The following is a 57,671-nucleotide window of genomic DNA, read 5'->3' on the forward strand; positions in this document are numbered from 1 at the left end:
ATCCAGTCCTAAGTCAGCCCAAGTTGAGACCGACTCAGTCGCCCCACAGCGCAGCGTGGCAGAAAAAATACTATCGAGCTGATAAAAGTTCAGCCCTTTGATTGGGTTGTCACGATGAACAAAGATGCCGATGGCATCGATCGCGACTCTCAGTTCTGTTGGCTTATAACCATTTTCACGTTCGAAGGCCTCGATTTCCCGCTTTAACATCGGTCGACTCATGGGGCCAAACTGAGCAATGCGCTCTGTCAATGCAGGAGGGGCAGTTGAAGAGCCGGATGCCTGCACCTGACCATTGACACTTGGGTAGAGCGATTTAAATTCTTCAACCCATGACGTGGTCATTCCGGCCAAAGTGTCAGAGCCAACCGTCGTCAGTTCACCGGTAATTCCAGCCACCTTATTGTAATTAGGTAAAGCCGTACTCCCAGCCCAGCTAGGTACTGAACTGAGTAATGAAAGCCATGCAACGACAAGTAAGCTTCTCATCGTTTAACCACTAAACGCGATGGCAGAGTGAAAGAAAACTTACTGCCAACCCCAACCTCACTACTGATTTCCAAATGCGAATCATGGTGGCTCAAGGCATGCTTCACAATCGCAAGACCAAGACCACTACCGCCGGTATCACGTGACCGCGCTTTATCTACTCGATAGAAACGTTCAGTCAATCGGTGTAAATGTTGAGGTTCGATACCATCTCCACTGTCTTCAACTTCAAGGTGAGCACCTTGAGATGTCTTGTACCAACGAACATGAATATCCGCGCCCGCGGGGGTATACTTGACGGCATTGTAGACCAAGTTAGAGATGGCACTGCGTAGCTGATCATCGTCACCAAGTACATGTAATTCGCTATCAACGTCAAAAGAGAGCTTATGCCCGTGGTCACCGCTTAAACTAGCGGCCTCTTTTTCTAGAACTTCCAGCATCGCCGGAACGTTGACCACATCTTCAAGTTCAAGTGTCGAAGAGGCTTCAATTTTTGACAGAGTCAGTAACTGATTAACAAGAGTATTCATCCGATTCAACTGCTCAGTCATAACTCCATGGGCTTTGCTCCACATAGGACCGGCAACAATATCCGGATCTTCCGTCATTTCCAGATAGCCCTGTAGCACTGTCATCGGGGTACGCAACTCATGGGAAACATTGGCAAAAAAGTTGCGACGCATACCTTCTAACTGCTGCAACTGAGTAATGTCACGCACCACCATCAGATGCTCCCCTTCCATATATGGCACGATACGTAGTTCGATCATACGATCCACATTAAGCGGTGAGCGCATCTCTAATGGTTCAGAATAATCTTGCTTGTTAAGATAATGAATGAAGTCTGGTGTTCGGACTAAGTTAGAAATGGGTTGTCCTGAATCATCAGGCCAACGAAAACCAAGTAAATGTTGTGCAAGCTTGTTGCACCATACAATGTTGCCTTCACTACGAAAAACAACTACCGCATCAGGTAATGATTCAGCACCATTACGGAAACGACGGATTAATTTGGTTAGCTCTTTACGCTTTTTACGCTGCCGCTGTTGTAAGCGATAGATGCCGTTAAACAAAGATTCCCAGTTGCCTGTACCGGAGGGCGGTGTCAGACGTTTTTCATCCCACAACCATGCCGATAAACGCATTTGATTGTTTAAATGCCATACAAGCTGCAAAACCGTGGCTGCAAAAAGCAACCACGGCATATAACCGAAAATCCAGCCGACAATCACCCAAGGGGTGTAAAGGAAAACCAACTGCCAAGCTAATTTTTTCCACGTTAACCGTTCTACCACCTACATCTCCACCGGTATTATATTTTACGCCTTAGTCGAGAAGCGATAGCCAGCGCCACGCACTGTCTGAATCAACTTGTCATGCCCTGCACTTTCCAAAGCTTTACGCAGTCTACGGATATGAACATCAACGGTACGGTCTTCAACGTAGACATTGGTACCCCATACGTTATTAAGTAGCTGTTCACGGCTGTAAACTCGCTCTTGATGGGTCATAAAGAAGTGCAGCATCTTAAACTCGGTAGGCCCCATATCAAGCGCTTGATCGTTAGCCATAACACGGTGGGATACGGGATCCAATTTCAGACCTTGGACATCAATAACATCTTCAAGCGCCGTCGGCGTAACACGTCGAATTACCGCTTTCAGTCTGGCAACCAACTCTTTAGGTGAGAATGGCTTAGTGATGTAATCATCGGCTCCAACTTCTAGACCACGCACCTTATCTTCTTCTTCACCGCGCGCTGTCAGCATCACCACAGGAATATTACGCGTTAACTCTTCACGCTTCATATGCTTGATGAAGTTGATGCCGCTGCCGCCTGGAAGCATCCAGTCAAGCAGGACGAGATCTGGGAAGGGTTCTGCTAGTTTAGTTACCGCAGTTTCGTAATCTTGCGCTTCGACTGTTTGGTAACCTTTCTGTTCAAGGACAAAGCAGAGCATGTCACGGATCGGTGCTTCATCCTCGACAACTAGAATCCTTCTAGACATAACTGTATAACCTTATATTAGTTGAGCTTTCTCAATAAGTAAGGCAGTGAAACCGCCTTCTGATGCATAGGCATTATTACTAGCAATTATGACACTTTTGTGACCTTTGAAAACTAATTTTCATATAACTTTCATTCCACTATTGCGTGTTTGCTGTAAGACAAATAAAGCAAAAGTCTTTATGATGAGCCGTCAAATTTAGCTATAGAGAAAAAGTATGTGGTTTAAGAACTGTCTAGTTTACCGATTTAATCGTGAAATCGAATTCAACGCTGACCAACTAGAGAAACAACTTCAAGAGTTTCGCTTTACTCCATGTGGCAGTCAGGACAAAACCAAATTTGGTTGGGTTACTGCGATGGGTAAACATGGCGATATGATGACGCATGTCTCTGAAAACCGTATTCTTATCTGCGCAAAGAAAGAAGAGAAAATGCTGCCAGCTTCCGTGATTAAAGATTCACTGAATGCCAAAATTGAAGCAATGGAAGCTCAGGAAGGCCGCCCTCTCAAGAAGAAAGAAAAGGATAACCTCAAGGAAGACATCGTCATAGATTTGCTACCGCGCGCTTTCAGTCGCAGCAACTATACCAATGTCGTTATTTTGCCTAATGAAGGTTTTATTCTTGTTGATGCTAGTAGCTACAAAAAAGCAGAAGATGTCCTTGCTCTATTGCGTAAAACGATGGGCAGCTTACCTGTCGTCCCAGCCATTCCTGAGACCGCAGTAGAAACGACGTTAACAGAGTGGGTAAAAACAGGTAACACTCCAGCTGGCATTCAGATGCTGGATGAGGCCGAGCTAAAATCTGTGCTTGAAGAAGGTGGTGTCATTCGCTGTAAGAAGCAAGAACTGACCGCGGATGAAATTCGCAGCCATATCGATGCTGGTAAGGTAGTAACCAAACTGGCTTTATGGTGGCAAGAGCGCCTTGAATTTATTTTAGCGGAAGATGGCAGCATCAAACGCCTCAAGTTCTCAGATGAGCTAAAAGACCAAAACGACGATATTCCTCGTGAAGATCAAGCGGCACGTTTCGATGCAGATTTTTCACTGATGTGCGGCGAGCTAAGCGCTTTCCTACCCAACCTCTATGAATGCTTAGGTGGCTTACCTCACCCTAACGCATAACGTACTTTCTATAAACGCCCGACTCACAGGGCGTTTTTTAATTGCCTTTCTGAAAGCTTTTCCTAGTCACAAGTCACGTTTTGACGTAAAATTTGCGCCCCTTTACTTCCACTAGGTGGGAGTAACCTGACTTGAGATCAGACTAGAGAAAAAGACAATGACTACTGAGAAAGCATTCGTACCAGAGCTACTGTCACCAGCAGGCAGCCTAAAAAACATGCGTTACGCATTTGCCTATGGCGCAGACGCAGTGTATGCAGGTCAACCTCGCTACAGCCTTCGTGTACGTAACAACGAATTCAACCACGAAAACCTAAAAATTGGTATCGATGAAGCACATGCCCTAGGCAAAAAGCTTTACGTTGTATGTAACATCCAACCACACAACTCTAAGCTAAAAACCTTCATCCGCGACCTTAAACCAGTGGTCGAAATGGGCCCTGACGCACTTATCATGTCAGACCCTGGCCTAATCATGATGGTTCGTGAAGCCTTCCCTGAAATGCCAATTCACCTGTCTGTACAGGCGAACGCAGTAAACTGGGCAACAGTTAAGTTCTGGGCAGCGAACGGCGTTGAGCGTGTGATTGTGTCTCGTGAGCTTTCTCTAGAAGAGATCGAAGAGATCCGTGAACACTGTCCTGAAACGGAGCTAGAAGTTTTCGTTCACGGTGCACTGTGTATGGCTTACTCTGGCCGCTGCCTACTGTCTGGCTACATCAACAAACGTGATCCTAACCAAGGTACATGTACGAACGCATGTCGTTGGGAATACAAGGTTGAGCAAGGCAAAGAGAACGACACTGGCGATATCGTTGAGAAGTTCGACCCTGCTCAAGCACAAGCGGTTGAAGTCCAAGACGAGCGTCCAGAAACGACCATTGGTCGTGGAAAACCAACCGATGAAGTTGTGTTACTGTCTGAAGCGCACCGTCCAGAAGAGAAGATGGCCGCGTATGAAGATGAGCATGGCACTTACATCATGAACTCTAAAGACCTACGTGCGGTTCAACACGTAGAGCGTCTGACGAAGATGGGGGTTCACTCACTTAAAATCGAAGGCCGTACTAAGTCTTTCTACTACTGTGCACGTACTGCTCAGGTTTACCGCAAAGCGATCGATGACGCTGTTGCTGGCAAACCATTTGATGAGAGCCTAATGGGTACACTAGAGAGCTTGGCACACCGTGGTTACACGGAAGGTTTCCTACGTCGTCACACTCATGATGCATACCAAAACTATGACTACGGTTACTCGGTATCTGACGCTCAGCAGTTCGTGGGAGAGTTCACAGGTAAACGTCGTGGTGACCTTGCAGAAGTAGAAGTGAAGAACAAATTCGTTGTTGGTGACAGCTTAGAGCTAATGACACCAAAAGGTAACGTTATCTTCACGCTTGAAGCGATGGAAAACCGTAAATCAGAGCAAATCGAAGACGCAAAAGGAAATGGCCATTTCGTATTCATTCCAGTACCACAAGATATGGGTCTGGAATACGGCCTGTTAATGCGTAACCTAAATGCAGGTCAGGATACCCGTAACCCAACGGGTAAGTAATCATGGCATTGCTCATTACTGACAAGTGCATTAACTGCGATATGTGTGACCCTGAGTGCCCAAATGGTGCTATTTCTATGGGTGACTCTATCTTTGAAATCGATCCTGATTTATGTACTGAATGTAAAGGCCACTACGAGAAGCCTACGTGTCAGTCAGTATGCCCGATAACAAAGTGTATCATTACTGACCCTAATCACGTTGAAACCGAAGAAGAGTTACTGGAGAAATTCGTGATTATTCAAGGTTTAGCCTAAGCAATAACCGATATTAATACGCCGCTCACATTGAGCGGCGTTTTTATATCAGTTAGATATTATCGAGCAATTGCTGACATTGAATCGGTAGCACCTTTGGCTTTATCTTCGTTTGAGTAGCTGCAACCTTTGGCGCTGCCGGTTTGGGCTGAGGCTTCCAACTGGCCAACTCTGATCCACAACCGTCTCCCACAGGAGGCTCAGGTTGCGACTGACAGTTTTTGCTGTCTTGCGGGCATTTCAGTCGTACATGCATGTGGTAGTGATGGCCCCACCACGGCCTTACCTTTCTCAGCCATTCTCGATTCTCAGTTTCTTCCGAGACGCACAGTTTTTGTTTAATCACAGGATGGACAAAGATGCGTGCAATTTGCTGATCGTTCGCGGCCAGTTTCATCAAAGTGAAATGACGTTCGTCCCAGTTATCTTGTAACAGTTGGTACTGCTCAAGGTTAACGACACTTAACGGTTGTGGCTCGGATAACTGCTGAGATGACAACATTTCATCAGCCAGTTTTAACCAGATATCAATATCTAATCCAGTTTGATGGCTGGAGTGTCCTGAAGAGAAGCGTCCCCCCTGAGGCAGGGACATATCGCCAATCAGAATGTTGGTTGAGAGTTGTTGTTGCGATTGAACCGCTAACCGCTCAATAAAGCGAATGGTTTCAGGATGACCGTAATATCGAGCACGTTGACTACGTAGCACCTGATAGCCTTGCCCCTCTAACGGTAGAGAAGCTCCGCCAGCCAAGCAGCCATTCGCATAGCTACCAATCGCTTGAGATGGTTGAATAGATGGGGATGAGACTTGCTCCCATGGGTTAGCTAGTAAGATAGTAGGAGCAAGCAGCAACAAAGAGAAAATAAGCACGCGGCATTTGGTGCTCTTATGGCGACTTCCCATCATAAACTCCTTGCTGCTTTGCACTCAGTGGAAACTAATAGTGTTCCCCGTTATCGTAGTAGCCTTGAGGGTTCAACGCGCTAAAGATCACTGCGACGTTAACATCTTCGCCGATAATACCGCGAACCTGAGCGGTAATGATTTTTGCGACGGCATCTTGCGTCTCTTGACCTCGATCGAACCAAAGCACTTCAACAAATGGATAAGCTGAGCTGACCTCTCCCTCATGGTAGAAGGTCGTGTAGATGTATTCAAAGGTAAAATCTTCACGAGGAGAGTCCATTAGAGGCTGAAGAGCGTCAATTAGAGATTTAGAAAGTGTTTGAACTGTTTGCGGTTCAACGGCGCGAAAACGTAAATGTGGCATATATTACCTCCTCAAAACTAATTTGCTCCATCATACCAAGTTCCAAAGAAATCTCTTACTATCAATCGTTCAATCTTGACTAAGCGTCAGCGTAATAAGCTCCCCATCGCTACTCAATCTAGCTCGCCACTCACCGTTTTGCCAGATTAACCTCCTATGGGTATGCTGCGGAAATCGATTTAAGAACACAATCAACGACCTATCGGCTTCGCATTATCTCTCCTTAATAAACAACAAAGCCGCTGAATAACAGCGGCTTTGATTAAGATCTTTGACTCAATACCTTATGGCATCTCATCGAACTCTGCACCCTCTTTTTCTACTTGAGGTGGCATTAGGTGTTCTTTGGTAATACCCAGTTTCAAAGCCAGTGCCGAAGCGACATAAATTGATGAGTAAGTACCAACCGTAATACCAAGCAGAAGTGCGGTTGCGAAGCCGTGAATCATAGCACCACCCTGAGTAAACAGAGCAATAACTACGAACAAGGTAGTACCAGAGGTAATCAAGGTACGGCTCAATGTTTGTGTAATTGAGCTGTTCATGATCTCTGATGGTTCACCCTTACGTATCTTGCGGAAGTTTTCACGGATACGGTCGAATACAACGATAGTATCGTTGAGCGAGTAACCCACCACTGTAAGCAAGGCTGCGACAATGGTTAAGTCAACCTCGATCTGCATCATCGAGAATACGCCAAGGGTAATGATAACGTCGTGAGCCAGTGCCAGTACCGCACCAGCAGCGAGACGCCATTCAAAACGCACTGAAACGTAAATCAGGATACAGATAAGCGAAACTAAAATCGCCAGACCACCAGCTTCCGTGAGTTCATCACCTACGTTAGGACCAACGAATTCGATACGACGCATCTCAACGTCTTCGCCAGTGCCCTGTTTGATCGCAGAAATAATCTGGTTGCCCAGAGTCTCACCTGCCATATCATCACGAGGACGTAGACGAACCATAACGTCACGTGCACTACCAAAGTTCTGAACCGTTGCATCGCCAAAGCCTTTTGCTTCCAGCGCACTGCGGATATCTTCAAGGTTCGCAGGCTGTTCAAAACCTACTTCGATTAGAGTACCGCCCGTAAAATCTAGACCCCAGTTTAACCATTTGGTTGATAGAGTGAAGATTGAAGCACCAATCATCAAAATAGAGAACAAGAATGCGAATTTTGACCAACGCATAAAGTCGATCGTTTTCTCTGCTTTTAGAATCTGAAACATACTAATTCCCAGCCTTAGATCGACAGTTTGTTGATACGTTTACCACCATAAGCCAGATTCACGATACAACGTGTTCCAACAATGGCTGTAAACATAGAAGTTAAGATACCGATAGACAGAGTCACAGCGAAACCTTTGATTGCGCCGGTACCGACAGCAAACAGAATAATCGCAGTAATCAAGGTCGTGATGTTCGCATCGGCAATCGTACTGAATGCGTTAGCGTAACCTTGGTGGATCGCTTGCTGCGGGCTGCGACCATCACGTAACTCTTCGCGAATACGCTCAAAGATCAGTACGTTCGCATCGACGGCCATACCGACAGTCAGAACGATACCGGCAATACCTGGCAAGGTCATGGTTGCACCTGGGATCATCGACATAACGCCGATAATCAACACAAGGTTTGCCATTAAAGCGACGTTAGCAATCAGACCAAACTTACGGTAGTACATCAGAGTAAAGAGCATAACTGCCACCATACCCCAAATCATTGCTTGGATACCCATGTCGATGTTCTGCTGACCCATTGAAGGACCAATAGTACGCTCTTCGACAATAGAAATAGGCGCGATTAGGGCACCCGCACGTAGTAATAGTGCTAGGTTATGTGCTTCAGCTGCAGAATCAATACCAGTAATACGGAAGTTACGGCCTAGCGCAGATTGAATCGTCGCTTGGTTAATCACTTCTTCATACTTAGTCAGAATCACTTTGCCTTCAGGAGTACGACGGCCACTGTCTTTGTACTCAGCAAACACGGTCGCCATTAGCTTACCAATGTTCTGACGAGAGAAAGCCGACATCTTGTTACCACCTTCGCTATCTAGCGAGATGTTAACCTGAGGGCGACCGTACTCATCAACACTTGAGCTTGCATCCGTGATGCTCGAACCGCCTAAGATGACGCGTTTCTTAAGCACCACAGGACGGCCGTCACGATCTTGTTTGATTTCACTGCCTGCTGGCGCGCGACCACTAGCCGCCGCAGCCAAATCAGCTTTAGCATCAACTTCACGGAACTCTAACGTTGCCGTCGCACCAAGAATCTCTTTCGCTCGAGCCGTATCTTGAACACCTGGAAGCTCAACAACGATGCGGCTTGCACCTTGACGTTGAACCAATGGCTCAGCAACACCAAGTTCGTTAACACGGTTACGCAGAATCGTGATGTTCTGCTCGACAGCGTAGTTGCGAATTTCAGTTAGACGTTGCTCAGTAAAAGTAGCAATGAGAGCAAAACGACCCTCAGACACGGAATCAGTAAAGAGCATGTCTGGGTGGTTTTTCTCAAGAATGCGCTGAGCTTCGGCTAGTTGTTCTTCATTGCGCAGTAGTACTTCAACCGCGTTCTTGCCTGAAGGGCGAATCGAACGATAGCGTACTTTTTCTTCGCGAAGTTCACTGCGGAAGGCTTCTTCCTGCTGACCAATCAGCTTTTCCATCGCAGCGTCCATATCCACTTCCATCAAGAAGTGAACACCACCACGTAGGTCAAGGCCTAGCTTCATCGGCGCAGCGCCAATGGATTCAAGCCAGTCTGGCGTTGCAGGAGCGAGGTTAAGAGCAACAATTATATCGTTGCCCATCGCTTCGCTGATAACATCACGAGCACTAATTTGTGTATCAGTGTTATTGAAGCGAACAAGGATGGATCCATTTTCTAGAGCAATGGATTTATGAGATAAGCCCTGTTTATCAAGAGCTTGAGTGACAGAATCCAGCGTCGACATATCTACAGAGGCGCCACGCGCCCCTGTAACTTGAATTGCCGGATCTTCACCGTAGATATTCGGAAGTGCATACAATGCTGCGATAGCGATGGTAAACACCACCATCAGGTACTTCCACAACGGATAGCGGTTAAGCACAGCGAGGATCCTTAAGCTGTTTTATAGAGATTTCAGCGTACCTTTTGGTAGCACTGCTGTAACGAAGTCTTTTTTGATAACAACTTCGTTATTGGTGTTTAGCTCGATCGAGATGTAGTCGTTGTCTTCAGCGATCTTAGTAATTTTACCGACTAGACCACCGCTGGTTAGAACTTCATCACCTTTACCCATCGACGCCATTAGGCTTTTATGCTCTTTTACACGCTTAGCTTGTGGACGGTAGATCATGAAGTAGAAGATCACCGCAAACATACCTAGCATGATTAGCATTTCGAAACCGCCACCTGCTGGTGCACCTTCAGCTGCTGCGTGAGCTTGAGAAATAAACATTAAAATATCCTCTATTATTATTTATTAATATCCAAGTTGGGCATTCGCGATTTAGTTTCAAGTCTGAGAGTAACCAATAGCGATCACTCTCTCAAAAATAGCTTGCGTTTGCCTACTTTATTAGCAAAAGCCTCTGGCGTAATGCCAAAGGCTTTAATTCATTAAATCTGTCGATTACTGCTCTTTTGCCAGTGGCGGAACTTCACGGCCACGACGCTCATAGAACTCTTTCACGAACTCATCAAAACGATCTTCATCAATCGCGTTACGGATGCTTTCCATCAGACGCTGGTAGTAACGAAGGTTGTGGATCGTGTTTAGACGCGCACCCAGAATTTCGTTACAACGCTCTAGGTGGTGAAGGTACGACTTAGAGTAGTTCTGACAAGTGTAACAGTCACAGTGCGGATCTAGCGCAGTTGTATCTGTTTTGTGTTTCGCATTACGGATCTTGATCACACCGCCAGTCACAAATAGGTGACCGTTACGAGCGTTACGCGTTGGCATTACACAGTCAAACATATCGATACCACGGCGCACACCTTCAACTAAGTCTTCAGGTTTACCTACACCCATCAGGTAACGAGGCTTATCTTCTGGTAGTTGAGGACATGTGTGCTCAAGGATGCGGTGCATGTCTTCTTTAGGTTCACCTACTGCCAAACCGCCGACAGCATAACCGTCAAAACCGATTTCAGTTAGACCTTTAACAGACACATCACGTAGATCTTCGTAAACACCACCCTGAACGATACCAAACAGGTTGTTCGGGTTCTCTAGTTTATCGAAGTGATCACGTGAACGCTGCGCCCAACGTAGCGACATTTCCATCGATTTCTTCGCTTCATCATGTGTTGCTGGGTATGGCGTACACTCGTCGAAGATCATAACAATGTCTGAACCTAGGTCTTTTTGGATTTCCATCGACTTTTCAGCGTCCATGAAAATCTTGTCACCGTTTACTGGGTTACGGAAGTGAACACCTTGCTCAGTGATCGTACGCATCTTACCTAAGCTGAATACTTGGAAACCGCCTGAATCAGTAAGAATAGGGCCTTGCCAGTTCATAAAATCGTGCAGATCACCGTGCATTTTCATCACTTCCTGACCAGGACGTAGCCATAGGTGGAAAGTGTTACCTAGCAGGATTTCAGCACCTGTGCCTTTTACTTCTTCCGGCGTCATACCTTTAACAGTACCGTAAGTACCTACTGGCATAAATGCAGGTGTTTGAACTGTGCCACGTTCAAAGGTCAGTTGACCACGACGCGCAACACCGTCTTTCTTTTTAAGATCGAATTTTAACTTCACGAAACCTCCGGTTGTCAGAGAAACAGTCTGACATTAAGTTCAGAGCATTAAGCTCTATGAGGAGCGGTCGCCTTCCATGCGAGAGACAAAGCATCCTTCTGCTTTGCTTCCTAGCTTACTGCTAGCACTCGTAAATTGTTTAAGTCTCTAGTCTCTAGTCTCTAGTCTCTAGTCTCTAGTCTCTAGTCTCTAGATTTCAGTTTCTAGCGACTAGGAACTCGTAGCTAGTTTCTTTTTTATAAACATCGAATCACCGTAAGAGAAGAAGCGATACTTGTTCTCCACCGCGTACTTATAAGCGTTCATTGTATTCTCGTAACCTGCGAACGCACTGACCAACATAATCAGTGTCGACTCAGGCAGGTGGAAGTTAGTAATTAAACAATCAACTAACTGATATTGGTAACCTGGATAAATAAAAATCTCAGTATCACCGAAGAAAGGAACCAGTTCAGTACCATTCTTAAGTGCATCTTGCGCGGCGCTTTCTAGTGAACGAACCGATGTCGTACCTACCGCAATAATTCGACCACCACGAGCTTTAGCTGCATTGATCGCATCAACCACTTCTTGCGGTACTTCAACGTACTCCGCATGCATGTGGTGATCATGAATATCATCAACTTTCACTGGCTGGAATGTACCTGCGCCCACATGGAGAGTCACGTAAGCAAACTCCGCGCCTTTCGCTTTGATTCTATCCAGCAATGGTTGATCGAAATGCAGACCCGCCGTTGGCGCGGCTACAGCCCCCGGTTTTTGGTTATAAACCGTCTGGTAACGCTCTTTGTCAGAGTCTTCATCTGGACGATCGATATAAGGAGGAAGAGGCATATGACCAATCTCTTCCAATACCGCTAGAACATTTTGCTCTGAATTGAACTTCAACTCAAACAACGCATCATGACGCGCGACCATCTGCGCTGAAAACTCATCATTCTCACCAACAAAAATAGTACTTCCCGGCTTCGGTGACTTTGAACAACGCACATGAGCCAGAATGCTTTTCTCATCGATAACCCGTTCAACCAACACCTCAAGCTTGCCACCTGATTCTTTGCGGCCAAACATGCGCGCAGGAATCACTCGAGTGTTGTTGAAAACCACTAAATCACCAGGTAGTACTTGCTCCAGTACATCGGTAAATGTGCCATCAACAAGCTCACCCGTATTACCATCCATTTGTAGTAAACGGCTCGCAGTGCGTTCTGGCTGAGGATAACGAGCAATAAGCTCATCCGGTAAGTCAAAATGGAAATCTGATACTTGCATGTTACTAATCTTTTGTCGTGGGTTCTTTATGTGAGTCGAACTGATTCTGTCACAAACAGACGACGAGTTTTTCGCAGCCAGATAGTATATTCCGCATCAGAGCAATATCAAGAAAAGAGATGTGAATTATTGTAATCATTTACGTAATTACAGCTTCTGAGAGTGTTATTTTAGTGCTGAGTTATTCAATAATTGATTTACCACAAAAAAAGCAAGGTTATGACAATAAAGCGCGATTAGCTCTCATACTCACAGCGAGAAAATTACTATATTTATAAGGTAAAGAATAACTTCAGGAGGCAGCCATGATTAAAGTAGAAGACATGATGACGCGTAGTCCCCATACGCTTCTTCGCTCACATAATCTTGCTGATGCTAAAAGCATGATGGAAGCACTTGATATTCGTCATATCCCCATCATAGACGCAGACAGAAAACTACTCGGAGTCATCTCACAACGTGACGTGCTCGCCGCTCAAGAATCCAGCTTGCAACAGATTCCAGAAAATCAGTCATTCACTCTTAACACACCACTTTACGAAGTCATGAAAACCGGTGTGATGACCGTTGCGCCACAAGCGGGATTAAAAGAGAGCGCTATCTACATGCAAAAACACAAAGTGGGCTGTTTACCCGTGGTAGAAAAGGGTCAACTAGTCGGAATTATCACCGACAGTGACTTTGTCGCTATCGCAATTAACTTACTTGAATTACAAGAAGAAGTTGAACCTGAAGAGATGGAATAATCGCCCTTTATGCTCAACACTTTCCGGTGCTTACTCTCTGAGAGTAGGCACCTGATGCTATATCCTCTTTGGCTTACCGCTCATTCAGAGCAGGCTACATCTATCTGCCATTGAAAAACACCACATTCACAAACTGAAACTGACTTGTGCAGCACCGCTATACAGGGTTCGAAAAAGGGTACTTGAAACGAGGAATGTAGAAATTACAGGCAAAAAAAAGAGCGGTCTGCACCGCTCAAAAGCATGTCAAAGTTTATGCCTAAACAGAATATCTATACCCAAAGGCTAGTGAGTCAAAGCCTGCATTTCTGACTCACTAGGCAGGGTATTAATGGCTAAGGGATTAAAATTGGTCTTCTTCTGTTGAACCTGTCAATGCTGTTACAGAAGAATTACCACCTTGAATTGTGTTGGTCATCTTATCGAAGTAGCCTGTACCCACTTCTTGTTGGTGAGCCACGAATGTGTAGCCTTTCTCAGCGGCTTGGAACTCTGGACGCTGTACTTTCTCAACATAGTGACGCATGCCTTCGCCTTTCGCGTAGTCGTGAGCAAGTTCGAACATGTTGAACCACATGTTGTGAATACCTGCCAGCGTAATGAACTGGTACTTGTAGCCCATGTCAGAAAGCTCTTGCTGGAATTTCGCAATGGTTTCTGCATCTAGGTTCTTCTCCCAGTTGAACGATGGAGAACAGTTGTACGCAAGTAGCTGCTCTGGGTACTCAGCATGAATTGCTTCTGCGAACTTACGCGCTTCTTCTAGACATGGCGTTGCTGTTTCACACCAAATTAAGTCTGCGTATGGCGCGTAAGCTAGACCACGAGAAATCGCTTGGTCAATCCCTGCACGTACACGGTAGAAACCTTCCTGAGTACGCTCACCAACGATAAAGTCTTTGTCGTATGAATCACAGTCAGACGTTAGTAGGTCAGCAGCGTTCGCATCTGTACGAGCGATAACGAGTGTTGTTGTACCAGCAACGTCTGCCGCTAGACGAGCCGCAACCAGTTTTTGAACCGCTTCTTGAGTAGGAACAAGAACTTTACCGCCCATGTGACCACATTTCTTAACAGAAGCAAGTTGGTCTTCAAAGTGAACACCCGCAGCGCCCGCTTCGATCATCGACTTCATCAGTTCGTATGCGTTTAATACGCCACCAAAGCCCGCTTCTGCGTCAGCAACGATTGGTAGGAAGTAATCAACAGCACCTTCATCGGCTGGTGATTTACCGTTAGACCATTGGATTTGGTCCGCACGACGGAATGAGTTGTTAATACGCTTAACGACTGATGGTACAGAGTCTACTGGGTATAGCGATTGGTCTGGGTACATTGTTGATGCAGTGTTGTTGTCTGCAGCAACCTGCCAGCCTGAAAGGTAAATCGCTTCAATACCTGCTTTCGCTTGCTGAACGGCTTGACCGCCAGTCAGTGCGCCCAGACAGTTTACGTAACCCTTCTTAGCATCACCGTTCACCAGTGACCATAGTTTGTCAGCACCACGCTGAGCGATGGTATTTGCAGGTACCATTGAGCCACGTAGTTCAACAACCTCTTCAGCAGTGTAAGGACGTTTTACGTTTTTCCAGCGTGGATTGGTTGCCCAATCTTTTTCTAGAGCTTCAATTTGTTGGCGGCGAGTTAAGTTAGTCATCGGTCTATCCCTCTATTGATGAGCGCTTCTTATGTTGAGTTAACGGGCGCTGTGTTTTCCTTTTTCCTTGGCAGTACATCCATCTCTGCCTTAGAACATTCACGTTATTGTTGTGGAGTTTGTTTCTAATCCAGGTAGTCGTAACCTGGAATGGTTAAGAAATTGGTTAATTGGTCACTGGTCGTGAGCTCAGTCATCAAGTCCGCAGCTTCTTCGAAGCGACCCGCTTGGTAACGCTCCTCACCCACTTCTTGTTTAACAACGTCAATCTCTTCACTCAGATACTGTTTGAACAGCTCGTTGGTGACGGTTTGCCCGTTGTCCAGCGATTTACCATGTTGAATCCATTGCCAAATCGAAGCACGCGAGATTTCTGCGGTCGCGGCATCTTCCATCAATCCGTAGATAGGCACACAACCGTTACCTGAGATCCACGCTTCGATGTACTGCAAAGCAACACGAATGTTATGGCGCATACCTTGTTCTGTGATGTCACCTTCACACGGTGCAAGAAGGTCTGCCGCTGTCACTGGTGCATCTTGTTCACGAGATACATTGAGCTGATTTGTTCTTGGTCCCAATGCTTGGTCAAATACAGCCAATGCCGTGTCAGCTAATCCAGGGTGTGCAACCCAAGTACCGTCATGACCATTGTTGGCTTCCAGTGATTTGTCGTTATAGACCTTATCCAGCACTTGCTGATTAGTTTGTGGGTCTTTCGCTGGGATAAAGGCGGCCATACCTCCCATAGCGAAAGCACCACGTTTATGACAAGTACGGACAAGTAAACGGGAGTAAGCGTTTAGGAACGGCTTGTCCATTGTCACTACCTGACGGTCAGGAAGAACGCGGTCAGGGTGTTTTTTCAGTGTTTTGATGTAGCTGAAGATGTAGTCCCAGCGACCGCAGTTAAGACCAACGATATGTTCTTTTAGTGAAAATAGAATTTCATCCATCTCGAACACAGCGGGTAACGTCTCGATCAGTACGGTTGCCTTGATCGTTCCAGTGTCGAGACCGAAGTATTCTTCCGTAAAGTGGAACACTTCACTCCACCATTTTGCTTCCGTGTGAGACTGAAGCTTTGGAATGTAAAAATAAGGGCCGCTGCCTTTTCTCAACAGACTGGTATAGTTGTTGTAAAAGTAAAGCGCAAAGTCAAACAGGGCCCCAGGGATAATCTGACCGTTGAAAGTAACGTGCTTTTCTTTGAGATGTAGTCCACGTACACGGCAGATAAGAACCGCAGGATCGTCTTCCAACTGGTAGAGCTTGCCATTAACTGGATTGGTGTAGCTAATATCACCATTTACCGCATCACGTAAGTTGACTTGGCCATCAAGCACTTTGTCCCACGCTGGAGCTAATGAGTCTTCAAAGTCAGCCATAAACACTTTTACGTTCGCGTTTAGAGCGTTTATCACCATTTTTCGGTCTGTAGGACCTGTGATTTCAACGCGGCGGTCTTGAAGATCTTTAGGGATCCCTTGGATTTTCCAGCTTCCTTCTCTGATATCTTGCGTATCTGTTAGGAAATCCGGCAGTTCACCAGCGTCAATGCGTGCCTGCTTCTCCTCACGAGCAGCGAGCAGTTCATCAACTCGACCAGCGAACTTTTCACACAGTAGAGATAAGAAGGTTTGGGCTTCAACAGGGAAAATCGCCTGATGCTCTGGTGAAAGGGTACCAGCGACATCAAGCATGCCTTCTTTTAGTAGGGTTTCTTGGGCTTCTACTGTTGTTTTATCTCTTTCTGGTGTGTTGGCAAGCATAATTTCTTCCTTAATATCCTGCTGTATATGAAACCGTCACTGGTTAGCCGCACTTATCTGACACTGCGAACACTTCTGCCGAGCTCGTCACTGTCATTGCCAGCCCACCTCTGTATCGGGTCATTTCGATTCACGAACGCCCCAATTACATTTGTAACTATCAAACAACAATCAAACTTCCTAACTGATCATTCTCTGAAGAGGTTTCTTGTTCTGTTGGCTGTTAGATTGAATCAGTAAAACATTCATTTCAATCTAGACATAAGTCTTACTGAGCCTTTATTTAACCTATACCAAACATGACTAGAGTAAAAGTACTAAAGTAAACAAAACGTTAAATTCGAAGTTTTATTCCGCACGCACAAAAGTGGTGTTCGCACTCACAAAAACGTAACCAGTTACGTAATTTAATTACAGTGAAATTAACGATGTAAAATCGTTTCAAACGCGCGTTTAATTCTATGCAGTGGGGATAAATCCTTTTTATCACTAGAGGTGAAGGGAATATGCAATCGGATTATCAAACAATGGAAAATCGTAGGGTTGTAAAATTCACACTGTGAAATTTCACAATTTAATGAAAGCTTCATCAAAATTTACTTGTAAAATTTTACAAGATAAAGTTTACCGGCAGGATAAAATGCTAAAAAGCACACCAAAACCAGTGTGCTTTTTGATAGGAAATCGATTTCTTCAACTAATACTTATCGCTAAAGTAGCTCTGACACTACATCCGCTAATTGTTTAAAAGTATTTACCCGGGATGAACTTGGTCGCCAAACCAGACCTATATCACGATGAGCTTGCTGCCCGGGGGCATCAATCACAACTAAGTTCTGGTTATCTATCAAACCATGATCAATCGCCATTTGAGGTATAAAGGTCGTTCCCATCCCATTGGCAACCATCTGTACCAAGGTATGCAAACTTGTGGCGGAGAAAGGGTTAATCTTCTCTTTGTCTGTTAACTGACAGGCAGAAACCGCGTGCTCGGTTAAACAATGCTCTTTCTCTAAAAGAAAGACAAACTCATTGGGTAAGTCCGCATACTTAATTGGCGTTTGAATCGCATCAGCTTGATTGCGACTAATGATCATACGGAATGGATCACTCCCCACAATGCGGCTTTCCATACCTAATATGTCGACTGGCAAAGCTAAAATCAGCACATCCAATTCTCCATGGCGCAACGCATCGAGCAAATTGGTCGTCGTATCTTCTCTTAATAACAGATTCAGTTGAGGAAAGCGGCGATTCACCTCCTGAACCAAATCACACAATAAGAAGGGAGCGATAGTAGGGATGCAACCAAGGCGCAGTTGCCCTTCCATTTCTCCACCTTGGCACAAACGCCCAAGTTCAACGAGATCTTGTCCTTTTGCCAATAACTCTCGCCCCTGCTGCACCACTTGTTCGCCAGCCAAGGTAAAAACCAAAGGGCTTTTCTTGTCTTTCTTTTCGTATAAAGGGCAACCAATCAGCTCTTCAAGATTCTGGATACCTTTACTTAAGGTAGATTGACTGACAAAGCACTTTTCAGCGGCATCGCTAAAATGACGTGTTTCGTGCAAGGTAATTAGATAGTGTAACTGTTTGAGGCTGGGCCACTTATTCATAGATTTATCTATAACTTCCGACTGGATATTGACCAAGTTAATAAAATCAAACTTATCGCTTTTTTCGATTAACTTAATCTATTTAATTCGCTTTTTTACATACTACAATGTGTACTATAGTTTGTCCCGTACAAACACGGACCAAAGCGGAACAGATGTTTTGCATTGGAACTAACCAAATATTTTAGGAGCAAAAAAATGGTACTAGTAGGTCGTCAAGCCCCAGATTTTACTGCTGCAGCTGTTCTAGGTAACGGTGAAATCGTTGATAACTTCAACTTTGCAGAGTTCACCAAAGGTAAGAAAGCAGTTGTTTTCTTCTACCCACTAGATTTCACTTTCGTTTGCCCATCAGAGCTAATCGCTTTTGACAACCGTTTTGAAGATTTCAAAGCTAAAGGCGTTGAAGTTATCGGTGTTTCAATCGATTCTCAATTCTCTCACAACGCATGGCGTAACACTGCGATCGAAAACGGCGGTATCGGTCAAGTAAAATACCCTCTGATTGCTGACGTTAAGCACGAAATCTGTAAAGCTTACGACGTTGAGCACCCAGAAGCAGGTGTTGCGTTCCGTGGTTCTTTCCTAATCGACGAAGACGGTCTTGTACGTCACCAAGTTGTTAACGACCTACCTCTAGGCCGTAACATCGATGAAATGCTACGCATGGTTGACGCACTAAACTTCCACCAAAAACACGGTGAAGTATGTCCTGCACAGTGGGAAGAAGGTAAAGCAGGTATGGACGCATCTCCTAAGGGTGTTGCAGCGTTCCTATCTGAGCACGCAGACGACCTAAGCAAGTAATTGCTTACTATACCCAAGCTCAACGGGTATATGGTTGGTAAGTATATAAAAGCACATAGCGCATAAGCGCAACGCCAATCAGTTCTAAGTAAAGTCTTAATCAAAGCCCGAAGCATTGCTTCGGGCTTTTTTTTATTTCACTACCAAAGGCGAAATATTGATAAAAAGACAACATATCGCTAAAGAGACAAAAAATATCGTCTTACAGACTTTCTCGGATTCAGCCCTTTAAAGTCTGCATAGCTCTCTTTATGATGAATTTAACTTAATTTGAGACTGAGCATCATTGCTCTTTCTGGATGAATATAAACATGGAGATTTAAAATGGCTTACTTTTCTCTAGCCTTTGGTACAGCAACTAAAAACCGCGATGGAAAAATCATTGAAGCATTTTTTCCAAACCCAGTTCTAAACCCATCAGATGCACTGGTTGAAGCCGTTGCTAAAGTTGCAGGTTATGAGCAAGGTAACCAAGCTATCGAAATCTCTGCAGCTCAAAGTGCTGAGTTAGTTAGTGCCTTTGAAGCAAACGGGGATACAGCGAATGCATCTTTCGCTGCAAAAGCGGCAGAGTCTTCTCAACCTCTGGTTGTTGTGGTTCTAGCAACAGATGAGAAACCTGAGTCCGTTGCTGAAGGTTTCCTTAAACTGCAACTTATCTCTAACCGCCTAGTTCAACCACACGGTACTGTCCTAGATGGTATCTTCGGTCTGCTGCATAACATTGCATGGACTAACGAAGGTCCAATCGACTTGCCTGAGCTGGCTGACCGTCAAATTGAAGCGCGTCTTGCTGGCCGCTCACTGTCTGTTGACTGTGTCGACAAATTTCCAAAAATGGTCGATTACGTTGTTCCAGCTGGTATTCGTATTGCTGATACATCTCGCGTGCGCCTTGGTGCTCATGTGGGTGAAGGCACCACAGTTATGCACGAAGGTTTCATCAACTTCAACGCTGGTACTACAGGCGTGAGCATGGTTGAAGGTCGTATCTCTGCGGGTGTTGTTGTCGGCAATGGCTCTGACATCGGTGGTGGCGCTTCTATCATGGGTACACTATCAGGCGGCGGTACAGTAGTGGTGTCAATTGGTGAAAACTCACTACTAGGTGCGAATGCGGGTCTTGGTTTCCCTCTAGGCGATCGTTGTACTGTTGAATCTGGTCTATATGTGACGGCAGGTTCTAAAGTACGCATGTTAGATTCATCTGGCCAAGAAGTTGAAGTAGTGAAAGCTCGCGATCTCGCTGGTGTATCTGATCTACTGTTCCGTCGCAACTCAGTGACAGGCCAAATCGAATGTCTTGCGAACAAGTCTGCGGTAGAGCTGAACTCAGAGCTACACAGCAACAACTAAGCCGAGGCGAGTTGATAAAGCCGAGCTTCAATGCTCGGCTTTTTTGTTTCTTATTCCTCAGAAGTAAAGGTTATTATCCTCGTCAATCCCCTATATCCACTAGCGACAGGGGGGAGATTTACACCTTTTCAGTCAGACAATATATTCCGACTTACTGATATTTTTATGCTCAAACACTCATTTTTAGTGCTCGTTTATTTTCGAATTCGCCTATTTATGCAAAATTACTCTGCGTAAATAGGGAATACACCAATCTGCTGCTACCACACATCGAACTCGCTCAAACGATAAGCAAGCCAAGATTAGCTAAAATAGTAATAATAAGACAAAAGGATTCTTACCATGACTGAGCAAAAGTACATTGTTGCCCTAGACCAAGGCACAACAAGCTCTCGCGCGGTGATACTGGACCACGATGCCAATATTGTTAGCATCTCTCAACGTGAGTTCACCCAAATTTACCCTCAGTCTGGGTGGGTCGAGCACGATCCTCTTGAAATTTGGGCAACACAAAGTTCAACTCTCATCGAAACTCTCGCCAAGTCAGGAATCAGTAGCGACCAGCTTGCGGCCATTGGTATCACCAACCAACGTGAAACCACCATTGTATGGAACAAAGAAACTGGCAAACCTGTCTACAACGCCATTGTGTGGCAATGTCGTCGCACTGCAGAAATTTGTGAAGAGCTCAAAGCACGTGGCCTAGAAGAGTATGTCCGCGAAAATACCGGATTAGTACTCGACCCATACTTTTCCGGCACTAAAATTAAGTGGATTCTGGATAATGTCGAAGGCGCACGTGAAGACGCAGAAGCAGGCAAATTGTTGTTTGGTACTGTCGATACTTGGCTGGTATGGAAAATGACCCAAGGCCGAGTACACGTCACAGACTATACCAATGCTTCTCGCACCATGCTCTTCAATATCAATAACTTAAGCTGGGATCAAAAACTGCTCGACGAACTAGGAATCCCAGCCTCAATGATGCCTGAAGTGAAGCGTTCTTCGGAAGTTTACGGTCAGACCAACATCGGTGGTAAAGGCGGTACTCGTATTCCTATCGCAGGTATTGCCGGAGACCAACAAGCTGCGCTTTACGGTCAAATGTGTGTTGAGGCTGGACAAGCGAAAAACACCTATGGCACAGGTTGCTTCTTACTTATGAACACCGGCCAAGAGAAAGTAACATCAACTCACGGTCTTTTGACCACGCTAGCCTGTGGTCCAAATGGCGAGCCTGCCTATGCACTAGAAGGCGCGGTATTTATGGGAGGCGCTTCAATTCAATGGCTACGCGATGAGATGAAGCTACTCGCAGATGCCAAAGACTCAGAGTACTTTGCGACCAAAGTTGACTCTTCCAACGGTGTTTACGTTGTACCTGCCTTTACTGGCCTTGGTGCTCCTTATTGGGATGCTTGGGCGCGTGGGACCATTGTCGGTCTAACGCGTGGCGTCAGCTCAAACCACATTATCCGAGCAACGCTTGAAGGTATTGCCTACCAAACTCGCGACGTTTTGGATGCAATGCAAGCAGACTCCAACATTAACTTGGCTAGCTTAAGAGTCGACGGTGGAGCGGTGGCAAACAATTTCTTAATGCAGTTCCAATCTGATGTTCTAGATACAGAAGTTCACCGCCCTAAAGTCACGGAAGTTACCGCCTTAGGTGCAGCCTACCTAGCAGGTCTTGCCGTTGGGTACTGGAATAGTATTGATGAGCTGAAAGACAAAGCCGAGCTCGATCGCACCTTCCTACCTCATCATGATGAAGAAAAACGTAATCGCCGCTACAAGGGATGGAAGCGCGCCGTTAAGTGTGCGCAGGTTTGGGCAGAAATGCATAACGAGGAAGATTAAAGTCACAAACTCCTATTCAAGAGCGCCGATTATGGCGCTCTTTTTGCGTTATATCCCCTATTCCTTACATCGTTCTCTTCTCACAATGCGCTAATTCGAGCACAATAACGCGAGTTATTATTTTCGAAAATCGGTGTAATGAGCATATTGGCTCAATGCACAGGGAGCTGCCCGTGAAACAAATTCCAAGACATCAGCAAATAATTGCGTTGGTTCAAAAGCAAGGCTATGTCAGCACCGAAGAGCTGGTAGAGAAATTTAATGTCAGTCCACAGACCATCAGACGCGATCTCAACGAACTTGCCGATGACAATAAAATTCGCCGTTACCATGGTGGTGCAACCATTCCACTGAGTTCAGAAAACACCTCGTACACCGCGCGCAAGAGCATGAATTTCAACGAAAAGGATGTTATTGCAGAAGAAGTGGTTAAACACATTCCCGATGGGGCGACCTTGTTTATTGATATTGGCACCACTCCAGAGGCCATTGCACGAGCACTAAACAAAAATCACAAGCAACTACGTGTGGTTACTAACAATATTAATGTCGCAACCATCTTGCTGCAAAACCCAGAGTTTAAAGTCATCCTTGCTGGTGGAGAAGTACGCAACCGTGATGGCGGTATCGTCGGTGAAGCCACTCTTGATTTCGTGAAACAGTTCCGACTTGATTTCGGCATCTTGGGGATTAGCGGTATCGACTATGACGGTTCACTGCTTGACTTCGACTACCATGAGGTTCGTGTAAAGCAAGCCATTATCGAGAATAGCCGGAGTGTTTTTCTTGCTGTTGATCACTCTAAATTTGGCCGTAATGCGATGGTCAAGCTGGGCAATATCTCTCAACTCCATATGCTGTTTACTGACAAACAACCGCCAAAAGAAATACTGTCTATCCTCAAAGAACACTCAATTCCGCTTGAAGTAATTAACGACAGTAAATAGTCACAGCAATTTCAATCAAATTTAACCTTCAAGAAACCTTTATTCCCTAATAAAGGTTTTTTTGTGCATAAATCACACAAACGAGCGCAAACGAAAACAAATAATGATCTAAAACGAAAGCTGCGTTAGGATTCTTTTATGGTCAAAAATGCTCGTTCGCTCAACAAAAGGTTAAATTCATGAGTATTTCAGCTAATGCTGCACAATCAGACAAAACGTTAGACATAATCATAGTTGGTGGTGGCATTAATGGTGCAGGCATCGCTGCTGATGCTGCTGGCCGAGGCTTATCTGTCGGTTTATATGAAGCCCAAGACTTCGCCTCTGCAACCTCATCTGCCAGCTCAAAACTCATTCACGGTGGGTTGCGCTATCTCGAACACTATGAGTTTCGCTTAGTTTCGGAAGCGCTCGCAGAACGTGAGGTGCTGCTGAAAAAAGCGCCACATATCGCGCAACCAATGCGCTTTCGACTCCCACACCGCCCTTTCTTACGTCCAGCATGGATGATTCGCTGCGGTTTATTCCTCTACGACAACCTAGGCAAAAGAACGACGCTGCCGGCAAGTGAAAGCATCGACTTGGCTCAATCTGGCTTACTCAAACCGGAAATGGAAAAAGGCTTCGAGTACTCTGATTGTTGGGTAGATGATGCGCGATTAGTATTGCTAAACGTGTTGGCTGCAAAAGAAAATAATGCTGAAATTCGTAACTACTGCCATGTAGAAGGCGCAATACGCGAAGGCGATATCTGGCGCGTGACCATTCGCGATGTCATGACAGGAGAAACCTTTGAGCGTAAATCGAAAGCGCTAGTGAACGCCGCAGGGCCTTGGGTCAAGCAGTTCTTTGATCAAGGGTTAGAAAACCTTTCACCACGTAATATACGTCTAATCAAAGGATCTCATATTGTGATTCCTCGCATTCACGATGAGCCACAAGCATATATCCTGCAAAACAAAGATCATCGAATCGTGTTTATGATCCCTTATTTGGATCAGTTTTCGATAATAGGTACGACCGATGTTGAATATAAAGGAGATCCAAGAGAAGTGGCGATCTCAGATCAAGAGGTGGATTATCTGATCGATATCGTCAATCAGCACTTTGTCCAGCAACTTTCACGTGAGGATGTCATCTGGAGTTATAGTGGCGTGCGACCTCTTTGTGATGATGAATCTGACTCTCCACAAGCCATCACACGAGACTACACTCTGGAGCTTGAATCTGAGTACGATCAAGCTCCTCTGCTATCAATTTTTGGCGGAAAATTAACCACATACCGTAAACTTGGTGAAGCGGCATTGGCAAAGCTCGCCCCATATTTACCTAATATGGGGACACCATGGACAGCCAACCACGCCCTGCCAGGTGGTAACTTTAGCTGCACCAGAGAACAACTGGCTGCAACGATCCATGCTCAGTACCCTTGGCTATCACAAGCGTTGCTACTGCGCTATGTCACTCAGTTTGGTACTTATACGTGGAAGCTACTTCAAGGGGTAACAAGTATTGAAGGTATGGGTGTCCCGTTCTCTGACTCTGCGCAAGGCGTTTATCAGCAAGAGATTGATTATCTAATTGAACATGAAATGGCTCTCACAGCCGATGATCTGCTGTGGCGTCGAACCAAACTTGGTCTCTACCTCAATCAGGACGAGATTGAAGCTGTCACCAAGTACATTTCAGGGAAACAACCTCAGCAAGTGATCAGCCTGTCTGAAGCTGGCTAACCACCTAAGTAAGGCAATTTATCATTAAAAGGCTTGGTTACGACACCAAGCCTTTTTAGCTCTAATCGAAACTGGCGATCAACCAGGATGACCATCGACCCTTGGGGTGACTAGCATTTTTCCAAACAGACCGACATACATGACAAAAGCGAATATCCACAACGCTGCACTGATGTTTGGCGCAGAAATCAGATACTGAGGGAAGAACGCCACCCCTATCCCACGTACAATTGCAGCCAATACCAAAGCACCGAAAGCTAGGTTCATATTTGGACCTTGGTAAATCGCACGACCAGTATGCCCCATTGTCACGCGAGCGATCATCGCCAAAATCACACCGCCAATGGCCCCAATCGCAAATAAATGCAACATGTTGTGGCTGGCAAATGGATTATCCAGCAAACCACGTAATAGCAAGCTCACTGGGATGCACAGGTAAGTAGCATGCAGTGACCAAACCAAAGGTTCGCTCAAAGTAAGCCACGGTTTCCAGCGTATGATTCGGATCAGATGCGCCACACCGGCTAACAACATCAATGGTTGACCAAGTTGAGCAAAGGTCATCGGGAAAAAACTTAATATAAATAAGCCGATCAGAGGTAGGTTTGCTAACCAGTCCAACCAGACTATTGGCTGAGGTTTTTCAAAGTTAAAACGACGAGCGGTAAAAAATGGGATAACACGGCTGCCCATAACAGAGAGCAGCAAAGTAAACCACCAAAGCATCGCCTGCCAAACCGCTGAAGCAGGAAATGGCGGCATACCTTTTACCGCCGCATAACTGGCAAAATTAGCCACGATAGCCAACAAAAATAACGGAATAAAAAACAGATTACGCCACCCTTTCGCTTTGACGACTCGGCTGCCGACTTCGTAGGCGACAAAAGCTAAAAACAAGGCTTCAAGGCTAGAAACCAGCCAAAGCGGCGTTGGAGTCCATAGCAACAATCGCGGCAACAACCACAGTGCCACTATCGCAGCTAAACGGTGATGCTTTGTACCATTAATTCCCGTCCAGTTCTGAACCGCGGTTAAGACAAATCCAGCCACAATCGCCATGGCAAAACCAAACAACATCTCATGAACGTGCCACCATAATGCAGGCACTTGAAGCATCGCGGGTTGTCCGCTTTGGAACATCCAAACCCATAAGCCAATAGCAATAACCGCGTAGATGGAGCCTAATAGGAAGAAAGGTCTAAAACCTAAACGTAAAACGGCTGGGATCGCTTCTTCTACTTTTTTATCAGTAATATTGAGCACTAAGTGACTCCTAAAAGTTATAAAAAACTGAAATCTTCCTAGGCTATTGCAAGAAATGTTCCAACCCTTGTAACTCTTTTATCTCAAAGGCTTAGTGATATTAACAAGCCAAAAAAGAAGTCAAATTAACCCAATTTAAAAATGTCAAAAAGACACGACAGATACGATATGAACGACTTTCAATTCTCAGTGAAACTGGTTAGTTTAACGAATACTCCTATTTCACATCCAAGATGAGGTGACAACAGTGGCAAACTATATCTTCGGTTATGGCAGTCTGATGAATTCCGCATCACGCCAATTAACAGGGCAAACTTCGGCGGCAACCACCGCAACCGTAGAGGGGTTTAAACGCTATTGGGGCAAAGTGGATGAGAGTTATACGCTCTCACCCTTGGTGGTCGATAAAGGACACGGGTACGTTAATGGTGTTTTACTCGAAGTAAGTGAATGCGGTCTTAAAGAATTCGATATTCGTGAACGAGGCTACCATCGCGTTCAAGTCCAAGTGAATCAAGTTGAGTCACAGTTGCCACTTAGCGACAACGATCAAGTTTGGGTTTACATCAAAGACAATCCTGAGCCACCTTGTACACTCAGTCCAATAATGCAAACTTATGTGGATACTGTTCTCGTTGGGTGTCTAGAAATATCGGAACAGTTTGCCAAACAGTTTATTGAGCAAACGATAGGCTGGCATTTTCCGCTCGAAAATGATCGCCATGAACCAAAATATGGCAACCTAGCAGGAGTAAAACCAGAGCACCACAAGCAAATTGATGCTCTGGTGGCTGAAGTAAGAGCCTGAAAACCCTCAGCCAAAAAGAGATAAGTTAAATGGAGCACCAAGCCTTCGAGCTTGGTGTCTACCTTTAGACAATACGAATACCAGCTGGCATCGAACGCTCAGGAGTCAGCAGTACACTTTCCGATTCATCATCTGTTTCTGCACACAGCAGCATGCACTCTGATGTTTCACCGCGCATCTTGGCTTTTTCCAGATTGCACAGCACAACCACCTCTTTCCCCATCAGCTGTTGTTCTGTGTAATAAGGCACAAGGCTGGTCACAGTTTGTAGTGTTTTATCACCAACATCAATTTGCACAATGTATAGCTTATCCGCGTTCTCATGGCGGACAACCTCAATGATTTTTCCTGTACGAATTTCCAATTTAGCGAAATCTGAATAAGCGACTTTTTCCATGTTAAGATACCGGTAAAATTTTACTAAAAGACAACGTTTACACTATCAGCAATCACTTATATTACAAGTGGTAAAGATCTCAATTTAAAAATGTATTCATAACAGTATTTGCCTTATTTACATCAACAAGGTTAAATAACTCCATTCGTATTTTTCGAGGTCAAATATGGCAACCATAAAAGATGTCGCCAAGGAAGCAGGCGTATCGATTGCTACAGTATCCAGAGTGATCAATAAGTCTCCTAAAGCGAGCAAAGCATCGATAGAATCGGTCTCAAAAGCGATGGCAAAACTAGGCTACCGACCCAATGCCGCCGCCAAAGCGCTTGTTAGCCAGAGCAGCAATACCGTTGGCGTATTGGTTGGTGATGTGTCCGATCCCTTTTTCGGAGCCCTCGTCAAAGCAGTGGACAATGTCGCTCACGAGCATGGTAAACATATACTGATCGGAAATGGTTACCATGATGCTGAAGAAGAACGCAAAGCGATTGAACTGCTTATCAACAATCGCTGTGAGGCTCTGGTCATCCACTCAAAAGGCTTATCTGATCAAGAGCTCATCGGCTACGCGAAAGAAGTCAAAGGTCTGGTGCTCATAAACCGATTTATTGAAGAAATTGCGGAACGCTGCATCGCACTCGATAACTTCAAAGGGGCTTATCTAGCGACTGAATACCTGATCCGTCATGGACACACTAAAATTGCTTGTGTAGCGTCAGCTCACGAAATAGAAGACTCTTCGCAACGAGTTGCAGGGTATCTCGCGGCGCTAAAAGACAACAATATTGAACTGCCTAGCAGCTATATCGAACGTGGTGAGCCAAACAACGATGGTGGTGAAGTTGCTATGACCACCTTACTCACCAAATCACTCGATATCACTGGTGTAGTCGCCTATAACGATTACATGGCTGCGGGAGCACTGTCTGTACTCGATGAAAATGGCATCAAAGTGCCAGATCAAATCTCTATGATGGGGTTCGATGACGGTCTGATTGCTCGTTACATCAGCCCTCGATTGACGACGATTCGTTACCCTATCGCTATGATGGCAGAGCGCGCTGCGCGACTAGCATTAAATCTCGCCAAACAAGAAGCAACTAACAACGAAGCCATCATGTTTACACCAACGTTAGTACGTCGTAACTCGGTTGCAAAAATTGCCAAGTAGCCAACAAGCGTAACGGTATTTAGGGGGGCTCAAACTAGAGCCCTCTTTTGATTCAGGTAGTTACGCGACACCATGACCTTTCGATGCAACCCAGATGCGGTACCACTGTTCATGTGTCAACTCCAGCTGTAATGCGCCAACCGCTGTCTTCACGCGCTGGATGTTACCGCTACCAATGATAGGAACTGGGCGCGCAGGCATTCTCATCACCCAAGCAAAAATGACTTGGTCAATACAGTCGGCTCCAATTTCTTGGCCAACTTCAGATAATGTGTCACGCAGACGGCATGCCTGTTCACTGCTATCGCTAAATATTCGACCACCAGCAAGACATGACCAAGCCATCGGCTGAACTCGCTGCTTTTGTAACTGCTCCAGCGTACCATCTTCCGTCACTTGTAAGTTCACCGGATTAATTTCAATCTGATTGGTGATAAGTGGTACATCAAGGCGAGATTGAAGTAACGCAAACTGAGCTGGGGTAAAGTTAGACACACCAAAATGCTTTACTTTACCAGCACTGTTTAACTGTGCGAACGCTTCGGCGGCTTCATCGGCATCCATCAGCAGATCTGGACGGTGCAATAGCAAGACGTCGAGATGATCGGTATTCAAACGGTGAAGAGATTGTTCAGTCGATTCGATAATCGCAGCCTTGCTACTGTTGTAGTGATTGACCTGCTTGCCTTCACCACGGTAAATACCACATTTTGAAACGATCTGAATCTGGTCACGCAAGCGACTATCGAGTGCCAGCACCTGACCAAACATTTTCTCACATGCAGAGTCTGGTCCATACACTGGAGCATGATCAACCGTGGTGATACCCAACTCAAGATGTTGCTGTACAAACGCATGCTGTTGCTGAGTATTCATACCCCACTCTGCCATGCGCCAGTAACCTTGGATCATCGGTGAAAAAACCGGGTGTGACTTGTTCATATTTGTCCCCTGAAAGATGCAATTTATCAGCGATACTTGCGCTGTTCTGGATTCAGTATACTGCTAGCCAGCAGGACGATTAAGACCATAAAGACGAAAAGATAATTCGGTATAACGCACAATTAACTTACTTTAATTTTCTATATTGAACGATATAATCAACAACAGATTTCGAATTATAGGTTTGTGTTGATGCATAAAATGCACAAGCGTTTCGAGCGCTACGCACTATTTGGCGAGGTAGCCAAACAACTTAGCTTTTCTAAAGCCGCAGATAATCTCGGCATTTCGAGGAGCTATCTCTCATCGCAAATACTCCAGCTAGAGCAGGAGCTAGAAACCAGCTTATTAATCCGCTCTACGCGCAGTGTTCGCTTAACAGCCGCAGGGGAAAAGATTCTAGCAAAAATGCAAGGTATCAATGCGTCAATCCTTGAGTTAGAAAAGGAACTCGATCACACCAAGAGTACCGTCGGCGGACTGCTACGAATTACCGCCCCCACCATTTTCAGCCACCGCTTTCTGATCGAGATTTGCCATCAATTTCAACTGCTGCACCCTGACATCGAATTTGACTTAGACATTGGCTATACCAGAGAAGACCTCACCAAAAGCAACTTCGACCTAGCCATCCGTGCGACCAATACCCCACCAGAGAATATGGTGGCGAAAAAACTGATGCCGTACCAACACATTTGCTGTGCCTCACCAGACTATTTGGCTCAAAACGGCATCCCGACTCATCCGCAAGATCTCACTAAACACAACTGTTTATCTGATCCAAATCTACGTAAATGGCCATTTTCCACAAACGATAATCAGATGATTGAAGTGGCAACAGATGGCGATATGCTCATCAACGATAACCTTCTACTGCTTGATGCGGCGTTGAAAGGCAAAGGTGTGATCAAGATGCCCTGTTATTTAGTCAAGCCCGCGCTGGATAGCGGCAAACTGTTGCAAGTCTTACCTGACTATGTAATGACTCAAAGCAACATCTACCTGATCTTCCCTCCTCAGCTTCGTCGTAGCACCAAGCTGTCAGCCTTCATCGATTTTGTCCAACATTGGTTTGAGGAACTCTAAGGCATGTTGTCCATCACTCTCAACAGTTTCGTCCACCGAGTTGCTGACAAAACAGCGGTGATCAAGTGTGCCAACCAGCATGGTTGTCAGTTAAAGCGAATTCGACGTTCAAGGCATTGGCAGTTGAGCGGACACGAACAGCAATTGCGCTCATTGATAGAAACTCTAAAAGATGAGGATCAACAGTGGATAGTTGCAGCGATTGGCAAATCCTTGCCCGAACCTGACGTCGATTTGTCTCAAATACTGCTCAGCAATCCCGCCATGACCGTTAGTCAACTCGTGCAAGAAACAGGTTGCTCGATGAGTGAAGCTCGCGTTGCAATTGACCAGCATGAAGGATTCTAAACGGCGTAGCTGACGCTTCCTTAAATAATAAAAAGCCAGTCGTGTGACTGGCTTTTTCAATCTGGCGATTATCGCGAGCGGGAAAATTGGAATGTCGTTTGATAACGATATTCCTCTCCCGGACGTAGAATTACACCTGACTGCGGCCATTGTGGGTGATTGGGCGAGTCCGGCAAAAACTGCGTTTCTAGGGCTAATCCCGCATAATCTGCATACTCTTTTCCCGCTCTCGCTGGCGTACCCGCTAACCAATTGCCGCAATAGAGTTGCATCGCGGGTTTGTCAGTTATCACCGAAAGAGACACTTGCTGATCCTGACTGGTCAACGTCGCTACAGGCACACTGGTATCACGTTGTGGATCAAACCAGTAGCTGTGATCATATCCCTTAGCGGCTTGTTGTTGCTCATCCGCTAATAAGTCTTGAGCGACACTTTTGACTCTGCGGAAATCAAAACCAGTACCTTGGACACTGACCAAATCGTCAAGTGGGATACCATTCTCATTCGTCGGCAAGTAGTAATCCGCTTCGATTTGCAGTTGATGTGAACGGGCATCCAACTCACTCTCTGTACCATTGAGATTAAAATAAGCATGATTGGTCAAATTTATCGGCGTCGCTTTGTCACAATGAGCGATGTATTCAATATCGAATCGTCCATCATCATGGAGCTGATAGCGCAGTTGAACATCAAGATTCCCAGGGAAACCTTGATCCCCATCGGCTGAACTCAAGCCAAAAATAATGGTATTGGTTTGCTGTTCGACCACTTGCCAGCGCCGCTTATCAAAACCCGAGATGCCACCATGCAAGCAGTTACCAGCCTGGTTCACAGACAACTGATATGACTGCCCATCAAGCGTAAAAAGCCCATTGGCAATGCGGTTCGCATAGCGGCCAACCGTTACCCCCATGTAACTAGGCTGACGCTCAAAATCTGCCATGGTCCCTACACCTAACAAAACTTCACGCAGCTCACCACACGCCAAAGGCAAACGACAACTGAGCCATGTTGCTCCGATGTCCATCAACACAATGCGAACCCCACTCACATTGGTTAATTCAAATAACTGAGCGGGCTGACCGTCATAGGCAAGCTGCTCAGTCATGGTGCGAAAAAGAGAATTTTCCATCAACAGTCCTTAGTACATTTCAATCAGGCCGGCGCCATCTTTGGCCTGACAAACGTAGATAGACTCTTTTAATCCGGTTGCGACTTGATATTGCTCAGCAACAGCTGCTTTGACTGGCTCGACAAGTTCAGGCGGCATTACTGCAACAATACAACCACCAAAGCCGCCCCCCGTCATACGTACACCGCCTTGCTCGCCAATAACCGCTTTAACAATATCCACTAAGGTGTCAATCTCTTTGACGGTAATTTCAAAATCGTCACGCATAGAAATGTGCGATTGTGCCATTAACTGCCCCATACGCTTGAGATCGTTTGCACGCAATGCTTGAGCGGCTGCAAGTGTTCGCTCATTTTCGGTGATTACGTGACGAGCACGCTTAGCGACCACTTCATCAAGCTGATCTGCTTTCGCTTCAAACTCAGTCATAGTGACATCACGTAACGCTTTAACACCAAAGAGACTGGCCGCTTGCTCGCATTGTTGACGGCGAGTGTTGTACTCACTGTCCACCAGACCGCGTTTTTTATTGGAGTTAATGATCATGACGGACATATCAGCAGGCATAGAGACAGATTCGGTTTCCAAGCTTCGACAATCTAGCAACATTGCATGATTTTCTTTGCCTTCAGCGGAAATCATCTGATCCATAATGCCGCAATTACAGCCAACAAATTCATTTTCTGCCTGTTGACCATTGAGCGCAATCTCCGCCTGAGAAATCTCTAGCTGATAAAGCACTTTAAAAGTTTGACCTATCACGACTTCTAGCGCAGCAGAAGAACTCAAGCCCGCGCCTTGCGGTACGTTACCACTCACAGAAATATCTGCACCGCCAAACTCATAGCCTCGGGCGAGCAAACACTTGACCACACCGCGGATGTAGTTGGCCCACATTTTATCCTTAATAAAAGTGATCTCTTGGGTGATATCAAATTCATCGGTTTGGTTTTCGTAATCAACGGCAACAACTCGTACAATACTATCGTCACGTTTCGCCGCAGCAACGACCGTTTGATAGTCGATCGCACATGGCAATACAAAACCATCGTTGTAGTCGGTGTGTTCACCAATAAGATTGACGCGCCCTGGAGCCTGAATGATATGGCTCGCTGCGTAGCCAAGTACTTGGCTAAATGATGCTTTCACACTGTTGATTAGTTCTGACATAAAGCCCTCTAGAATTCTGTTAAATTTTTCATGCCAGCGCTTGCACCGCATTGCTGGCTAAAATGGTTGGTTACTTCTGCTCTTTGTAATGAACATCACTCAAGTCACGAAGACGTTGCGCAGCTTGTTCTGCGGTGAGATCACGTTGGCTTTCGGCCAACATTTCGTAACCAACCATAAATTTTCGTACTGTGGCACTGCGCAAAAGTGGTGGATAGAACAGTGCATGAAGCTGCCAATGTTCAATATCCGTCCCCTGTTCAAAGAAGGGGGCATAATGCCAGCCCATTGAGTAAGGGAATGAGCATTGGAACAAGTTGTCATAACGGCTGGTCAACTTCTTGATCGCCACGGCAAGATCATCGCGTTGTTCGTCAGTCAATTCACTCATACGGCGAATATGCTTTTTAGGCAGTAACAGGGTTTCAAATGGCCATGCCGCCCAATATGGCACCAAAGCTGCCCAATGCTCGGTTTCCACCACAACTCGTAAACCGTCTTTCAATTCAGCATTCACATAGTCCACCAGCAAATTGCTGCCGTGTTGTTGGTAGTAGGCTTTAAGATTCTGCTCTTTGCGTTCGATTTCATTCGGTAGGAAACTGTTCGCCCAAATCTGACCGTGTGGGTGAGGCTGAGAACAGCCCATGGTTTCCCCCTTATTTTCGAATGCCTGAACCCAGATGTAGTGCTCACCTAACTCTTCGATCTGACGGTTCCAAGTATCTATCACACCGCGGATCTGAGTCACAGAGAGTTCTGGTAAGGTTTTGCTGTGATCAGGAGAAAAACAGATAACTCGACTCAGCCCTCGAACGCCTTGTGTTTTGAACAATGGATTGTCTGATTCAGGTGCATCTGGTGAATCTGGCATTAATGCAGCAAAGTCATTACTAAACACATAAGTGCCCTGATAATCTGGGTTCACATCCCCCGAAATACGTTGGTTTGTTGGACATAGAAAACAATCTGCTTGATATTCAGGTAGTTCATCTACAGCCGCCTTCTCATCAGCGCCACTCCAAGGTCGCTTGGCTCGATGTGGCGATACAAGAATCCACTGCCCAGTTAATGGGTTGAATCGGCGGTGTGGATGATCCACAGGGTTAAACTCAATCTTCGACATCGTACTTACTCAACTACTTAAACTATTTTCAAATCAAATATGGTGTTAGGCGGAATAACCCTGAGGGTTGTTTGACTGCCAATTCCAAGTATCGGCTGTCATTTCATCGATACTGCGCAGCGCGCGCCATCCCAACTCTTTTTCAGCCTTTTCAGTGCTTGCCCAGCACTCTGCAATATCACCAGCTCTACGAGGGCATATTTGGTAAGGAACGGCATGTCCACAGGCACGACTAAACGCCTCCACCATCTGCAATACACTCGATCCTTTCCCCGTGCCTAGGTTGTAGACATGCAAACCATGTTGACTCCCCACAGAGTTCAGTGCCGCGATATGCCCGTCAGCGAGATCCATGACATGTATATAGTCGCGGATACCGGTACCATCTTGTGTAGGATAATCGTCACCAAAAATAGACAAGCGCTCACGCCTCCCGACAGCAACCTGAGCAATGAATGGCATCAAGTTATTTGGAATACCTTGGGGATCTTCCCCCATCGTTCCAGAAGGGTGTGCTCCAACAGGATTAAAGTAGCGTAACAACGTGATGCTCCAGTCCTGCTCAGCAGCAAACAGATCACTGAGGCACTGTTCAACCATATATTTGCTGCGACCATAAGGGTTTGTCGTCGCTCCAGTTGGCGACTCTTCGGTGATAGGAACTTGTTGAGGATCGCCATAAACAGTGGCAGAAGAGCTGAAAACAAGGCTTTTTACACCCGCTTTACGCATCGAACGAGCAAGAACCACTGTGCCATTAACATTGTTGTCATAGTATTCGAGGGGCTTTTCAACAGATTCACCAACCGCTTTTAGCCCAGCAAAGTGGATCACCGACGTGATGTCATGTTTCGAAAATACAGAATCGAGAAATGCTTCATCACGGATGTCACCGACGTAAAACGTCGGTGTTTTACCAGTCAGAGCATCGATACGAGTAAGCACCTCTTCTTTGGCGTTGCAAAGATTATCTACAATAATGGGGTCAATACCTGCTTCAATCATCTGCACACAAGTATGACTGCCTATGTATCCCATACCGCCGGTAACAAGAACTTTCACTATTCGATCTCCATCAATCGGTGAGCAATACCATGCTCAAATCTCTTCGATGGCAAAAGTCTATCAATCAACGACGTCCAAGATCCGTGATCAATTTCGCGTTATGTAAACGTTTCCACAAAATTAACCATAAATGACCTTCAAGATTAGTGTGATAAATGGTTTAGTTAATCAAAGTTGATGACCGATTGGCCGTAGTAAACAGATTACCGCTGAAGCTTTTTCCATTCAACATTCGAATAGATAACAATGTTTGCTATTTTTTACTAAAAATCGGTACTTGATCGGTGTGATTGTTTACAATACTTGGCATAGTTAGATTGCCTACGTAAGCGCAACAAGTAATAAAGGGACGTAATAATTAATGGCAACATTGAAAGATATTGCGACGGAAGCGGGGGTTTCCTTAGCTACCGTATCAAGGGTACTTAACGACGATCCAACATTAAGTGTTAAGGAAGAGACTAAGCACCGCATTTTTGAGATCGCAGAAAAGCTAGAGTATAAAACCAGTAGCTCCAAGAAAGCGGCGCTAGCTAGAAAACAAAATCATCACTTTATGGCGGTATACAACTACCCTCAGGAAGCGGAAGTCAACGACCCCTATTATCTTTCTATCCGCCACGGCATCGAAACTCAATGCGATAAACTAAACATTGAGCTAACAAATTGTTATAACAATGAAATCGTCGCAGCAAGCAATAAGATAACGGGTGTTCTTTTGGTTGGACGAAGCAATCCGAACACCTTAGCCCAGTTGACTAAGATGACTGACAATATTTGCTATGTCGACTTCAGTGACTGTGACTCTGAATTCGATTCTGTCGACATTGACCTCAAACGAATCAGCAAACAAATCACCGATTTTTTCATCGACCAGGGCTTTAAACGTATTGGTTTTATTGGGGGGCAGGATAAACCCAATTGTGCCGACATTCGTGAAATTGCCTTCGCTGAATATGGGCAACTTAAAGGCGTAGTGTCACTTGATGATATCTATCGTGGCGAGTTCACCAACTCATCTGGGTATAAGCTTGCTAAAGAAATGCTGGCAAAACCGGACTTCCCTAGAGCGTTATTTATTGCCTCGGATTCAATTGCGATTGGGGTGTTAAGAGCCATTCATGAGCACGGGCTTAATATCCCTGAAGACATTTCGCTTATTAGTGTGAACGATATTCCTACCGCAAAGTTTACGTTCCCATCCCTGTCTACGGTGCGAATTCACTCAGAGATGATGGGCATTCAAGGCGTTAACCTTCTCATTGAAAAAGTTCGTGATGGTCGCGCCCTACCATTACAGGTTTATGTTCCGAGCAAGCTAAAACTAAGAGGCACCACTCAATGACTCCAGAGCAGTGGCTAGCCATTCTCACTCCGCATCTTGAACAATAAAATTAATCAAACAGCATCTCTAAGGTACTGAATTTCAGTGCCTTTTTTATTATTTAAAACTCAAACCCATGCAGCTACTCCCCCCTCACCCAGCAATAAGATGTGGTTAAACATTATTCTTTAATCGTGATCACAGCTTTCACCTACCGACTCGAATAAATCGTGATCCAGTTAAAGTAAAACGTTTTCACCAATTTATTTTAGTAAAAGTTTTACTAATATCTTTCCCATAAGCTCACTGAGCATTTTTTAACAGAACGTCGGCAGTCATCGGACGCTTTAAGCCGAGGGAGAGCAATCGTGAACAATTGGGAAAACTTCCTACACCTACATGAGAACCGCATGGCACCACGTGCCTATTTTTTCTCATACGATTCCGTCAACAGCGCACAAACTTTTCAACGCGAGCTCAGCAACCACTTTATGCTGCTAAGCGGACAGTGGCGTTTTAACTACTTCACAAACCCGCTCTTGGTTCCTGAGGAGTTTTACACTGACAAGATGGAACAGTGGGGCCAGATTACGGTTCCAAATATGTGGCAAATGGAAGGCCATGGCGATCTTCAATACACTGATGAAGGTTTTCCTTTCCCAATTGATGTTCCTTTTGTGCCAAGCGATAACCCAACTGGCGCTTATCAGCGTAATTTCACTCTGAGCGAGAGTTGGAATGATCAACAAACCATCATCAAATTTGATGGTGTGGAAACCTACTTTGAAGTCTATGTAAATGGTCAATATGTCGGTTTTAGCAAAGGGAGCAGACTTACCGCCGAATTCGACATTTCAAAATACGTAGTACAAGGCGATAACCTTCTGTCAGTGCGCGTGATGCAGTGGGCTGACTCTACCTACATCGAAGATCAGGATATGTGGTGGACCGCCGGCATCTTCCGTGATGTTTACCTTGTGGGTAGACCACAAACCCATGTGCAAGATTTTACCGTCCGCACTGACTTTGCCGACGACTACGTCGCAGCAACGCTCTCTTGTCAGGTGGAACTTGAGAACCTTAGTAACCAGCAAGCGCATGGCTACTCACTAGACTACGCTCTGATGGATAAAGGTCAGGTTATTGCTCAAGGCTCATGCAGTAACCTGACTATCGACCAATCTGCTCAGGCTCGCTTTAACATCGAAATGACCCACCCAGTTCACTGGACCGCTGAAAATCCTTACCTTTATCAACTTCTGATCACTCTGCGTGATAATCAAGGCAACATCTTGGAAGTGATCCCACAACGAGTTGGCTTCCGTGACATTAAGGTGCGTGATGGCCTGTTTTACATCAACAATCAATATGTAATGCTCCACGGGGTTAACCGTCACGACAACGATCATCTAAAGGGTCGCGCTGTGGGAATGGAGCGCGTCGAGAAAGACATCGTGTTGATGAAGCAACACAATATTAACTCTGTGCGTACAGCTCACTACCCTAATGACCCTCGCTTCTATGAACTGTGTGATATCTATGGTCTGTTCGTTATGGCGGAAACCGATGTAGAAACTCATGGTTTTGCCAACGTGGGAGATTTGAGCCGAATCACGAATGATGCCGCGTGGGAAGCTGTGTTTGTCGAGCGCGCCGAACGCCACATCCACGCACAAAAAAACCATCCATCCATCATCATGTGGTCGATGGGCAACGAATCAGGCTACGGCTGTAACATCCGCGCGATGTGCGCGGCAACTAAAGCGATTGATGACACTCGCCTCGTCCACTATGAAGAAGACCGTGACGCGGAGGTTGTTGATGTCATTTCAACCATGTACTCACGTGCACAATTGATGAACTATTTCGGCGAGTTCCCGCACGAAAAACCGCGCATCATCTGTGAATACGCCCACGCTATGGGTAATGGCCCAGGTGGTCTGACTGAATATCAAAATGTGTTCTACAAACATGATCACATCCAAGGTCATTATGTTTGGGAATGGTGTGACCATGGCATTTTAGCCCACGATGAGAAAGGTAAGTCTTTCTACAAATACGGTGGTGATTATGGTGACTACCCTAACAACTACAACTTCTGTATGGATGGTTTGATCTACCCTGACCAAACTCCAGGCCCAGGCTTGAAAGAGTACAAGCAGGTGATCGCGCCAGTAAAAATCCGCGCTATCGACCCACAAATGGGTAAGTTTACCATTGAAAACAAGCTGTGGTTCTCAGACATCAACGATTACACCATTACCGCAGATATTCGCGCCGAAGGTGAGACTTTACGCACCGTTCAATTCAAAGTAGCTGACTTAGCCGCCAACTCTGAACGAGACATTGAGATTGCGATCCCTGAATTGGATCAACGTGAAGTCTTCGTCAACTTTACCGTGCGTAAAGATAGCTGCACTCTCTACAGCGCGGCTAACCACGATATTGCGGTTTACCAATACCCAATCAAAGCAAATACGGCAACCACTACAACTTATAGTAACGCCAACGCAACCAGATTAAATATCGAGGAGAGCCGTCTTGGTTATTTGATTGAGGGCCATAACTTTGCAATTAACTTCTCGAAAGTCAATGGCAAGCTAACCTCGTGGTTGGTCAATGGTGAGGAGCTGATCAAATCTGAACCGAAGCTCAACTTCTTCAAACCAATGATCGACAACCACAAGCAAGAGCATGAAGGATTGTGGCAACCTGCCCACCTTCAAATCATGCAAGAGCACTTCCGCACCCTCAATGTTGAGCTGATTGATGGCAAAGTCGAAATCACCACGACCAGTATCATCGCGCCACCAGTATTCGATTTCGGGATGCGTTGTAGCTACCGCTACCAGATCAACGCTGAAGGACAACTCAACCTAGAACTGAGCGGCGAACGCTATGGCAATTACCCGCATGTCATTCCTGTGATCGGTTTAGATCTTGGGCTCAATGGTGAGTTCGAACAGGTCAAATACTATGGTCGTGGCCCAGAAGAAAACTACCAAGACAGCAAGCAAGCCAACATGATTGATGTTTACCAGACAACCGTCGCTGATATGTTTGAGAACTACCCATTCCCTCAAAATAACGGCAACCGTCAAAACGTTCGCTGGGCAGCTTTGACTAATCGCAATGGCACCGGTTTGTTAGTAAAGCCTCAGCAAGAGATCAACTTCAGCGCTTGGTTCTACACCAACCAAAATCTACATCAAGCTCAGCACACAATTGAGCTTGAGAAAAGTGGTTACATCACTCTGAATCTCGACCACAAATTGATGGGACTTGGTTCCAATTCTTGGGGCAGTGAAGTGCTCGATTCATACCGTGTCTACATGGATGAGTTTTGCTATGGCCTGACGCTAATGCCACTGCAAGCGGGTGACTGTAACGCCCAAGCACTGGCTGCACACAACTTTGGTGACGCCTTCTTTAAGAACAAGCGTGTCACAACAACTGATGTAAACGAGGCATAACCCATGATCGTGTTAGAAAGCTTAGAGCAATTCAAACAAGTGTACCGCAATGGTCGTAAATGGAACCGCTGTGTTGAGGCGATTGAAAACTGCGTCAACATCAAAGATGGCGTAATGCACTCCATTGGCGACTCACTGGTGTACATGATTGAAGATGGCATTTCACTGAACAATGACACTTTTATCGGTAACCGCCGCTACTTTGATGTGCACTACTATCTGGAAGGCAAAGAATCAGTAGAATTTGCGGATAAGTCTCAGCTACAACAGCTTGAGGCGTATAGCGATGAAACGGATCGTGAATACCTGATAGGTAAAGGGCAAGTACGTGAACTGAGCGCAGGTCAATTGGCCATTTTTGACAATAGCCAAGGCTATCGTTTCTTAGGTGACAACCGAGTGCGCAAAGTGGTGCTGAAAGTAACCATCGAAGATGGCTACTTCCTCAACAAGTAACCAAGACATTCATACCAATAACAACGAGGGGCGATGCCTGTCGCATCAGCCTCTCGATAAAACCCTACAAACACGTGACTCTTCGGAGATATAACAAATGTCTGATACCAAACGTAACACCATAGGCAAATTTGGCTTGCTGTCCTTAACCTTCGCTGCCGTATTCAGTTTCAACAACGTCATTAACAACAATATTGAAATCGGTCTAGCATCGGCACCAATGTTCTTCTTAGCGACCATCTTTTATTTCATCCCTTTCTGCTTAATCATCGCTGAGTTCGTTTCTCTCAACAAAGATTCAGAAGCTGGGGTTTATGCTTGGGTTAAAAGCTCACTCGGTGGTCGCTGGGCATTTATTTCTGCTTACACTTACTGGTTCGTAAACCTGTTCTTCTTTACCTCACTACTGCCACGCGTTATCGCCTACGCTTCCTATGCATTCCTTGGCTATGAGTACATTCTGACACCATTCGCGACCACTGCTCTCAGTATGATCCTGTTTGCGTTCGCAACTTATGTATCTACCAACGGCGCAAAAATGCTGGGGCCAATTACTTCCGTCACTTCATCATTAATGCTGTTACTGACTATCTCGTACATCTTGCTTTCTGGCGCTGCGCTACTTGGCGGCGTAGAACCGGCTGACCCAGTAACTGTTGAAGCAATGATCCCTGATTTCAGTTGGGCATTCCTTGGCATTACTACATGGATCTTTATGGCTGCGGGCGGTGCTGAGTCTGTCGCGGTTTACGTCAACGACGTTAAAGGTGGTTCTAAGTCTTTTGTAAAAGTGATCATTATTGCAGGTATCTTTATTGGTGCGCTTTACTCTGTCTCTTCTGTACTCATCAACGTATTTGTCTCTAGCTCAGAGCTAAAATACACAGGTGGCTCAGTTCAGGTATTTGAAGGGCTAGCAAGTTACTTTGGCCTACCTGAAATCCTGATGAACCGTTTCGTGGGCTTGGTTTCATTCACAGCCATGTTTGGTTCTCTACTAATGTGGACTGCAACACCTGTAAAAATCTTCTTCTCAGAAATTCCTGAAGGTATCTTTGGTAAGAAAACGGTAGAGCTTAATGAAAATGGCGTTCCAGCACGTGCAGCTTGGGTACAGTACGCCATCGTATTCCCACTAATGATTATCCCAACCTTAGGCTCAAATACAGCTCAGGATCTTATGAATACGGTGATCAATATGACCGCAGCGGCTTCAATGCTCCCACCGCTGTTCATTATGCTGGCTTACCTAAACTTGCGCCTAAAACTGGATCATCTAGAACGTGATTTCAAAATGGGTTCACGCATGACAGGGATTGCCGTGGTTTCGATTCTGATCGGTATCTTCACTGTGGGCTTCCTAGCGTCAACGTTCCCAACAGGCGCAGACATCATGACCATCATTTTCTACAACGTTGGCGGCATTGTTATCTTCCTAGGTTTTGCTTGGTGGAAGTACAGCCAATACGAAAAGTCACTCAATGATCAAGAGCGCTTACAAGAGGCCGCGCCTGCCGTTACCCTAAAATAATAATAACAACCCCTTTTGGGCACCCTAGTGGTGCCCTTTTTTGTTTTGTCTATCACTGTCAACTACGACCTTCACGAACAGAAAAGCGTCTTTTCGGATCATTTATCCAGCTCAAGACCAGATATAGTGATCAGCAAGGTGCGCGGCCGCCACTTGCTTGTTCTGTCATATCAACAATAAGGTTAATCACAATGACTAAACTCAATACCATAGCACCCGTGTTATTTCTGGTGATGTGGAGTAGTGGTGCGGTGATCGTTAAGCTCGGCTTGCAGTTCTCTTCACAGTGGAGTTTTCTAGCCCTGCGGGCTCTGATTTCTCTGCTCTCTGGATGAGCATTGTTGCCTCTGTAGGAGCCTTGCCATTGCTGATGTATATGGTCAACAAAGAGAGCTCGGACAAAGTCAGCGTATTGTTTTATGCAGTTCCGGTACTGACTTACCTATTTGATCACTTGCTGTTTGGCACGGCATTAAGCAGTACGGCCTTGTTCGGTATGGCTTTGGTGTTATCGGTGCTTGGATGGCGATTGCACTCGATGAGTGGTTCCGAGGTTTAATCATGGCGAGGCGCTGGCGTTCAAAAGTCTGGACGCGCTTCACCTTGAGTTAAGTTTAAGGGCGCACAATGCGCCCTTAACTATTTATATCGCCTCAATGCTAAGCAATAAGCAAGCTTCAGGGTCAAGAATAGGCAGACTGAGACCAACTGTGGCTAACCACTCACCTTTGAGTGTAATCTCTCCCTCATGCCACCAGGTTTCACCCTCTTTCATCAACTGAGCGCTGGATTGGGGGTAATCCACCAGACGAACTATATAGCACTTTTGTGGTTCCAAATGTTCAATCAATAAAGGTTCCGGCAGGGCATAGTCTGGCATCGCTTTTTGACATACTGTAATCAGGGTTTGCTGAGCTTTTGTCACCCCATAGGCCAAACGGGTCTGGTCACTGCTGTCGAGATAAAAACTGTCACCGCTATGCAGCAGCTCTCGATACTGTTTATGCAACGCAATATACTTGGCAAAAGCCTGTTTCTCTTGTTCACTCTCTTTAACCGGGTCAAGTTCAACCCCCATATGACCATTGAGAGCTGTCAGACCGCGCAGGTTAATATCATGACAGCGTCTTGTGGTATGGCTGTGGGACGGCCCGATATGCGCCCCCATCACCTCGGGTGGAAAAAAGATCCCCATGTGCTTTTGGATAGTTTGCCGTTCAAGTGCATCGTTGCAGTCGGATGTCCAGAAACGACAGGTTCGTTTAAGGATTTCATAATCAACCCGACCACCACCTGAGCTACACGACTCAATTTCAACATTAGGATGAGCGGAAACCAGCTGGTCAATAAGTCGATACAGAGCTTTGGTCTGACCATGTACTGCTCCACTCCCCTGATGAGTCGCCTGAACCAGCTCGCGGTTCATGTCCCACTTAACATAGCCAATGTTATGCTCACTGAGCAGGGTATCCAGACTGTTAAATAAATACTGAAAACAGTCACTGTTTTGCAGATTCAGGACATATTGATAACGCCCGGTCGGCTGCTGATACCCCTCGGCTCCAAGCAACCAGTCTGGATGCTGGCGAAACAGGTCAGAATCTGGGTTAACCATCTCTGGCTCAACCCAAATACCAAACTCCATTCCCAAAGAGTTAACATGTTCAATCACTGGCTCCAGACCATTTGGGTACTTGCTTGCATCCAATATCCAGTCTCCCAATGAAGACTTGTCATTGTTACGGCCTTTAAACCAGCCATCGTCAATGATGAAACGTTCAACCCCCATCTGAGCTGCCTGAGTCGCCATTTGGCATATATAATCAGGGTCATGGTCGAAGTAAATCCCTTCCCACGTGTTAAGGTGGACGGGGCGCAACTTGTGACTTTCAAAAGGTAAAATCTGCTGTCGAACGTAGGTATGGTTTGCTTTGCGAATACCATTGATACCTTTTGGACTATAGGTAGCTAAAAGCTCTGGAGTGGTGTAACTCTGCCCTTGTTTAAGAATCACTTCCCCGGGAATAAGCCACTCACCTGCCTGCAGTAATCGACGGCCATCACTTTTCACATCTGCGCGCCAATGATGATTACCACTCCATGCTAAATGAAATCCCCACACTTCACCGGCTTGATCAGAAAACCCTACTGTACCCAGCAGGCAACCGGGAAAGTATTCATGGGAAGTGCGACCTCGACGGTTTTCCACCAACCAGGAACCGTGGTTGATGGTCTGGCGCTGAGACTGAAACTCCCGACTCCAGCGACCATGATAACTTTCCAACTCCGAAGCCCTGAATGGTAGCGGAAGTGTCAGCGCCAGTTTGTTTAACGTGTACTCCTGTTGGCTGACGTTGCTCAGGGTCATCTGTTTACTCAACACCCCTGTACTATCGAGCTTAAGGCAGATTGTTAAGATAAGTTGGGCCAACTCATCCTGACAAACAATCTCAACCTCATTGCCAGATTGAGTGTGACTGAGATAATCAAGCCGAGGCATGCTCGCCAGACCATTGCGATGCCCTTCAATCGCCGAAGAGCCAAAACTGCCCCGCCCTAACTCAGGACAAAGAGTTAAAGGAACATCATGATCCAAACGTGCCTGAGGCACCGCACGCAACTGACTTTGTGCCAGAGAATCAAACTGCTGAGCATCTAAGCAATTAATAGACATCCCCCAATAGAGCACTTCTGGAGCAGGGCTAAGTTTGATCACCAGTGACACATTATCACTGTGTAGTTGTACGAACTGATTCATCAATCGCTCCTTAAATGACAAAGCTTAGCGTGAGCTGATAGCGATAACGCTTTTCAAGTAACTGGTAATGCTGATGGACACTTGGCGTCCATGAATCATCACCACCAACCCCCATATGGAAACCATCAAGGCGGACATAAATGCTACCTTGCTTGACCAGTTCATTGGTGTGTTTGGCTGTAGCCAGATTCTCCTGACTAAACTCACTGACCGCAAAATGGAAATTGCCTCGTATAAAGAGTTCCCCCACCTGCGCTTGGCTAACATCACAACGTAAGCCATTCTCTGACGGGAAAATGTAGTCGGTATGCATCAGCTCTACAGAAGAGTGATAACGGCCAAAATGGGCGGAAAGCTTTCTGTCAGGATAGTTCTCATGCGGACCACGACCAAACCAACTCACAGGTTGCTGATGTTCACTCACACCATGGTCATACAGCGCCAGCTCCATACCTATCCTTGGCAATGGGGGCAGTCCATTAGCCAGCTCGACATCGACATCTATCGAAACATCACCACTTTGCGAAATCTGATAGCGCCAGGTAGAAAGTATTAAAACTTTACCCGCTTGCAGATAGGTCGCTTTAGCCACAACCTGCACACCTGCCTTGTTTTCACTCCATTCAAAATCAATCGATTGACGCTCAAGAGAGGCCAAGCCAATAGCCTGCCAACGAGCGAACCAAGAGTTGGGGTCGAGTCGATCCGCTTCGCTAGTACCAATATCATTGTCTAACGGGGCGCGATAGAAGTTATCCAAAACAGGCTGAGTCAGTTTTTCGTTGTCGTTTACTTTCCAACTGCAGATAGCACCGAGCTGCTTATCGAACTCAATAGCAAAAAGATCACTGTAGACCAACAGCTTTTCAGGACTATCAGAGACATTAGCCAGCCAGGCTGGATTGGCGTCTGGTAGTACTAACTGAGCGTCGACCGATAATTCAAACTGTTCACTAGCCGTGATATGTCCAACCTCCGCCCATGGTGTTGCCTGGTTAAGCACTACATCAAGATTAAGGTGATAACGAGCGCCTGCTTTGTCGCGTGCAGCGCTGTTTTCCAGTACCAGTTCAACGCTTTGCTGACGGTCAATCACCAGCTCAATCTGACCACAATCAACCACAACCCCATCCTCTAACACTTGCCATTGAAGTGTTTCTCCTAGTGAGGAGGTAAATAGTTTTTCGCTGCTAATGCGCAGAGTAAGCGGTGCCTGATCGATTAGATTAAACTGATAAAACTGCTGTGCTTTCTTCACTTCGAACAGCGTCGGATGAAGGGTTCGATCCGGGAAAATAAGACCATTGATACAGAACTGGCGGTCATTGATTTCATCACCAAAGTCACCTCCGTATGCCCAGTATTGATTGCCCTGCTCATCAACCTTAGTCAAACCCTGATCGACCCAATCCCAGATAAAGCCCCCTTGCAGACGAGGATGATCGCGAAAGGCCTTCCAATAATGACTGAAACTGCCTAAGCTGTTGCCCATCGCATGAGCGTATTCACACAGAATCAAAGGCCGTTGTTCGTCAGGTAAGGCGATGGACTTTTTGATTCCTACTCGCGGTGTCACATGTGGCTGGTGAGCAACAACAGGTAGATCCCAGTCCACACGGGCATACATAGGGCAGATAATATCTGTCGCAGCGGTCATTGCACCGCCCCCTTCGTACTGTACTGGTCGTGACGGATCACGCTGCTTAACCCATTGATACATAGCATGATGGTTGCTGCCGATGCCAGACTCATTACCTAACGACCAGATAATCACTGATGGGTGGTTCTTGTCACGCTCGACTAAACGCGTCATACGACGCATATAAGCATTGAGCCACTCACTATCGTCAGACAAGCGGCACATAGGAAACTGACCGTGAGTTTCGATATTGGCTTCATCGACTAAATAGAGACCATACTCATCACACAGTTGGTACCACAACGGATGGTTAGGGTAATGAGCGGTGCGCACTGCATTGAAGTTGTTTTGTTTAAGCAACTTGATGTCGCGAAGCATATCTTCACGCGTCATCACATGACCTAATTCAGGATGGTGCTCATGGCGGTTCACACCACGAATCAACAACGGCTGCCCGTTGACCTTGAGCTGCCCCTGACTGATCTCAACCTGCCTAAAGCCAACGTCATAGCTTTCGCAGTCCACTAACTTACCCTGCTCATCCAACAAACTAATCACCACTCGATACAGGGTCGGTGATTCTGCGCTCCATAACTGTGGGGCATTGATATTTAAGCTATGGTTGACTTTGTCACACCATGGGCCTTTTTCGTCGACAAACTCGACTCCAGCACTGGCATCCTGAGTAATGACTAACTGCTGTTGAGCATCATAAAGACTAACTCTAACCACATGCGGTAGATTCTTTTTTGACAAGGTCGTCGCGACCTTCAGTCTGGCATCGCGGTAACTGTCGTCTAGCTCAGTCACTACCTCGACATCTTTAATATGAATGACAGGTTTACTCAGTAAGGTGACGTCTCGAAAGATACCGCTAAGCCACCACATGTCCTGATCTTCGAGATAGGAGCCATCGCTCCACCTCAACACCATCACGGTAATTTGGTTGTCACCATCAACAAGCAAGTGTGACAAATCGAACTCTGCCGCTAGTCTTGAGTCTTGCGAGTATCCGACCCAATGACCGTTACACCACAAATGAAAGGCACTATTCACTCCGTCAAACGTAATGGTGGTTTGCGCTTCACTGGCGGAAAAATCAAAATGGCAGCGATAAACACCGGTGGGATTGTGCTGTGGCACCAACGGAGGCGTGTCAGCAAACGGATATTTCACATTGGTATATATAGGTTTATCAAAACCTTGCAGCTGCCAGTTTCCCGGCACCGTTATTTCACTCCATTCACTATGATCAAAACTCTTATCAACACACTCAGCGGGCACATCTTCCGGCCTTTCGAACAGCTCAAAGTGCCAACAACCATTGAGGCTAAGCTGCTTCTCCGATTGAGACTTGGTTAAAGCGTTCTGTTCGCTTGAATAAGCATGAAGAGGAGCGTGCGCGGGTAAAACATTATGGTGAACCACATGCTGGTTCTCCCATTCTCGCGCCGCTATGATTTGGCTAAAAGTTCTCATCACAGCACCCTAAAGATAAGAGAAAAGAGAGCGCCCCCATTTGGCAAGGCAGTGCTCTGAAGGTAACACCACCCCAAATAGAGTGGTGCCATCCTCTACTTGCTACTAACCAGTAAATAGGGAACGTCAGTAGCAAGTAAGGGAAGATTTATTGCTGAATTACTTAAACGTACGCTGACGTACTTTTTCTAGTTTTTTCAGAATATTGTCGATACGTTCAGGTTTAACCATAAACTCCTGGAAACCCTTCATACCTTCTTTAGCCATCGCTGGATCGGTATCGCGATCGTAGAACTGAGCCGTACCCTGAGCGCCAGCAAGCATCTGAACACCTTTGTTGAGGAACTCATCATCCGCTGCTTTAGCTTTGTTGTTGGTCGGGATTTGTAGGATAGATTCATTGATCAATTGCTGAATTTCAGCCTGTGCGACAAACTCTAAGAACTTACGTGCGTCCTCTTTGTTCTTCGCTTTGGTAGGGATATGAATAGTATCCATTGGCGCATCTTCTGCTACAGGAACTGAAGCATCAATAATTGGGAACTGGAAGAAACCCATTTTACCTTGCATATTTTCAGGGAAGTTTGGCGTAATGAAGTTACCAATCAGGTACATAGCAGCTTGACCGTTGTATAGGAATGGCTGCGCTTCTTGCCATGAGTAAGATGCATGGTTATCAAGGAAGTAACCCGGCTCAACCAGTTCAGCCCAGTTGGCAAAAGTTTTCTTCACACGCTCATCAGTGTAAGGGATCTTGCCGTCCATAAGGTCAATGTGGAAATCAAGACCGTTAGTACGCAAGTTGATGTAATCGAACCAGCCAGCTGCTGTCCATAAGTACTTAGTACCGATAGCAAAAGGAGCAATATTGTTCTGTTTCAGCGTTGCTGAGGCGGCTTTCAGCTCCTCCCAAGTTTTAGGTTCTGCAATGCCATACTGCTCAAAAATATCTTTACGGTAGTAAACACCCCACTGGTAATAGGTGTAAGGCACACCGTATTGCTTGCCGTTAACCGTCATTGCCGGAGCTGCAGCCGCAAAGTCCTGCTTCATATTTTTATCAGCCCAGATATCGCTTACATCTTCAAACAGGCCACGATCAACAAAAGTTTTCATACGGTTACCCGCATACCAGAACACCACATCTGGTGGTGATGTCACCAGCCAGTTACGAATCGTGGTTTTGTAGGCTTCTTTATCATACAGGTTGTACTCAACCTTGATGTCTGGGTTTGCTGCTTCAAAGCGTTTAACAATCTCTTGCCAGGCGGCTTTGGGTGCAGGGTCAGCCTGATCTGAGTTAATCACTAGAGTTCCGGCCCAAGCGGTAGTCGAGAGTGTTGCCCCGAGAACTGCAGAGGCAGCAAGATGTTTCACGTATTTCATATTCAGGTCCTTGTTTGTGAGCAGATGCTCATGGGTCCAATAGTTATATTTATTAACGACATAAAAGAGCTGACCAGCCAGAGAAGAGTGACTGGCAAGCTGTGAAAACTAACCTTTGGTCGCACCAAGAGTTAAACCAGCGATAAAGTGACGCTGCATAGTAAAGAACAGCACCACGGGAGGAATTGCAGCAACAATGGCGCCAGCAGAGATAAACTGCCACGATGCCAGCCACTGACCTTTAAGTGAACTTAAGCCTGCGGTAACAGGTCGCACTTCGTCGCTTTGCACCAGCACCAGAGCCCAGAAGTAATCATTCCAGATAAAGGTAAATACCAGCACAGCCAATGCCGCCAAAGCAGGGCGAACCAATGGCAAAACAACATGCCAGAATATTTTCCACTCGCTGACCCCTTCAACTCGTGCCGCCTCAATCAATGCATCCGGAATACCGACAATAAAGTTGCGCATAAACAGCGTGCAGAAGCCGGCTTGGAAGGCGATGTGGAACAGAATCAATGCCCAGTGAGTATCGTATAGGCCAAAGCTAATGGTCAGGTCACGAACTGGGATCATCAGGATTTGGAAAGGGACAAAGTTACCGGCGATAAACAGCGCAAAGATCCAGACATTGGCTTTGAACTTGTACTTAGCCAAAGCGAAACCAGCCAAGGTAGACAGAGCAACCGCACCCGCTACCGCAGGTAGAGTGATCAATAAACTGTTAAACAGATACTGACCCATCGACGTTGAGGTAAATACCTGAGTGTAGTTCTCGACCAACTGGAACTCACTTGGCCATCCCCAGTAGTTACCAGTATTGATGTCTTCGATGCCACGAATAGAGGTCATCATCACTGCGATAAGAGGCAGTAGCCACATCACTATCGCAATAGGTAGCGCGACGCGGTAGCTGATATTGGCAAAGCGTCCCGCTTTTTGAATCGGTTGTGGGTACATTATTTTTCACTCCTCAACATACGCCATAAGAAGTAAGCGATATACACATCCATGATGAGGAACAACACAACAGAAACAGATGCGCCATATCCCATTCGGTAGTTGAAGATCGACTCTTCATACATTTGGTACGCCAGAACTGTCGAACTGCCCCACGGACCACCAGCGGTCATAGTGGCAACTAAGTCAAATGAGCGCAGCGCGCCAATGACAGTCACGACAATAGCAATAAAGGTAGCTGGACGAAGTTGAGGGATAACCACATACCAAAGCATGCGCCATTTCTTCGCTCCATCAAGACGAGCTGCTTCAATTTGTTCTGGGTCGAGATTGTTTAAACCTGTCAGATACAAAATCATGCAGTAAGAGATTTGTGGCCATAGGCCTGCTGCGATAATGCCGTAGGTGACATAATCTTCATCAGCAAGAATTGAAATAGGTTCTATGCCAAACGCGCCAAGCACCATATTGAACAGACCAAACGACGGATCATAGAACCATGCAAACACCAAACCCACGACCACTTGAGAAATAACAAATGGGAAAAAGAACAACGACTTAACTACGCGAATCCCTTTTACCTGTTGATTAAGGAACAGTGCAATTGCCAAGCCGATGGGTGGCGCCAGCATAAAAAACACCAGCCACATAGTATTGTTCTTTAGAGAGGTATAAAACGCTTCAGAGTCAAACAACTCACGGTAGTTATCTAAGCCAACCCAAACTTTGTCCCCCAGACCATCCCACTCATAGAAGCTAAGCCAGATACTATCTAAAATTGGATAGATAACGTAAATAGCAAAAATAGCCATTGCTGGGGCTAAAAACAGCCATGGTGAAAGCTTTGCGCTTACCCTTGCTTTACGTCTTGCGGAAGGAAGACGATTTTCGGGGTATATCGTTTTCACAGATTGCTCCATTTCGTGTGACTCCTTGTCACATCCTTTAGTTATATCCACTTCAATAAACGCTATTAAAAGTAGACAGAAAGTTACTAAAGGATGAAGTTTTATCTAATCTACAATTACATATTAATAACTATGATGATTAAATACATACCGACAAATCATTTTTGTAAACGTTTCCACAAAAATGCTCATTTTCCACTAAATAACCATGATCACGATCAACTATTTCCCCTTACGAGGTAACAAAAATCTATCAAGCGAGTATGTTTTATACATCAGGCGATATTTGTGCTGTTTTAACGCGCATGATTCGCTCACTAGAAAAGTATTTTGAGCCATAAGGCAAGGAGTAACTATGGCTGACATCAGCTTAAAACAGGTCATCAAACGCTATGGGGATGTGCAGACCATTCATGGTGTTGATCTGGAAATAGAGAACGGTGAGTTTGTTGTCTTCGTTGGGCCATCAGGTTGTGGCAAATCGACACTTTTACGTCTTGTTGCTGGACTAGAGGAGATCTCAGGTGGAGAGATCCATATAGATAACCAACTGGTCAATGATGTAGATCCCGCCGAACGCGGTGTTGCCATGGTGTTTCAGTCCTACGCTCTCTACCCGCATATGACAGTGGAAGAGAACATGGGCTTTGGCCTCAAAATGAACGGTCAGCCAAAAGCGATGATCGATAAACAGGTTCAAAGCGCAGCGAAAACTCTACAACTTGATCATTTACTTAAGCGCAAACCAAAAGAACTTTCTGGTGGTCAGCGTCAACGTGTTGCTATTGGTCGCGCCATTGTCCGCAACCCGAAAGTCTTCCTGTTTGATGAGCCACTCTCAAATCTGGATGCCGAGCTACGTGTCGACATGCGCTTGCAAATTGCCAAGCTGCATCAAGATTTGCAAAACACTATGATCTACGTAACTCATGATCAGATTGAAGCCATGACTCTGGCCGATAAGATCGTGGTATTGCGTGACGGACGTGTAGAACAGGTTGGCTCTCCACTTGAGCTATACCATAAACCACAGAATGAGTTTGTTGCCGGGTTTATTGGTTCTCCTAAGATGAACTTTATCCCAACCAAGGTTGAGTCTTCTAGTGGTCAAGGTTTACAACTGGTTAGTGAGGATGGTTCCGTGTTCACCTTGCCAGCAGTACAGCGCTCTTTGTCTGCAGGTGACAGCATTACATTAGGCATTCGTCCGGAACATCTGGAAATTGAACTGTCTGGGGATGTTCATTTTAACTTCCAGAGTGAAGTGGTAGAAAGGCTTGGCAACAGTACCTATATGTTTGGTCAGGCTTGCGGTGTTGATGGCTTTAAGGTCCATCTGCCTGGCGATCAGGAAGTGACAAAATTCCAGACAATGGACTTAAGCTGTAAACATTCAGATTGCCATCTTTTTGATCAACAAGGTCTGCGGGTGGAGTAACTGTGTTGATTTCAGTGGCTGAAGTTAGATCTCAGTCACTGAGTCATTAAATATTGTCGTATTGCATGTTCTATACTTGACTTAAAGCTATGTGAAATCATTACTTTATATGCAAATACTGACGTCAGAAGCACGGACTCGCCACTGGCAACAAATTAAGCAGGCCTTTTATCAAGACAAGCTCCTTTATGGTTACGTCCTGTTTACGACCATTGCTTTGTATTTGATGTCGCTAATGTTTAGCTACGCTTCTCACATCGAGTACAGCGCATTTACTTACCTCAGCACCCTGATTCGAATCTGCTACATCACCTTTCTCACATGGAGCAGCGCCTATTACCTTTATCTTCTTTATCACCGTCGACCTCATCCGATACAAGTCTATATCAAAACCCTGATCGGTTTCTTTAATCCACTTTCAAAGGCGATAAGCTTTATTCTGTTGGTATTAGCGCTGAATCTCACTTACTCATGCTATTCGTATCTTAAGTCTGTAATACCGGACATCAAACCATTTCAGTATGACTTGGCTTTCTATGAATTAGATAAGTGGCTTCATTTCGGAGTTTCACCCTGGGAGATCACTCATGGGATCTTCTCTTCCCCCTTTGCGACCTATGGGATCAACTTTCTCTACCACCTATGGTTTCTGCTTATGTGGGGGATGACATTGTTTTTTATCGTTCGTCGTGACCTAACTCATCTTCGCAATCAGTACTTGATCGCTTATATGTCAAGCTGGCTTTTGATAGGTGGTATTACCGCCACTCTGCTCTCTTCTGCAGGCCCTTGCTATACCCACTTACTCAATCCCGAGCATACTCACTATTTGCCGTTGATCGATTTGCTCAACGATCAAAGTCGCATCATGGTTGAGGCGGGATGGTTTCCCGTCTGGGCCTTAGATGTACAGGATACCCTTTGGCTTAACTACTTAGGTCGCGAGGGAGGCATTGGAGCGGGTATTTCGGCGATGCCGAGTATGCACGTCTCCGTTGCGATGCTGATGGCATTAGCCAGCTACCAGTACAACAAGAAACTTGGCTTACTCATGTGGGCATACATGATTTTCATCCAAATAAGCTCTGTCCATCTTGCATGGCACTACGCGATTGATGGCTATCTAAGCATCATATTGACGTTACTCATCTGGAAAGGCTGTGGTTGGATATCTCATCGACTCACTAGCGAACCGTCTCAGTAACGATTTGTCGAATCCAGCAGTTCTTTTCTTCATACTGATTGGCTTTGGCAAACAATAGGCGAATATCAAAATCAGGGATCTCAATCGGGCTAGTGATCGCTTGCAGATCATGTGAATACATTTCCATTTCAGCAAAACGTTTCGGCACAATACACAGTAATTTCCGACCTAGTAACAAGCGTCTGATAGTAAGAAAGTTGCGTGATGCCACACCTACTATTCTGGTATATCCGAGCTTATACAATGATTTATCAACTTGAGTTTGCAGACTACCATCAGGGCTAACTAAGGCATGTTCTACTGCGACAAACTCCTCAATCGACATCGTATCACCTGCTTCAACCGTATTAGGATCGAATAAGCACAAGTGTTGCTCTGTATAGAGCAGCTCAGACAGAAAACGTCGATTAAGGTTTTCGATACTTCCAATCACGATATCCAGCGCTTCGCTGTCAACGATATCTACATAATTGCTGCGATTGACGTTAAAAAAACTGACCTGTGAATTTGGTGATTGGTGTTTGATCGCGTCGTACAACGCTGGCGCAAAAAGCTGCTCAGCGTAATCCGTTAGTCCTATTTTCCATACGCCAGTATAGCTTTGCGGAGCAAAGTGCTTCTTAACCAATAAGTCATTCTTAATGCTACCAAGCAGCTTATCGATCACTGGAGCAATGTCTTGAGCGTGCCGAGTCGGCTGCATCGTCGCCCCCACTCGTTCGAATAAAGGATCATCAAATAGCGCTCGCATTCTCTGCAACGTATGACTCATAGCAGACTGACTGACAAAGCACTGTTCCGCCGCTAGGCTAACACTGTTGGTTTGGTAAAGAGCTTGAAACGCCACCAGTAAGTTAAGGTCGATCCCTTTCCAGTTAAACTCCTTCATGAACCTATCCTGTTTAATTCATAGTTTGTATTAAGAATATCAATTTGAGTCATTTTAGTTCATTGAGTAGAGTATGGGCAGTATTTGTTAGACGAGTAACATGGCAATGTTGTCGATTTTTAAAACCTTCTTTTGGCTTGGTTGGATAAGTTTCGGTGGTCCAGCGGCTCATATTGGCTATTTTCGTAATACCTTCGTCGAGAAACTCAAATGGCTTGATGACAGTGAATATGCTCAAATCGTCGCACTGAGCCAATTCTTACCCGGTCCCGGTTCAAGCCAGGTGGGCTTTGCTCTAGGTTACAAACGAGGTGGCCTTGGCGGCGCGTGTATGGCGTTTATTGGCTTTACACTACCTTCCGTACTTATCATGCTGGCGTTAGCTATGTTAAGTAGCCAACTGACTGAAACCACCACCTTTCATAATGTGGTTCATGGTTTGAAATTACTTGCGGTTGTAGTGGTTGCCGATGCAACTTGGGGGATGTACAAAAACTTCTGCAAAGAGAAGCTATCGGTGGCACTTTGTTTGATAACGGCTGTCGCACTCTTACTTTTACCTGGTATTGCGACCCAAATGGGTGTCCTGATTATGGCTGCTTTGATCGGTGTAAAATATTTAGGTAATGACGACGCGCTCAGCACCAGCAAGTTTGAGCCTTCTATTACGCCTCTTGCCCTGTTTGTTGCTTTGCTTGTTGGACTGCCGTTTGCGGCGCAAGTATTACCCGCACTAGGTCTATTCAGCGACTTTTTCCAAGCAGGTAGTTTGGTCTTCGGTGGCGGCCATGTGGTTCTTCCACTGCTACAAAACATTGTCGGTGATCAGCTAAGCCAAGATGCCTTCCTTACAGGCTATGCGGCAGCACAAGCGGTTCCTGGGCCTATGTTTACCTTTGCAACTTACATAGGTTATGAGTTGATGCCTTCAGCCCCGATTACGGGTGCGTTAATGGCGACTTTAGCGGTTTTCTTACCGGGCTTTTTATTGCTACTTGGAGTACTAAAGAACTGGCAATCACTGGCTAAAAATCACAAAGTTTCTGGCGCCGTCAACGGAGTAAATGCTGCGGTTGTGGGGTTACTGGTCGCCGCTTTATACCAACCGGTATTTACCAGCGCAGTGATGAATCCACTTGATATCTCGCTGGTTCTCGTTGGCTTCTATTTACTCAAGCAACAGAAACTGCCGATTGTTTGGATGGTCGCATTCTTTATGCTGGCGGGGTTCGCTACTGGCTATATCGCTTAACAAGAATGCGGGTAGAGAAAAGGGGGAGCGTGCTCCCCCTTTTCTATTGATCTTGTCTAGCTTTCTCCTCCCTAACCATAGCAAGGGCTTTTTCTAGATTCTCATTAGCGACTTTGTAGTAAGTCGGTCTCGAATCAATCGCCTGCTGGAGATATGGAATCGCTTGTTCTGGTTTACCCTGAAGGGTAAGGAAATAACCCACATTATTTAACGCTTCTGGTTTCGTCATATGCTGAGAAAATACGTTCAGAGCACGATTAATCTCACCTTTAGCTAGATAAATTAACGCTAAATTATTCAAAGCTTTATCATTATTGGGCTCGTTATCCAATGCCTGTATAATGAAACGCTGGGCTTTGCGATAATCCCCTGCCATATAGAAAGAGTATCCAACATTGGTCAAGGTTTTCACCGAGTCAGGATCAATACTGAGCGCCTGCTTATAGAAGGCTTGAGCCAATTCGTGGTTTTTGTCCAAGTCAGCGATAACCCCCAACCCCATTAAGGCATATTCAGGCGAGTAACTATCAACCTGAAGCTTATTGACGGCTTCCACCGTACTTAGGTCAGTGTTACTCAAGGTCTTGTTGTTATTAAACCTCACCTGATCCGCATTGACTGCTCGCATAAAATAGCTGGTACCCTGCTGAATATCTCCATTGCGACTGTAGAGGATACCAAGCTGTTCAAGGACTTGGATATTGTTGGGATTCTCCTCAATCGCAATCAGATAGGCTTTTTCAGCCAGCGCTAAGTTCCCTCTAGATTGGTGTATACGACCAATGTTGAACAGTGAACGATCTCTATACTGACCGTTTTCAAACGAAAGAGAGCGAATGTATTCATACAAGGCTAAATCGGTGTTTCCGCCACTCAGCGCCTTGTCACCCCGTTCGATGGCCTCTTTCTCTGTCGTCGGTGGTTCTTCTGACGAAAGTGAGTCGATAGGTTTACCATCATAGAGAGAAGTGTCTAAGCTCGACTCTTTAGAGGCACATGCGGAAAGTAATATCGCAGATAAAGCGAATACAACCAGTTGAATTCCTTTCATAGTCCGTCCTTATTTTCCCATAGATGCAGTGAAGAGCAGCATTGACGGACCAATTGCAACGATAAAGAAGCAAGGCCAAATAAAGATCAACAGAGGAAAAATCATTTTCGTTGGAATCTTAGCTGCAACCTCTTCGATTTCTTGATTACGCTTGTCTCGAT

At 45.7% G+C, this 57,671-nt stretch carries 48 protein-coding genes and 1 pseudogene (2 of these 49 cut by a window edge); 21 read left to right on the plus strand and 28 right to left on the minus strand.

Features of this window, described 5'->3' with window-relative positions; genetic code table 11:
• The 3 genes in view from QTN94_RS01870 to phoB are tightly spaced (at most 24 nt apart) and all read right to left on the minus strand, a layout consistent with a single transcriptional unit that may run on beyond the window.
• Nucleotides 1-489, minus strand: partial view of a PstS family phosphate ABC transporter substrate-binding protein gene (locus QTN94_RS01870; protein ID WP_331416514.1) — the 5' portion only. 471 nt of this gene lie to the left of the window's left edge; only the first 489 of its 960 coding nucleotides appear in the window; its start codon is at nucleotides 487-489; its stop codon lies beyond the left edge, outside the window.
• A complete protein-coding gene (gene phoR / locus QTN94_RS01875; RefSeq protein WP_331416513.1) occupies nucleotides 486-1,787 on the minus strand; it encodes a phosphate regulon sensor histidine kinase PhoR in 1,302 nt (433 codons plus the stop codon). Before phoR ends, QTN94_RS01870 begins: the two co-directional genes overlap by 4 nt.
• Nucleotides 1,788-1,811: 24 nt before the next feature.
• Nucleotides 1,812-2,501, minus strand: a complete 690-nt coding sequence (phoB, locus tag QTN94_RS01880) for a phosphate regulon transcriptional regulator PhoB (protein WP_331416512.1) — start codon at nucleotides 2,499-2,501, stop codon at nucleotides 1,812-1,814.
• Between the two features lie 217 nt (nucleotides 2,502-2,718).
• On the opposite strand from phoB, the gene rdgC reads away from it, so the two are divergent.
• From rdgC to QTN94_RS01895, 3 genes are all read left to right on the plus strand, one after another.
• Nucleotides 2,719-3,633 (plus strand): recombination-associated protein RdgC, encoded by a 915-nt coding sequence (gene rdgC / locus QTN94_RS01885; RefSeq protein WP_138970463.1) that lies wholly within the window; start codon nucleotides 2,719-2,721, stop codon nucleotides 3,631-3,633.
• A 157-nt stretch (nucleotides 3,634-3,790) separates the two neighbouring features.
• Nucleotides 3,791-5,191 carry a prephenate-dependent tRNA uridine(34) hydroxylase TrhP gene (gene trhP / locus QTN94_RS01890; RefSeq protein WP_331426675.1) on the plus strand — a complete coding sequence of 467 codons (1,401 nt, stop codon included), beginning with the start codon at nucleotides 3,791-3,793 and terminating at the stop codon, nucleotides 5,189-5,191.
• A gap of 2 nt (nucleotides 5,192-5,193) precedes the next feature.
• Complete coding sequence (locus tag QTN94_RS01895) at nucleotides 5,194-5,448, plus strand: YfhL family 4Fe-4S dicluster ferredoxin (RefSeq protein ID WP_045953980.1); 255 nt, start codon at nucleotides 5,194-5,196, stop codon at nucleotides 5,446-5,448.
• A gap of 52 nt (nucleotides 5,449-5,500) precedes the next feature.
• Here the strand turns inward: QTN94_RS01895 and mepA are convergent, their stop codons facing one another.
• The 7 genes from mepA to queA all read right to left on the minus strand — a co-directional run bounded on the left by mepA (nucleotide 5,501) and on the right by queA (nucleotide 12,759).
• Nucleotides 5,501-6,355, minus strand: coding sequence for a penicillin-insensitive murein endopeptidase (gene mepA, locus QTN94_RS01900; RefSeq protein WP_331426714.1), 855 nt, complete (start codon nucleotides 6,353-6,355; stop codon nucleotides 5,501-5,503).
• Nucleotides 6,356-6,389: 34 nt separating this feature from the next.
• On the minus strand, nucleotides 6,390-6,722 hold the full coding sequence (locus QTN94_RS01905; protein ID WP_331416509.1) for a DUF1904 domain-containing protein: 333 nt from the start codon (nucleotides 6,720-6,722) through the stop codon (nucleotides 6,390-6,392).
• A 284-nt stretch (nucleotides 6,723-7,006) separates the two neighbouring features.
• Entirely contained in the window at nucleotides 7,007-7,954 is a 948-nt protein-coding gene (secF, locus tag QTN94_RS01910; protein ID WP_331426677.1) for a protein translocase subunit SecF, read from the minus strand.
• Between the two features lie 14 nt (nucleotides 7,955-7,968).
• Nucleotides 7,969-9,825 carry a protein translocase subunit SecD gene (gene secD / locus QTN94_RS01915; RefSeq protein ID WP_269377667.1) on the minus strand — a complete coding sequence of 619 codons (1,857 nt, stop codon included), beginning with the start codon at nucleotides 9,823-9,825 and terminating at the stop codon, nucleotides 7,969-7,971.
• A 21-nt stretch (nucleotides 9,826-9,846) separates the two neighbouring features.
• The gene (yajC, locus tag QTN94_RS01920; RefSeq protein WP_138970454.1) at nucleotides 9,847-10,176 is read right to left on the minus strand and encodes a preprotein translocase subunit YajC; all 330 of its coding nucleotides are present in this window, start codon (nucleotides 10,174-10,176) and stop codon (nucleotides 9,847-9,849) included.
• 174 nt (nucleotides 10,177-10,350) lie between these two features.
• Complete coding sequence (tgt, locus tag QTN94_RS01925) at nucleotides 10,351-11,487, minus strand: tRNA guanosine(34) transglycosylase Tgt (RefSeq protein ID WP_006877883.1); 1,137 nt, start codon at nucleotides 11,485-11,487, stop codon at nucleotides 10,351-10,353.
• A 210-nt stretch (nucleotides 11,488-11,697) separates the two neighbouring features.
• Nucleotides 11,698-12,759, minus strand: coding sequence for a tRNA preQ1(34) S-adenosylmethionine ribosyltransferase-isomerase QueA (queA, locus tag QTN94_RS01930; protein WP_331426678.1), 1,062 nt, complete (start codon nucleotides 12,757-12,759; stop codon nucleotides 11,698-11,700).
• Nucleotides 12,760-13,064: 305 nt separating this feature from the next.
• Between queA and QTN94_RS01935 the strand changes: the two genes are divergently transcribed.
• The gene (locus QTN94_RS01935; protein WP_331426679.1) at nucleotides 13,065-13,505 is read left to right on the plus strand and encodes a CBS domain-containing protein; all 441 of its coding nucleotides are present in this window, start codon (nucleotides 13,065-13,067) and stop codon (nucleotides 13,503-13,505) included.
• A gap of 343 nt (nucleotides 13,506-13,848) precedes the next feature.
• Here the strand turns inward: QTN94_RS01935 and aceA are convergent, their stop codons facing one another.
• From aceA to QTN94_RS01950, 3 genes are all read right to left on the minus strand, one after another.
• Entirely contained in the window at nucleotides 13,849-15,162 is a 1,314-nt protein-coding gene (gene aceA, locus QTN94_RS01940) for an isocitrate lyase (protein WP_138970451.1), read from the minus strand.
• A 125-nt stretch (nucleotides 15,163-15,287) separates the two neighbouring features.
• On the minus strand, nucleotides 15,288-16,934 hold the full coding sequence (gene aceB, locus QTN94_RS01945; protein WP_331426681.1) for a malate synthase A: 1,647 nt from the start codon (nucleotides 16,932-16,934) through the stop codon (nucleotides 15,288-15,290).
• A gap of 710 nt (nucleotides 16,935-17,644) precedes the next feature.
• Entirely contained in the window at nucleotides 17,645-18,550 is a 906-nt protein-coding gene (locus QTN94_RS01950) for a hydrogen peroxide-inducible genes activator (RefSeq protein ID WP_269377676.1), read from the minus strand.
• Between the two features lie 198 nt (nucleotides 18,551-18,748).
• On the opposite strand from QTN94_RS01950, the gene QTN94_RS01955 reads away from it, so the two are divergent.
• From QTN94_RS01955 to glpD, 5 genes are all read left to right on the plus strand, one after another.
• Entirely contained in the window at nucleotides 18,749-19,357 is a 609-nt protein-coding gene (locus QTN94_RS01955; protein ID WP_269377677.1) for a peroxiredoxin C, read from the plus strand.
• A 324-nt stretch (nucleotides 19,358-19,681) separates the two neighbouring features.
• A complete protein-coding gene (gene dapD, locus QTN94_RS01960; protein WP_138970447.1) occupies nucleotides 19,682-20,713 on the plus strand; it encodes a 2,3,4,5-tetrahydropyridine-2,6-dicarboxylate N-succinyltransferase in 1,032 nt (343 codons plus the stop codon).
• Nucleotides 20,714-21,055: 342 nt separating this feature from the next.
• Entirely contained in the window at nucleotides 21,056-22,573 is a 1,518-nt protein-coding gene (gene glpK / locus QTN94_RS01965) for a glycerol kinase GlpK (protein ID WP_138970446.1), read from the plus strand.
• A gap of 173 nt (nucleotides 22,574-22,746) precedes the next feature.
• A complete protein-coding gene (locus QTN94_RS01970) occupies nucleotides 22,747-23,520 on the plus strand; it encodes a DeoR/GlpR family transcriptional regulator (RefSeq protein WP_331416502.1) in 774 nt (257 codons plus the stop codon).
• Nucleotides 23,521-23,699: 179 nt separating this feature from the next.
• Nucleotides 23,700-25,253 (plus strand): glycerol-3-phosphate dehydrogenase, encoded by a 1,554-nt coding sequence (glpD, locus tag QTN94_RS01975; RefSeq protein WP_331426682.1) that lies wholly within the window; start codon nucleotides 23,700-23,702, stop codon nucleotides 25,251-25,253.
• A gap of 78 nt (nucleotides 25,254-25,331) precedes the next feature.
• On the opposite strand, the gene QTN94_RS01980 is transcribed toward glpD, so the two are convergent.
• Nucleotides 25,332-26,516: an NnrS family protein gene (locus tag QTN94_RS01980; protein ID WP_331426684.1), complete on the minus strand. Its 1,185-nt coding sequence runs from the start codon at nucleotides 26,514-26,516 to the stop codon at nucleotides 25,332-25,334.
• Nucleotides 26,517-26,763: 247 nt separating this feature from the next.
• Here QTN94_RS01980 and QTN94_RS01985 point away from each other — a divergent pair, with 247 nt between their 5' ends.
• A complete protein-coding gene (locus tag QTN94_RS01985; protein ID WP_331426685.1) occupies nucleotides 26,764-27,324 on the plus strand; it encodes a gamma-glutamylcyclotransferase family protein in 561 nt (186 codons plus the stop codon).
• Nucleotides 27,325-27,388: 64 nt separating this feature from the next.
• Here the strand turns inward: QTN94_RS01985 and QTN94_RS01990 are convergent, their stop codons facing one another.
• The gene (locus QTN94_RS01990; RefSeq protein ID WP_138970441.1) at nucleotides 27,389-27,721 is read right to left on the minus strand and encodes a tRNA-binding protein; all 333 of its coding nucleotides are present in this window, start codon (nucleotides 27,719-27,721) and stop codon (nucleotides 27,389-27,391) included.
• Nucleotides 27,722-27,887: 166 nt separating this feature from the next.
• Here QTN94_RS01990 and QTN94_RS01995 point away from each other — a divergent pair, with 166 nt between their 5' ends.
• On the plus strand, nucleotides 27,888-28,892 hold the full coding sequence (locus QTN94_RS01995; protein ID WP_138970440.1) for a substrate-binding domain-containing protein: 1,005 nt from the start codon (nucleotides 27,888-27,890) through the stop codon (nucleotides 28,890-28,892).
• 60 nt (nucleotides 28,893-28,952) lie between these two features.
• On the opposite strand, the gene QTN94_RS02000 is transcribed toward QTN94_RS01995, so the two are convergent.
• Entirely contained in the window at nucleotides 28,953-29,834 is an 882-nt protein-coding gene (locus QTN94_RS02000) for an aldo/keto reductase (protein WP_331426686.1), read from the minus strand.
• Between the two features lie 192 nt (nucleotides 29,835-30,026).
• On the opposite strand from QTN94_RS02000, the gene QTN94_RS02005 reads away from it, so the two are divergent.
• Nucleotides 30,027-30,920, plus strand: coding sequence for a LysR family transcriptional regulator (locus QTN94_RS02005; RefSeq protein WP_331416496.1), 894 nt, complete (start codon nucleotides 30,027-30,029; stop codon nucleotides 30,918-30,920).
• Between the two features lie 3 nt (nucleotides 30,921-30,923).
• Nucleotides 30,924-31,268 carry a ribosome recycling factor family protein gene (locus QTN94_RS02010; RefSeq protein ID WP_138970437.1) on the plus strand — a complete coding sequence of 115 codons (345 nt, stop codon included), beginning with the start codon at nucleotides 30,924-30,926 and terminating at the stop codon, nucleotides 31,266-31,268.
• Between the two features lie 68 nt (nucleotides 31,269-31,336).
• On the opposite strand, the gene galM is transcribed toward QTN94_RS02010, so the two are convergent.
• The 4 genes from galM to galE all read right to left on the minus strand — a co-directional run bounded on the left by galM (nucleotide 31,337) and on the right by galE (nucleotide 35,759).
• Complete coding sequence (galM, locus tag QTN94_RS02015) at nucleotides 31,337-32,401, minus strand: galactose-1-epimerase (protein WP_331426687.1); 1,065 nt, start codon at nucleotides 32,399-32,401, stop codon at nucleotides 31,337-31,339.
• Between the two features lie 9 nt (nucleotides 32,402-32,410).
• Nucleotides 32,411-33,571: a galactokinase gene (gene galK, locus QTN94_RS02020; RefSeq protein WP_331426688.1), complete on the minus strand. Its 1,161-nt coding sequence runs from the start codon at nucleotides 33,569-33,571 to the stop codon at nucleotides 32,411-32,413.
• A gap of 70 nt (nucleotides 33,572-33,641) precedes the next feature.
• The gene (locus tag QTN94_RS02025) at nucleotides 33,642-34,697 is read right to left on the minus strand and encodes a UDP-glucose--hexose-1-phosphate uridylyltransferase (RefSeq protein ID WP_331426689.1); all 1,056 of its coding nucleotides are present in this window, start codon (nucleotides 34,695-34,697) and stop codon (nucleotides 33,642-33,644) included.
• A 45-nt stretch (nucleotides 34,698-34,742) separates the two neighbouring features.
• Nucleotides 34,743-35,759, minus strand: coding sequence for a UDP-glucose 4-epimerase GalE (gene galE / locus QTN94_RS02030; RefSeq protein ID WP_331426690.1), 1,017 nt, complete (start codon nucleotides 35,757-35,759; stop codon nucleotides 34,743-34,745).
• A 364-nt stretch (nucleotides 35,760-36,123) separates the two neighbouring features.
• Here galE and ebgR point away from each other — a divergent pair, with 364 nt between their 5' ends.
• From ebgR to QTN94_RS02055, 5 genes and pseudogenes are all read left to right on the plus strand, one after another.
• The gene (gene ebgR, locus QTN94_RS02035) at nucleotides 36,124-37,107 is read left to right on the plus strand and encodes a transcriptional regulator EbgR (protein WP_331426692.1); all 984 of its coding nucleotides are present in this window, start codon (nucleotides 36,124-36,126) and stop codon (nucleotides 37,105-37,107) included.
• Nucleotides 37,108-37,454: 347 nt separating this feature from the next.
• Nucleotides 37,455-40,559, plus strand: a complete 3,105-nt coding sequence (gene ebgA, locus QTN94_RS02040) for a beta-galactosidase subunit alpha (protein WP_331426693.1) — start codon at nucleotides 37,455-37,457, stop codon at nucleotides 40,557-40,559.
• 3 nt (nucleotides 40,560-40,562) lie between these two features.
• The gene (locus QTN94_RS02045; RefSeq protein WP_138970430.1) at nucleotides 40,563-41,015 is read left to right on the plus strand and encodes a beta-galactosidase subunit beta; all 453 of its coding nucleotides are present in this window, start codon (nucleotides 40,563-40,565) and stop codon (nucleotides 41,013-41,015) included.
• Between the two features lie 97 nt (nucleotides 41,016-41,112).
• Nucleotides 41,113-42,546 carry an amino acid permease gene (locus tag QTN94_RS02050; protein WP_331416488.1) on the plus strand — a complete coding sequence of 478 codons (1,434 nt, stop codon included), beginning with the start codon at nucleotides 41,113-41,115 and terminating at the stop codon, nucleotides 42,544-42,546.
• Between the two features lie 331 nt (nucleotides 42,547-42,877).
• Nucleotides 42,878-42,997 (plus strand): annotated as a pseudogene (locus QTN94_RS02055) (DMT family transporter); the annotation flags it as partial.
• Between the two features lie 192 nt (nucleotides 42,998-43,189).
• On the opposite strand, the gene QTN94_RS02060 reads toward QTN94_RS02055, so the two are convergent.
• The 5 genes from QTN94_RS02060 to QTN94_RS02080 all read right to left on the minus strand — a co-directional run bounded on the left by QTN94_RS02060 (nucleotide 43,190) and on the right by QTN94_RS02080 (nucleotide 51,688).
• Nucleotides 43,190-45,304: an alpha-galactosidase gene (locus QTN94_RS02060; RefSeq protein ID WP_331426694.1), complete on the minus strand. Its 2,115-nt coding sequence runs from the start codon at nucleotides 45,302-45,304 to the stop codon at nucleotides 43,190-43,192.
• A gap of 10 nt (nucleotides 45,305-45,314) precedes the next feature.
• Nucleotides 45,315-48,422 carry a beta-galactosidase gene (locus QTN94_RS02065; RefSeq protein ID WP_331426695.1) on the minus strand — a complete coding sequence of 1,036 codons (3,108 nt, stop codon included), beginning with the start codon at nucleotides 48,420-48,422 and terminating at the stop codon, nucleotides 45,315-45,317.
• Between the two features lie 159 nt (nucleotides 48,423-48,581).
• Nucleotides 48,582-49,808 carry an ABC transporter substrate-binding protein gene (locus QTN94_RS02070; RefSeq protein ID WP_331426696.1) on the minus strand — a complete coding sequence of 409 codons (1,227 nt, stop codon included), beginning with the start codon at nucleotides 49,806-49,808 and terminating at the stop codon, nucleotides 48,582-48,584.
• A 108-nt stretch (nucleotides 49,809-49,916) separates the two neighbouring features.
• Nucleotides 49,917-50,768, minus strand: coding sequence for a carbohydrate ABC transporter permease (locus tag QTN94_RS02075; RefSeq protein ID WP_331416484.1), 852 nt, complete (start codon nucleotides 50,766-50,768; stop codon nucleotides 49,917-49,919).
• Nucleotides 50,768-51,688: a carbohydrate ABC transporter permease gene (locus QTN94_RS02080; RefSeq protein ID WP_331416483.1), complete on the minus strand. Its 921-nt coding sequence runs from the start codon at nucleotides 51,686-51,688 to the stop codon at nucleotides 50,768-50,770. Before QTN94_RS02080 ends, QTN94_RS02075 begins: the two co-directional genes overlap by 1 nt.
• A 343-nt stretch (nucleotides 51,689-52,031) precedes the next feature.
• Between QTN94_RS02080 and QTN94_RS02085 the strand changes: the two genes are divergently transcribed.
• Both QTN94_RS02085 and QTN94_RS02090 read left to right on the plus strand, forming a co-directional pair.
• On the plus strand, nucleotides 52,032-53,114 hold the full coding sequence (locus QTN94_RS02085; RefSeq protein WP_331426697.1) for an ABC transporter ATP-binding protein: 1,083 nt from the start codon (nucleotides 52,032-52,034) through the stop codon (nucleotides 53,112-53,114).
• A 91-nt stretch (nucleotides 53,115-53,205) separates the two neighbouring features.
• On the plus strand, nucleotides 53,206-54,318 hold the full coding sequence (locus QTN94_RS02090) for a phosphatase PAP2 family protein (RefSeq protein ID WP_331426698.1): 1,113 nt from the start codon (nucleotides 53,206-53,208) through the stop codon (nucleotides 54,316-54,318).
• Here QTN94_RS02090 and QTN94_RS02095 read toward each other — a convergent pair.
• Nucleotides 54,299-55,207, minus strand: a complete 909-nt coding sequence (locus tag QTN94_RS02095; protein WP_331426699.1) for a LysR family transcriptional regulator — start codon at nucleotides 55,205-55,207, stop codon at nucleotides 54,299-54,301. The genes QTN94_RS02090 and QTN94_RS02095 overlap by 20 nt on opposite strands.
• Before the next feature lie 106 nt (nucleotides 55,208-55,313).
• On the opposite strand from QTN94_RS02095, the gene chrA reads away from it, so the two are divergent.
• Nucleotides 55,314-56,459 (plus strand): chromate efflux transporter, encoded by a 1,146-nt coding sequence (gene chrA, locus QTN94_RS02100; RefSeq protein ID WP_331416479.1) that lies wholly within the window; start codon nucleotides 55,314-55,316, stop codon nucleotides 56,457-56,459.
• A 43-nt stretch (nucleotides 56,460-56,502) separates the two neighbouring features.
• Here chrA and QTN94_RS02105 read toward each other — a convergent pair whose 3' ends face one another.
• Nucleotides 56,503-57,510 (minus strand): tetratricopeptide repeat protein, encoded by a 1,008-nt coding sequence (locus tag QTN94_RS02105; protein WP_331426700.1) that lies wholly within the window; start codon nucleotides 57,508-57,510, stop codon nucleotides 56,503-56,505.
• Nucleotides 57,511-57,519: 9 nt separating this feature from the next.
• Nucleotides 57,520-57,671: the 3' end of a type II secretion system F family protein gene (locus QTN94_RS02110; protein ID WP_138970424.1), read on the minus strand. 790 nt of this gene lie beyond the right edge of the window; the window shows 152 of its 942 coding nt (coding positions 791-942); its start codon lies off the right edge, out of view; it ends in the stop codon at nucleotides 57,520-57,522.

The organism is Vibrio sp. M250220, assembly GCF_036533795.1.
In the GTDB taxonomy this organism is placed as follows: Bacteria; Pseudomonadota; Gammaproteobacteria; order Enterobacterales; family Vibrionaceae; genus Vibrio.

Bases quoted from the DNA above. Each gene is read 5' to 3' on its own strand.
- QTN94_RS01950 (WP_269377676.1), bottom strand. From the start codon at position 18,550: ATGAATAAGTGGCCCAGCCTCAAACAGTTACACTATCTAATTACCTTG.
- trhP (WP_331426675.1), top strand. From the start codon at position 3,791: ATGACTACTGAGAAAGCATTCGTACCAGAGCTACTGTCACCAGCAGGC.
- QTN94_RS01895 (WP_045953980.1), top strand. From the start codon at position 5,194: ATGGCATTGCTCATTACTGACAAGTGCATTAACTGCGATATGTGTGAC.
- QTN94_RS02000 (WP_331426686.1), bottom strand. From the start codon at position 29,834: ATGAACAAGTCACACCCGGTTTTTTCACCGATGATCCAAGGTTACTGG.
- QTN94_RS02105 (WP_331426700.1), bottom strand. From the start codon at position 57,510: ATGAAAGGAATTCAACTGGTTGTATTCGCTTTATCTGCGATATTACTT.
- glpK (WP_138970446.1), top strand. From the start codon at position 21,056: ATGACTGAGCAAAAGTACATTGTTGCCCTAGACCAAGGCACAACAAGC.
- QTN94_RS02010 (WP_138970437.1), top strand. From the start codon at position 30,924: ATGTTGTCCATCACTCTCAACAGTTTCGTCCACCGAGTTGCTGACAAA.
- QTN94_RS01905 (WP_331416509.1), bottom strand. From the start codon at position 6,722: ATGCCACATTTACGTTTTCGCGCCGTTGAACCGCAAACAGTTCAAACA.
- QTN94_RS02085 (WP_331426697.1), top strand. From the start codon at position 52,032: ATGGCTGACATCAGCTTAAAACAGGTCATCAAACGCTATGGGGATGTG.
- QTN94_RS02060 (WP_331426694.1), bottom strand. From the start codon at position 45,304: ATGAATCAGTTCGTACAACTACACAGTGATAATGTGTCACTGGTGATC.
- QTN94_RS01990 (WP_138970441.1), bottom strand. From the start codon at position 27,721: ATGGAAAAAGTCGCTTATTCAGATTTCGCTAAATTGGAAATTCGTACA.
- galM (WP_331426687.1), bottom strand. From the start codon at position 32,401: ATGGAAAATTCTCTTTTTCGCACCATGACTGAGCAGCTTGCCTATGAC.
- galK (WP_331426688.1), bottom strand. From the start codon at position 33,571: ATGTCAGAACTAATCAACAGTGTGAAAGCATCATTTAGCCAAGTACTT.
- QTN94_RS02065 (WP_331426695.1), bottom strand. From the start codon at position 48,422: ATGAGAACTTTTAGCCAAATCATAGCGGCGCGAGAATGGGAGAACCAG.
- aceB (WP_331426681.1), bottom strand. From the start codon at position 16,934: ATGCTTGCCAACACACCAGAAAGAGATAAAACAACAGTAGAAGCCCAA.
- phoB (WP_331416512.1), bottom strand. From the start codon at position 2,501: ATGTCTAGAAGGATTCTAGTTGTCGAGGATGAAGCACCGATCCGTGAC.
- aceA (WP_138970451.1), bottom strand. From the start codon at position 15,162: ATGACTAACTTAACTCGCCGCCAACAAATTGAAGCTCTAGAAAAAGAT.
- QTN94_RS02070 (WP_331426696.1), bottom strand. From the start codon at position 49,808: ATGAAATACGTGAAACATCTTGCTGCCTCTGCAGTTCTCGGGGCAACA.
- QTN94_RS02025 (WP_331426689.1), bottom strand. From the start codon at position 34,697: ATGTCGAAGATTGAGTTTAACCCTGTGGATCATCCACACCGCCGATTC.
- QTN94_RS02005 (WP_331416496.1), top strand. From the start codon at position 30,027: ATGCATAAAATGCACAAGCGTTTCGAGCGCTACGCACTATTTGGCGAG.
- QTN94_RS01995 (WP_138970440.1), top strand. From the start codon at position 27,888: ATGGCAACCATAAAAGATGTCGCCAAGGAAGCAGGCGTATCGATTGCT.
- QTN94_RS02050 (WP_331416488.1), top strand. From the start codon at position 41,113: ATGTCTGATACCAAACGTAACACCATAGGCAAATTTGGCTTGCTGTCC.
- QTN94_RS02095 (WP_331426699.1), bottom strand. From the start codon at position 55,207: ATGAAGGAGTTTAACTGGAAAGGGATCGACCTTAACTTACTGGTGGCG.
- mepA (WP_331426714.1), bottom strand. From the start codon at position 6,355: ATGGGAAGTCGCCATAAGAGCACCAAATGCCGCGTGCTTATTTTCTCT.
- yajC (WP_138970454.1), bottom strand. From the start codon at position 10,176: ATGTTTATTTCTCAAGCTCACGCAGCAGCTGAAGGTGCACCAGCAGGT.
- secF (WP_331426677.1), bottom strand. From the start codon at position 7,954: ATGTTTCAGATTCTAAAAGCAGAGAAAACGATCGACTTTATGCGTTGG.
- QTN94_RS02080 (WP_331416483.1), bottom strand. From the start codon at position 51,688: ATGGAGCAATCTGTGAAAACGATATACCCCGAAAATCGTCTTCCTTCC.
- dapD (WP_138970447.1), top strand. From the start codon at position 19,682: ATGGCTTACTTTTCTCTAGCCTTTGGTACAGCAACTAAAAACCGCGAT.
- queA (WP_331426678.1), bottom strand. From the start codon at position 12,759: ATGCAAGTATCAGATTTCCATTTTGACTTACCGGATGAGCTTATTGCT.
- QTN94_RS01955 (WP_269377677.1), top strand. From the start codon at position 18,749: ATGGTACTAGTAGGTCGTCAAGCCCCAGATTTTACTGCTGCAGCTGTT.
- glpD (WP_331426682.1), top strand. From the start codon at position 23,700: ATGAGTATTTCAGCTAATGCTGCACAATCAGACAAAACGTTAGACATA.
- rdgC (WP_138970463.1), top strand. From the start codon at position 2,719: ATGTGGTTTAAGAACTGTCTAGTTTACCGATTTAATCGTGAAATCGAA.
- QTN94_RS02045 (WP_138970430.1), top strand. From the start codon at position 40,563: ATGATCGTGTTAGAAAGCTTAGAGCAATTCAAACAAGTGTACCGCAAT.
- chrA (WP_331416479.1), top strand. From the start codon at position 55,314: ATGTTGTCGATTTTTAAAACCTTCTTTTGGCTTGGTTGGATAAGTTTC.
- ebgR (WP_331426692.1), top strand. From the start codon at position 36,124: ATGGCAACATTGAAAGATATTGCGACGGAAGCGGGGGTTTCCTTAGCT.
- QTN94_RS01935 (WP_331426679.1), top strand. From the start codon at position 13,065: ATGATTAAAGTAGAAGACATGATGACGCGTAGTCCCCATACGCTTCTT.
- QTN94_RS02075 (WP_331416484.1), bottom strand. From the start codon at position 50,768: ATGTACCCACAACCGATTCAAAAAGCGGGACGCTTTGCCAATATCAGC.